This window comes from Cupriavidus sp. 22TCCZM01-5, assembly GCF_057798915.1.
The window spans coordinates 56235-113905 of record NZ_JBYOJR010000019.1 but is presented as its reverse complement, the minus strand read 5'-3'; the positions used below and the strand labels follow the sequence as shown (position 1 = coordinate 113905).

The window sequence follows — 57671 nt, the reverse complement described above, 5'->3', positions numbered from 1 at the left end:
TCGCCCGCGGTAGTTGTGGGGTTCGCCATTGCTTGGCTGCCAAAGCCGAAGGCCAGGGCGATCGCCGACGCTAGTAAAGTCTTTTTCATATGAAGCTCCCAGGAGAATTTCACACTGCGGCTCAGCCTCCGCCAACGCTCATCCCGAACATGGCCAGAGGTTCGGTCCGGCACAGCGCCAAACCAGACTTCCCTTGCGCATAATCGGTGCCAGCTTCTGCACTCGAATGGGCAATCCCTTGCCGGACAAGGCGTTGCCAGACATTTCCCCGGAACTTTCGGGTACCTTGGACGATCCTTCCCCGCATCCGCCACAGTGCATCGCAAGCGACATGTCACACCGCTGTGACACGGAGTCCCGCCTGCCTGCTTGGTGGGTTTTCGCACATTGACAGAACCTCATATTTCTCAATGAGTTAGTGAAACGCTCGGGAAATGTCCGATGCGCCTGAGTGCGTATCGGCCCTGAAACAGGGTGGCCGGCGATGCACTGGCCGGTTGTCCTTGCCGGGGGTGGCGGCACGTCAGATATCGCCTTGGGGCCGCATGCCGCGAAGCCCTGTGGCAGCGGCGCAGGGCAGACATTGCCGCTTCAAGCGAGCGCCGGGAGCCAGGCTTGCCAGGCACAGGTGCACCGTTGCAACAGATCTCCCGCCACGCCGTACCGAAATCCGCTCATTGCACGCTCTATCTAGGACTTATGTCTGATTTACAGTACATTAGAGGCATTACAGACTTGTCATATCCCCGCAAGCGAAACCATGAGCGAAGCCGTCGTTCCCCTGTATCACCAGATTTACGTGGTACTGCGCCAGCAGATCGTCGAAGGCCGCTTCGGCCAGGGACCGCTGCCGGGCGAAATTGACCTGGCCAAACAATTCCACGCGTCGCGCGTGACCATGCGTCGGGTATTCGACCGGCTGGTCCAGGAAGGGCTGGTGCGCCGGCACCGCGGGCTCGGAACGTTCGTCAACCCGCATCCGGTCAAGCCGGTCGCGACGACCGAAGAGCGCAGCGCCAGCCTGCTCGACAATATCATCGACATGGGCCAGAAGACGGCCGTGAAGGTGATCTCGATCGACGAGGTCCACGCCACCCCGGAAGTGGCCGAGGCGCTCGACCTCTCGCCCGGCGATCCGGTGGTGAAGATCATCCGCGTGCGGCACTACCGCAACCGGCCCCTCTCGCATATCACGGTCTACCTGCCCGCCGAACTGGGCCGCCGGATCACGCGCAAGGCGCTCGAGGAGCAGCCGGTGCTGCGCCTGCTGGAAGGCAGCGGCGTGCGCCTTGGCCGCGCCAGCCAGGTCCTGTCGGCGCGCCTGGCCGACGTGGTGGTCGCTCCGCTGCTCGACGTACCGGTCGGCGGTGCCTTGCTGGCAGTCCGGCGCGTGGTCAAGGACGTCGACGGCCGCCCGATCCAGTTCCTGCTCGGGCAGTACCGGCCGGATCGCTACGAGTACCGCATGGAGCTGTCCCCGGCCGGTGACGACAGCACCAACGTCTGGGTGGAGAACGAAACCCGTCCCGGCCTGCGAGACTGACATCCAGTCATCGCGGCCCCGTGAACGGCCTGTTTCGGCAACGGGATGGCCCACGCGGCGTGATCCCGGGCGATACTGCGCACTCGTGATCACTTTCCGCAAGGAGCTGCCGTCATGCCGTCGTTCCGTCCGCGCACGCCGCCCCGCCGACGTTCCCTGAGCGTGCGCCTTCTCGGCGCCGCAGGTGCCTGTGTGCTGGCGCTGTGGGCAGTCCCGATGGCGGCTTATGCGCAGATCGCCGGCGGCAAGGCCATCCGCATCCTGGTCGGCGCACCGGCCGGCGGCACCACCGACACGCTGGCCCGCACGATCGCCCAGGAAATGTCCCACCAGCTGGGGCAGCCGGTCGTGGTCGAGAATCGCCCGGGCGCCGGCGGCAACATCGCCGCCGACCTGGTCGCCAAGAGCACGCCCGATGGTTCCACGCTGCTGATGAGCTTCACCAGCCATACCATCAATGCGACGCTCTACAAGAAGCTGCCCTTCGATCCGGTCAATGACTTCACGCCCGTCACGCTGGTGGCCACGGTGCCCAGCGTGCTCGTGGCAAACCCGCGGCTGGCCGCCAACAACGTGCCCGAACTGATCCAGCTGGCGCACTCGCAGCCCGGCAAGCTGAACTTCGCCATCGGCTCGGTCGGTTCGTCGGTGCACCTGGCAGGCGATATGTTCAAGATGATGACGCATACCTACATCGTGAACATCCCGTACAAGGGCACCGCGCCGGCCATCACGGACCTGCTCTCCGGGCAGTGCGACCTGATGTTCGCCAGCACGCTCAATGTCCTGCCGCATGTGCGCGCGGGCAAGCTCAAGGTACTGGGCGTGTCCAGCCCCGCGCCGCTGCCGCAGTTTCCCGGCGCCGCGCCGATCGGCGCCACCGTCAAGGGCTTCGAGTCCAGCGCCTGGTTCGGCCTGTTCGGCCCGGCCGGGCTGCCGGCGGACGTGACCCAGGCCCTCTACCAGGCTGCCCACAAGGGCCTGGAGACACCAGCCGTGCGCAAACGGCTGGAAGCGGACGGCGCCCAGCCGCTCGGCACCACGCCGGAATCGTTTGGCGCGTTCGTAAAGCAGGACGTGAAGCGCTGGGCCGCGGTGGTGAAGTATTCGGGAGCCACCCCGGAATGAACGTGGCTGCGGTATCCGCGTCCCCCCGTCCCGCCACGCTGGCCCAGAAGCTGGTGGCACGCGCGGCCGGGCAGGAACATGTCGAACCGGGCGCGCTGGCGATATGCCGGGTCGACCTTGCGATGTCGCACGACTCAAGCGGTCCGCGCCGTGTTGCGCCGTTGCTGGAAACCCTTGGCGCGACCGTGTGGGACCCGTCGCGCTACGTGGTGGTGACCGACCATTTCGTCCCGGCCAGCGACCCGGCCGCCGAAGCGATCCTGCACTTCACGCGCGACTGGACGCGCCGCAGCGGCGCACACCTGATCGACGGCGAGGGCATTTGCCACGTCGTGCTGCCCGAGCATGGCCATGTGCTGCCCGGCCGGCTGATCGTCGGCGGCGACAGCCACAGCCCGACCGGCGGCGCGTTCGGCGCCTACATGTTCGGCGTGGGCGCCACCGAGATGGCCGGCGTGCTGGCCACGGGCGAAATCTGGCTGCGCGTGCCGCAGACCATCCGGCTGCAATGGGACGGCGCGCTGGCACCCGGCGTCTGCGCCAAGGACATGATGCTGTTCCTGTGCGCGCGGCTGGGGCTGGGCGGCGGCCGCTACGAAGCCATCGAGTACGCAGGCAGCGCCGTGGCGGCGCTTTCCATGCACGAACGCATGACACTGGCCAATATGAGTGCGGAGCTTGGCGCACAGACCGGGCTGGTAGCGCCCGATGCCGTCACGCTGGACTGGCTCGCCGCCGCAGGCGTTCCGGCACAGACCCTGGCTGACATCGACCTCGCACACTGGCGCACCGATGCCGGCGCAGCGCTGCTGGCCACCCATCGCTTCGATGCCGGCGCCCTGGCGCCGCAGGTGGCGGCACCCCATTCGCCAGCCAACAGCGCGCCGGTAGACCAGGCCGCCGGCGAGGCCGTGCAGATCGCCTACCTGGGCGCCTGTACCGGCGCCAAGCTCGACGACCTGCGCATGGCCGCGCAGGTCCTGCGCGGGCGGCGCGTGGCGCCGGGCGTCAGCCTGCAGGTGGCACCCGCCTCCGCGCGCGACCAGCAGCAGGCGCAGCGCGAAGGCACGCTTGCCATCCTGGCCGAGGCCGGCGCCGAACTGCTCCCCAATGCCTGCGGCGCCTGCGCCGGCTATGGCGCCGCGCGCTTTCCCGCAGGCAGCCGCGCCATTGCCTCGACGGCGCGCAATTTCTCCGGGCGCATGGGGGACGCCGGCAGCGCCGTCTGGCTCGGCTCGCCGCTGACGGTGGCGGCCAGCGCCGTAACCGGGCGCATCACCGACCCCCGTACCCTGCTCTGAACCAGGTTTTCCGCATGACCGAACCTTCCGTTCCCGCGCGCGCCGGCCGCATCTGGCGCTTCGGCGACAACATCGACACCGACGCCATGGCCCCGGCGGTACTGATGAAGGCGGCGCCGGAAGTCCTTGCCGCGCATTGCCTCGCAAGCCTGCGCCCGGATTTCCCAGGTCACGTGCGTCCGGGCGATGTGGTGGTAGCAGGCGCCAACTTCGGCATCGGCTCTTCGCGCGAGCAGGCGCCACAGGCGCTGCGTCACCTGGGCGTACGGGCCGTGGTGGCGCCGTCGTTTGGCGGGCTCTTCTACCGCAATGCCATCAACCTGGGCCTGGCGGTGCTGGTCTGTGCGGACACCAGCCGCCTGGCGGATGGCGCGCAGGCCTGGGTGGACCTGGAACACGCCGTGCTGCGGCTGGACGATGGCACCACAGTCGCCTGCGAACCGGTGCCGCCGTTCCTGCGCGAGATCCTGGACGCGGGCGGCCTGATCCCGCACCTGAAATCCAGGCTGGCACGCGGCTGACGCGCCGGTCTGGCGCTCACGCAGGCTATGTCGCCGCGTCGCGCAGCAGCGCCAGGGCTTCGTCGTCGCTGGTCTGGGTGAAGTCCAGGTAGAAGGCGCCAACCGCGCCGAAGTTCGCCGGCGTGTTCAGGCAGATGACCCGGTCGGCGGCGGCCTGCAGGCTGGCCAGGCCGTCGGCGGATCCCACCGGCACGGCGGCGATCACCTCCGCGGCGCCTGCCATGCGCACGCCTTCGAGCGCGGCCCGCATGGTGGCGCCGGTCGCCACGCCATCATCGACGACGATCACCGTGCGCCCGGCCAGGCGCGGCAACGGCGCGCCGTTACGGTAACGCTGCTGGCGCCGCACGATCTCGTCGATCTGGCGCCCGCGTTCGGCAGCGAAGGCTCCGCTTTCGACGGTGCGCTGCACCCATGGATCGTCGTTGACCACTGTGTGCGGGTCACGTCCGGCATCGCCTTCCACGACCGCGCCCAGCGCCAGCTCAGGATAGCCCGGCGCGCCGATCTTGCGTACCAGCAGCACGTCGAGCCGGGCGCCGATGGCACGCGCCACTTCGTACGCCACCGGCACGCCGCCGCGCGGCAGCGCGAGCACCAGGGCGGCTTCGCCATCGCGCGGCTGGCCGACACCGAGTTCGGCCAGGTGGCGCCCCAGGTAGAGGCCGGCCTCACGTCGGTCGGCAAAGCACGGCGGCATTGGCATGGCACGCTCCTGCAGGAGGGTCGGCGTGGTGGGCGCATGGTGCGCACATGGGGTGGGACGGAAACCCCTCAGCCACTATAGTCCGTCCGGGGCATCGCGCTCCCCCGGCATGGAGCCGCTGCGCATTGGAAGCATGGTGGCAACAGTGTGTTGCGCTGCGGCAGGCTGATCGACGCGGCCATGTCCGCTAGGATGCTTGTCAGGCGGCACCCCCGCCAGGATCTTCGAGGCGGCCGGCACGGCCGCGCCACCAGTGAGCCTGACATGACTTCGCAGCACCCGACCAGCACGGAACAAGACCTTGCCCGCCTTGACAACGACCCGGACATTCCGTTCGGCTCGCTCGAAGCCGCCGCCATGGCCGAGCTGCCCTACACCTTCCGCCAGGCCGGCACCTGCACGCAGTATTTCCGCGAACTCTTCAGCTAAGCGGCGCCGCGTTCACGCCCATGGCCTGGTCGCACAGCGCGACCAGGCGCTCCATCATGTCGCGCGCGGCGGCGGAAGGCTCCGGCTGGGCATGCAAGGTAAGTTCGATGGCCGGCACCGTGCCCAGCCACGGCTGGTCGTCGAGCAGGCGATGCGGCGCCGATGCCAGCCGGCGCGGCAGCAGGCTGATGCCGAGGCCGTCCGCCACGGCCGCGCTGATGCTGGCCAGGCTGGCGCTGACGAAGCCGATGCGCCAGCGGCGTCCGCTGGCGTCGAGCGCGTGCGTCATCTCGCCCCGGTAAAGGCCGCCGCTCGGGAAGGCCACCAGCGGCACGGGGTCGCGCGCCACGGCCGGGCGCGTGCGGCTGTCGATCCACGCCAGCGGCTCCGGCCAGCATGCCACGCCGGCCGCATGGCCGACGCGCTGCTTGACCAGCGCCAGGTCCAGTTCGCCATCCTGGAAGCGTTGCCAGAGCTCATGGCTGAGTCCGCTCGTCACCTCCAGCCGGATGCCCGGCCAGGTATCAGCAAACCCGGCCAGTACCGCGGTCAGCGGCTGCGCCGCAAAGTCCTCCGGCACGCCCAGCCGGATCTCGCCCTGGCCTGAGGTCTGGCGCACCTGCTCCACGGCCTCCGTCATTAACTGCTGCAGGCGCCGCGCGTAGCCCAGCAGCCGCTCGCCTTCGGGTGTAGTGGTGACGTAGCGGCCACTCCGGTCAAGCAGTTCGCAACCGAGCTGATCTTCGAGGCGCCGCACCTGCTGGCTGACGGTCGACTGGGTCAGGTGGACGCGCTGCGCCGCACGCGTGAAGCTGCCGCTTTCGGCAACGGCGACAAAGCTCTGCAACAGCGCGGGTTCCAGGCGGGCGTCATGCATGGCGATCAGGTATTTGGATTTCCACTGCCGTGGATTTCATCATTTAATTTCCCAATCGCCAAGGCACGGCGTAGATTGTCGGCTTCCCCTGGTTCCGCCACCTTGCCGCAGGCTGCCCTTGCAGTGCGCCTCCGCTGTAAGCCGGCGCTTACTTTATCTACGCTATGGCAACCCATGAACAACTCATGCGCGAGGCGGTCGGCCTGGCCCTGACCAATCGGGACCGCGGCGGCCGCCCCTTCGGCGCCGTGCTCGCCATCGACGGCGACGTCGTGGCGACTGGCGTCAACGACATCATCCACAGCCACGACCCCACCACGCATGCCGAGATGGAAGCCGTGCGTGCCGCCGCGCGCAAGCTGGGCCGCCCAGACCTGCGCGGCAGCGTGGTCTACGCCAGCGGACATCCGTGCCCGATGTGCCTGGCGGCGATGACCATGGCCGGCGTGCAGGCCGTCTACTACGCCTTCGACAATGACGACGCCGCCCCCTATGGCCTGTCGAGCGAAGCCGCTTACCGGGCCCTGCGCCTGCCCCTGGTGCCGCCGCCGCTGCCGATGCAACGGGTGCGCGTGGATATCTCCGCCGTGGAGCTTTACGGTGCGCGCCCGCCGCGCGGTTAACGGCATGCCGTTCGACGTACCGCGCCATGCGCCGCCGCGCTGGCTGATCCTGGCCGCGGTCGTGGCGATCGGCCTGAACCTGCGGCCGTTCCTGACCGCCGTCGGCCCGCTGGCCGCCACCATCCGTGCGGGCACGGGCCTGGACTACGAAGGCATGGCATGGCTGACGCTGCTGCCCATGCTGCTGATGGGTGCCGGCGCGTTTGCCGCACCGGCCATCCGCCATCGGTTGGGGGCGCGCCGCGCCGTGCTGGCCGCGCTGGCCATGCTCTGCGCGGGATCGGCGCTGCGCGCCCTCGCCATGGACGGCGCATTCCTGGTCGCCACCGCGGCCCTGTGCGGTCTTGGCGTGGCCGTGGTGCAGGCAGCGTACCCCGGCATCATCAAGCAGGAATTCCCACGGCGCGTGGCCCCGGTCATGGGCGTGTATTCGGCGGCGCTGATGGGCGGTGGCGCGCTCGGGGCGCAACTTGCCCCGCTGATCGCGGACCTGTCCGGTTCGTGGCAGCAGAGCCTGGCCTGGTGGGCGCTGCCGGCCGCGGCAGCGCTTGGCCTGGCCTGGCGGGCCCTCCCGGCAGCGGCCGCGGCCTTGCCGGCCGCGCGCGCCGCACACCGGCCGGCCAGCCAGTTGCTGCGCCGCCGCCGCACCTGGATGCTGATGGCCTGCTTCGGCGCCATGAATGGCGGCTATGCCTCGCTCGTGGCATGGCTGGCGCCGTTCTACCAGCAGCATGGCTGGAGCGTGGCGCGCAGCGGCAGCCTGGTGGCGGTGATGGCGGTGGCCCAGGCCGCTGCCGCGCTGCTTCTGCCAACGCTTGCAGCCAGCCGCCAGGACCGCCGCGCGTGGATGGCCGCGGCATTGGCCATGCAGGCCGCAGGCTTTGCCGGCCTGGCACTGTGGCCCGAATGGTCGCCTTACGCCTGGGCTGCCATCGGCGGCGCGGGACTGGGCGGCTGCTTTGCGCTGTACCTGGTCGTGGCCCTTGACCACTTGCCGGACCCCGACGGCGCGGGCGCCCTGAGCGCACTGATGCAGGGCGGCGGCTTCCTGCTGGCCTCGCTGGCGCCGTGGATCACCGCGGCATTGCACTCGCACACCGGCGATTTCGCGGCGGGATGGCGGTACCACCTTGGCTGCGTGGCATTCGTGGCGGCACTCACCATGCGCCTGGATCCCGCGCGCTACGCCAGGTCCATGGCCGGCGTCGCGGCCCGTCCGGCGTAGCCGGCCGCTCAATAGGTCTTGTACGGCAGGAACTTGCCCGACATCTCGATGTGCACGCGGTCGCCATTGGGGTCGGGCTCGCGCCGCAGGTCCATGCGGAAATCGATCGCGCTCATGATGCCATCACCGAACTCCTCATGGATCAAGGCCTTGAACGTGGTGCCATAGACGCTGATCAGCTCATAGAAGCGGTAGATCAGCGGATCGGTGGGCACCTGCGTCGGCAGCGAGCCCTTGTAGGGCACCGTGCGCAGCCAGGGCTCGGCCTCGGGCGGCAGATCGAAGATTTCCATCACGGCGCGCGCGCCGGCCTCGTCGAACACCATCTGCCCGAGGCAGGCGGCAGTTGTCCATTCCTTGCTCTTGCCCACGCGCTCGGCCACCTGGGCCCAGGTGATGCCGCGCCTGACCTTGGCTTCGATGATGAGGTCGGTAACATCGCTGCGATTCATGACTTCTCCGTTGTCGGGTGGAAGGAGCGTCCCGGAATGACACCGCACGCCGCCGGTCCGCCGCTCAATGCGGCATGGCCTGCTCGATGACCGCGCTGACATCGGCCGGATCGGGCTCGTTGCCTGGTGGCAGCGCGAACAGCGCGCCCGCCGCTGGCGTCATCCCCTGCACGATACGCAGGGCCAGCACGATGAGCACGACCGGCATGACGCCTCCTGCTTGGTTGACCGGGGTGTGGCGGTAAGCAACGTTCCGGGAACGCCGCAACCGGCGCAAGCTTTGTGCCACCGCCCTGACGCCTTCCCTGCCATGCGCGGCACCGGACCAGGGAAAGGCTGCGCCAACGTGAGGCACGAAGGGCCCAGCGTACCCAATTCTGCGTACGCTGCGCAGCCGCCCCCCTGGCAGGCAGGCCTCGCCGCAAAGGCGGGCCGCGCCAGATCCTTTGCAAAATCTATTTCCGATGTAACGCCGCATTATCCCTTGCACGGACTTGGCAGCCTTGTTGGCCAGACCCGCACGCCGCCGGCAAGCCCTTGTGCCACCAGGCTTTGCCGGCGACACCCCGAAGCAGTCCCGGGCGCCGCGCCACGCATGCGTCATGTGAGACAGGCTTACAAGTGCAAGCACCCAGTGCGGGGTCGCGTCGCTACATTGAAGCCGTGTTCAACGCAAACGATCCGGAGCCCGACATGAAACGCGCCCTCTGCCTGGCCGCACTCCTGTCCACCACCGCAGCGCTGCTTTCCGCCTGCATCGTCGTACCGCCGCGTGGCGGTCCGCCGCCCCGCTACCACTACTACCACGACCGCTACTGATCGATACCGCCCGGTCCGCCAACCCCGACACCAGGAGAACCAAGATGAAACGCCAGCTCCTTCTCGCCGCAGCCGTCCTCGCCGCCGGAGGCGCCTTCGGCCTGCTCACGCCCGCACAAGCCCACAACGGTCCCGGTGCCTACGCCTATGGCCACCCGCCGTCGCCGCGCTACGAGCCGCGCCCGCCCGCACGGCCGGGCCAGGCATGGGTACCCGGCCACTGGGTCTCCCGTGGTGGCCACTACGACTGGCGCGCCGGCTATTGGCAGGCGCAGCGCCCCGGGTACCGCTATGTGCCGGATCGCTGGGTGCAGAGCCCGCGCGGCTGGGTCATGCGCCCCGGCTACTGGGCGCGCTGAGCGCTGAGACATGGGGCCTGCTGCCCGGTCCGACTGACGAGGGCCGCCAGGTTGGTGGCAAGTCGCCGAAGCAGCCGTGCCGCACGCTGCTCCGGCCTCATCCCGAGGTGGCAAATCGCCTCATCCAGAAGCACTAGATCGCGTGTCCGGCGATGCGCATCAAGCACCGCAGATATTCAGAAACGCATTCAAGGAAGGACGTTTCATAATTGCGTCACTAAATGGCCATTGATTTTCTATTACCCCCCGAAGGGGTTATAAAACCGGCACAGCAAGCCCCGGAATAATCAGATCGGTTGCATGCCTGCAACCATTTTGCCAAGTGATGTCTCAGTTGTGATACGGTCGCCAGCGCTAGCTGGCATGTCGCTCTCACCACATGGTCCCGCCAAATGGAGGGATTTTGGGCCGGTATTATGAAGCCTGCTTCATTCCCACTTCGTTTCCTGCCGATTAGCCTTGCTTGCAATCCATACCACCACCCCATAAGATGGTTTTAAGCCGATTTTGGAGCGAGCAAGTTTCGGGTTCGGGTTCGGGTCATCTTCCAGCCGCCGACAAGTTCCGAGCAGAGAATGGGACAGGCCGGACATGGAAGCACGGGGGGTCAGGGCAGTCAGCGGGCCGCAGATAGCGCGCGTCCGCCTGCCATGCAATGCCTCCCCATACGCAAAGCACCCGCATTCCCTCCCGAGTAACGGGGAGTGAAACATGAATGCCTTGCTGATCGAGGAGCATCCTCTGCTCCGTCTCGGGCTGTTGCAGATGCTCGAGAACGTCCAGGATTCCGGTCACGTCGCAGCGCTCGCGCCTGAAGAGCTCGGGCGGCACGACAATGTCCCGCACGACGCGGACCTGCTGGTCTTCGGCATGCCCGCCGACACACGCATCGGATGGTCGCAACTGCAGGTCGCCCGCGAGATGCTCTCGCCCCAGCGCATCCTGATCCTCGCCGATCAGTTGCCGCTGCACATGCCTGATGCGGACAGCGCGCGTGGCGTATGTGGATGCCTGCCCAAATCGGCATCGCTGGCAGTCATCGAGGCCGCCATCCGGCTCGCGGTTTCCTCCGTGCAAGGCCTGCTGTTCAGCGCGGAGACCGGCACGCTGCCGTCGGCATCGCGCCCGGCCCTGCCGGTCACGCAATCGCTCGCATCCGCCGCGCCGCTGCCGGCCGCTGCAGCGCCCGAACAGCTTTCGCTTGCCACATGTGCGAGCGCGCCGCGCAGCGCGTTGCGCAGCAGCGTTGCGGTACGCGATCTCACCGGACTCAAGCCTGGCCTGCCCTTGTCGGGCAACGCACGCCCGGCCGAACCGCTTGCCGAGGCCGAACCGAGCTACGACGAAGCCGAGATGCTCAAGATCACGCCGCGCCAGTATGAGGTGCTGGTGCTGCTGGCGCGCGGCTATCCGATCAAGACGGTCAGCCGCATGCTGAACATCTCCGTGGCCACGGTGAAGAGCCATGCCTGCACGCTCTACCAGCGCCTCAAGGTACGCAACAAGGGTGAAGCCGTCTACGCCGCCTTGCAGCGCGGCGCCACGCTCGAATGGGTGAGTGGCGACGAGCGCGTGACGCGCGACAGCAGCATGCGGCCCGTGGTCGCATGCCACGGTGATGCGGCCGTCTACGAGGGCGCGAGCCCGACGATCTGAACGCCACAGTACGCGCCGAGCCCGCATGAAAAGACGGGCCGGTGCTGCCCCGGGGGACCGAGGGGGTCAGCCATGCCTGCCAGCACTTTCCTGCCCACGTTTTCCGTGTGCATCTGCACGCGCGACAATCCGGATGGCCTGCGCCAGACGCTGCAGTCCGTCGCGCAATCCACCACGCCGCCGCAACAGCTCATCGTCTCCGATGACAGCAGCAACTACGAAACCCGCGAGATGATGCGCGGCGAGTTTCCCGATGTCACGTACCTGGAAGGACCACGGCGCGCATGTGCGGCCAATCGCAACCGCGCCGTGCGCGCGGCGACCGGCACGCACGTCCTCATCCTGGACGATCGCACGCTGCTTGGACTGACATTCCTGCAGCAGATGAGCGAGCGGATCGCGGATGATCATATTCACCAGGCAAGCGCCGGTGCGCCGGCAGCGCCGCTGATCCTCACCGGCACCGACCTGTGCGGCGCAGAGCGAGGCAGGCCGCGCAAGCCGACCTTCCTGGGCCGGCCCGCGCTCGATTACCGCTATGGCGAGCGCCTTTGCTCAGTGGTGCTGCACAGCACGGTGTTTCCGCGCGCGCTGTTCGATCAGATTGCGTTCGACGAAGAGCTGGCAGCGGGCTATGACGAGATCGACCTGGCGGGCCGCGCCGTGTACGAGTGCCATTGCCGCATCGAACTGATGCCAAGCGCCGTGAACCGGCACGCCACACCACCGGCGCGCGACGAGCCGGCGGCGGCTTGCGAGGCATCGCGCCTGTACGTGACCTTCTGGCGCTATGGCCACAGCCAGCACCAGCGGGGCAAGGCCGTGCTGTTCCTGGCGTTCGCCTTGCCACACCAGCTTGCCCATCAGCTGCATCAGGCCGGGTGGCGCGGCGTTGCGCCGTTCTGTGCCACCGCGCAGCGGCTGTGGCGGCATCTGCGACGGCGGCCGGACGCATCCGGCGGCGCCGGCCACGGCGGTCTCCAGGCCAGCGTCCGCATGCCGTTTCCACGCGATTAGCCGCGCTGGCAGAGCGCCCTCTCGCCAGCGCCGGCCATGCCGTTTCCTGCGTGAGCGCATGGATGTGACGCCAATCCACGTTCGGCAGCGCACGTAGCCGGATTGTGCCGGGCCCTGCAGACACGGTACCTTGGCAGCGAGACGGATGCATGCGGCGTTGCTGCGTGGAGTGGTAGCGATCGGCATGACAGCCGGCCGCTGTCTGGCGTCCGCACCTTCGGAACGGAAGAAGAGCCGTGCAATGGAAACACCGATGTGGACGCTCCGGAAGGATCCCGCCGGCCGCGGTCCGTGCGGAATTCGGGTTGCAGCGACCATGGCGGCGGGTCCGGCCGCGTTGATATTGCGGGGAGCCCGGCCATGACAAGCCTGCGCGCCTTGAAACTGACCTCCCTCCCGCGGCGCCTGAAGATCGTGCTGATGATGACGGTCGATCTGCTGGCCCTGCCGCTGTGCTTCGCGCTGGCCCTGCTGCTGCGCGCCGGCAACCGCGAGCTGATCGTGCAGTACGGCATCTGGCCGCCGCTGTTCATCGCGGCCTGCACGATCCCCGTATTCTCGTTCAGCGGCCTGTACCGGACCGTGTTGCGGTACATCGACCTCAAGGTGCTGTGGGCCGCCGGCGTCAGCATGGCCGCCATGGTCGGGCTGACCTACGGCGTGTCCTTCCTCATCAATGACAGCCGGCTGCCGCGCGCCGGCCTTCTGATCTACTGGTTCATCGCGTTCGCCTATGTGGTGATCTCGCGCTTCCTGATCCGTGCCATCCTGCGGCGCAGCGAACTGTGGCGCAACCCCCGCGGGCGTGCGATCCGGCGCGTGGGCATCTTCGGTGCCGGCGAGGCCGGCTTCCAGCTCGTGAACGCCATGCGCGCCAGCGTCGACCACGAGGCCATCTGTTTCTTCGACGACGACCAGTCGCTCGACAATCACACGTTCGCGGACCTGACGGTGTACCACACGTCGCGCATGAGAGCGCAGCTGCAGCGGCTGAACATCGACGAAGTCGTGCTAGCGGTTCCATCCCTGTCGCCGGAGCAGCGCAAGCGAATCCTGGACAAGCTGCACCGATACGCCGTGAGCGTTCGTACGCTGCCCACGCTGCTGGAGCTGGTGGACCGCAAGATCACCATGCAGTCGATCCGCGAGGTCAAGGTCGAGGACCTGCTCGGCCGGCCCGCCGTGCCGCCGCGCGAGGCACTGTTTGCCAAGTGCACGCACCGCAAGGTCGTCATGGTGACCGGCGCGGGCGGCTCCATCGGCAGCGAGCTGTGCCGCCAGGTCGCCACGCAGCAGCCCCGCAAGCTCATTCTGTTCGACCATTCCGAATGGGCGCTTTACATGGTGGAGCAAGATCTGCGCCGGGCCTTCCCCGAGGTGCCGCTGATGGCGCGCATCGGCTCGGTGTGCGACGCCAAGGCCGTGGCCGCCGCCATGCAGGGCCAGCAGGTCGATACGATCTATCATGCGGCCGCCTACAAGCATGTCCCGCTGGTCGAAGGCAACATGCCCGAAGGCATTCGCAACAACGTGCTGGGCGCGCAGACCATCGTCAACATGGCCGACCGCTTCGGCGTGCGGACCTGTGTCCTGATCTCGACCGACAAGGCTGTGCGCCCCACCAACGTGATGGGCACCAGCAAGCGCATCGCGGAGCTGATCTTCCAGGCCGCCGCGGCGCGCCCCGGCACGCGCACGGTTTTCTCGATGGTCCGCTTCGGCAATGTGCTCGGGTCTTCCGGCTCTGTGGTTCCGCTGTTCCGCAGCCAGATAGAAGCAGGCGGACCGATCACCATCACGCACCCCGATGTCATCCGCTTCTTCATGCTGATCCCCGAGGCCTCGCAGTTGGTGATCCAGGCGGGCGCAATGGCGCGCGGCGGCGAGGTCTTCGTGCTGGATATGGGACAGCCGGTGCGCATCATTGACCTGGCCAGGACGATGATCGAGATGGCTGGCCTGGTGGAACGCAACGCCAAGAACCCCAACGGAGACATCGAGATCAAGTTCGTCGGCCTGCGGCCGGGAGAGAAACTCTACGAGGAACTGCTGATCGGCGGCAATGTCACGCCGAGTGACCATGAACGCATCATGCGCTCGCAGGAGCCAAGCCTGGAAGAAGAGGAACTGCACGAGAGGCTGATCCGGCTCCATGCGGCCTGCGAAGGCCGCGACGAACTGCGGATCCAGATGGCGCTGCAGGCGATCGTGCCGGAGTACGCCCCGTACACGTCCCTGGACGAACCCGGGCGCGCGCGGCTCCGTGCCGTGCCCGTCGAAGCCGCTCAGGGCAGCCAGGCCAGCCAGGACGCGCAGGATGACGCCAGAGTGCCCCGGAAGGCCGTGCTGCGCCGGGTCGCGTCCCCGGCGCTAGGCCCGTCGGAGGCGGGCAACCGGCGTTGAGCCGGCACAGCCCGCGGGTTCGGAACTGCTGCTCCGACCTGCGTGACAGCCGCCTGAAGGCGGCCGCCGTCGTTCGCCGCCGTGCCCGTTTATCCGCTCTGCCCTGCTTGCCTTACGTGCGGCGGTAAGCAGGGAAGAATCCGCTCAGGTCCTGCAGCGTCGAGGGCTCGCCGCCGCACAGTGCCAGGTACCGGGCGGGATTCACCACGATTCGCTGCGTGCGGAACACGTGCGTATTCGGCGAGTATCCGCGTTTGAAGCGGAACAGGGAATCTTCAGCCGATCCGCCGAGGCCTCCGCCGAGGTGGTAACACCGGTGGCCGCGCTCACGCCCCCACTGCCGGATCGCGTGCATCAGGATCTTGCTGGGCTGCCGATGCATGTAGCGCGTGTCGACACCGATCAGGTGGCTCTGCACGATGCCGGCGGTTTCGGACACCGTAACCGTCTTGCCGCCGATGATGACGCCATCTTCCTGGGCCACGAACAGCCGCAGCCGATCGCCGAGTTCACGGGCCAGGGTGCGGTAGTAGTCGTCGTTGAAGTAGTAGTAGCCGTTGGCACGCAAGCGGTCCATGGAGCCGTTGTAGAGGCGGATGAAATGAGGCAGCGTCTCCAGGGTCTCGTCCAGGCGGACCGTGACACCGGCGCGCGTGGCCTTGGCAATGTCCAGCCTGTGACCGTGCGTCGTTTCCTTCCAATGTTCGGCCTCGCTCTTGGACAGGTCGATCGACACCGTCATGCCATGCTCGAGCAGCGTGCCGATGGTGCTGTGCCACGCCGCGTTGAGCAGCGGATTCAGCCGGATAAAGCACGAGACGCAGCCCTGCTCGCGCAGCAGTGCCATGGCCGCCGACATCGCCGCGTCCACGAACGAGGCGGGCGCGTCGTCGCTGACGAGCGGGCCGGCATACCCGTAGGGCGAGTTCGCATCCCAGTCCGCGCCGTCGATGTCACGGCGCAGCAGCGGCACGAACAGCTCATGACTGCCGTCCGTGGCATGCAGCGCGAACGCCTTGCCGCTGTCCTGATGCTCCGACGCGCGCAGCCATCCCGGCGTGTGGTGGCTGTCGTGCCGGCAACGGGCCAGTACCTCAAGCCATTCGGTGCTGGAGGTCTCCAGCACATGGGTCCTCATCATCATCGGTCCTCATCGGATGTATCGGCGTTGGCGACAATGCGCAGGATGATCTCGCCGAGGCGCGCGATATCGCGGGCGCTGTAGCGGTAATCGGCATGCAGGACCAGGATGCGCTCCGACAGCAGACGATCACTTTGCGGAACGCCGGACCATGTCATGGGCCACAGCACCGCGGTGAACACGTCCGCGCGGATCAGCCCTTGCCGGATGCGCGCGCGTGCCGCGGCATCGCTGCACAGCAGGATGCCGAAAGCCGGCGTTTCCCGCCATTGCAGCTCGGCGGGCAAACCGGCCAGACACTGGCCCAGCAGCGCCAGGTTGTCGCGCCGGCGCTGCCGCATCCGGCCGAGGTCGGCAACGGATGCCAGCGCGCGCGTGAGCGCGGTCGGCCCCGAGATCTCGGGATCGCCCCGAAGCGCGGCCTCGGCCTCGCCGGCCAGCGCCAGGTAGGCGGCCTTGGCAACCGGCAAGCCTGCCAGGTAAGCCGCCTTCATCGCCATTGCGGCGGCCATGCCGGCGGCGGCGCGCGCATGCGCCGCCGTGGGCGCCAGCGCGTGTGGAAACGGCTGCCCGGCCAGCGCACGCACCAGGCCGCCGTCGGGCACCGGCAAGGTCTTCCGTAGCGACGCGAACAAATAGTCCGGCGTACGGGCATATGACCAGGTGGCCAGCAGATCGTGCGAGCGGTCGAGCAGGACGCTGCCGCCCTGCACGTCAACCCCGGCCCGCAGGCCGAAATATTCGGGCACGAGCGCCGCCTCGTCGTCGGCCAGCGAGAGCTGCGCCGGGCCGCCGAACGGGGCGTGCGGATACAGGCGTACGTCGATGTCGCGCGCGATGTCGTCCAGCACCGCGTGGCAGTAGTAGCTGGGCGCGTGCAGGCGCCGCCAGCCGCGCGAGCGCCCTTGCGCCACAATGGCGCGCAGCGCGTCGCGTCCGGTGCCGGCGAGCAGGTCGCCCGGGCGCAGCCAGGGATCGCCGCCGAGCGGAATGGCAGGATCGAGATGGAAGAACGAACCGAACTCGGCAGCGGGGTTCACAGCTGTCATCCCATGCCCTCCAGGCTGACGCCGTGCGCACCCGATGCGCCGTCGCGGGGGGGCCCTCCGGACGCACCGCATCGCGTGGCTGCCTGCAGACTGCGTCGCGATGCCCGCGCGCTCGCTCCCAGCTCGGTGACACGGCAATCAGCCATGTGCGGACGGTGATGGCCCCGATGGCTGCACCGGACTGACGAGTCTTCCAGCCTCATGAATTCGATCGAGACGACCCGCTTTCCCGTAGCCGGATCCGGATCGATGCTGCGCCAGTACTCTCCGGTGGCGCCGGTCCACTTCACCACGCGACTACGCATGGCGCCCAGCATGTCATCGGCCGCGTCGCGCGGATCAAACAGGAGCGCCGCCGGCACCAGCACGGCCACGGTCACGCCGACGTGAGTGAAGCCGACCGGTCGCCAGCGCCACAGCGTCACCGCGGCAACGGCAAAGCCGACACCCAACCCGACGAGCGACTCGCCGACCGTGTGATGAAAATCGGTCACCAGCACCACGGGCATGAACAAGGCCAGCCCGACCCCCGTCGCCAGTCCGAGCCAGGCGGTGTGCCTGCCCAGCACCGAGCCCAGCAGCGTCAGCAACACCGGATACACCGCCGCCGTCAGCATCGCGTGTCCACTGGCACTGTAGACGCCGATCGATGGCAGCGACCAGCCGGTGTAGCTGAATGCGGCCTTGGCCGCCAGCATCAGCCCCCCGCCGATGGCAAACGACGCCGTCCAGCGCAACGCGCGCCAGCCTTGCCCCGCGACGACGAAACAGACTGCGATCCAGGCGGCCAACGGCAATGCCAGGCGGCTTTCGCCGAAGTAGAGGTAGTGGTCCCACAGGAATGTCGCCATCTCGCCATCACGCCGCCGCGCGCGTTGCCTGTCGCATCACGCTTCGCACCGCCTGCGCGGTCATGCGCACTTCTTCATCGGTCAGCGTCGGATGCACGAGGAACATCAGGCTGGTCTCGCCGAGCGTGCGCGCTGCCGGCAAGCGCTCGGCCGGCCGCCATCCGGTGCCGTCGAACGCTCTTTCCAGATAGACCTCGGCGCAAATGCCCGAATAGCAAGGCACTCCGGCTGCGTTGATGGCAGCCATGATGCTGTCGCGGCTCCAGCCCTCGGCGAGGCGCTCGGGCCGCACGTAGGCGTAGAACTTGTACCAGGCATGCTCCACGCCGGCCGGTGGCAGCGGCACGTGCAGGGCATCGCACGCGCCAAGCACTTCCGACAATGCCAGCGCGTTTGCGCAACGCCTGGCATGCCAGCCAGCCATGCGGCGCAGTTGCACGCGCCCGATCGCTGCCTGCATCTCGGTCATGCGCCAGTTGGTGCCAAAGGAGTCATGGACCCAGCGAAAGCCTGGCGGATGCGAGCGGTCGTACACGGCTTCCCAGCTTTTGCCATGATCCTTGTATGACCACATGCGCGACCACAAGACCGGATCGTCGGTGGTGACCATGCCGCCCTCGCCACCTGTGGTCATGATCTTGTCCTGGCAAAACGACCAAGCCCCGATGTGGCCGATGGTTCCGACCATCCGTCCCTTGTAGACGGCACCGTGCGCCTGCGCGCAGTCTTCGATCACCTTGAGACCGTGCCCGCGCGCCAGGGCCATGATGGGCTCCATGTCGCAAGGCAGGCCAGCCAGGTGCACGCAGATGATCGCCCGCGTGCGAGGCGTGACGACGGCGGCGATGGTGCGGGCACTGATATTGCCGCTGTCGCGATCGACGTCCGCGAACACCGGCGTAGCGCCCGCGTTGACCACGCATGAGACGCTGGCAAGGAAGGTGCGTGGCGTGACAACGACCTCGTCACCCGGCCCGATGCCAAGCGCCTGCAGTGCGACGTCGAGCGCCAGCGTGCCATTTGCCAGCGTAATGGCATGCGCCGCGCCGCACCACGCGGCGAACTCCTGTTCGAATTCGCGGCACTCGGTACCGGTCCAGTAGTTGACGCGGTTCGAGAGCAGTACGCGCTGGACTGCCTGGGCCTCTTCGCGGCTGAAGCTCGGCCACGGGGAAAATCCGGTATTGAGCATTGCCAATCCTCGAGGGTGCGGCGTTGGCCGGATCGCCTATTGCGCTTTGCGGCTCATGTCGACGTCGAAGCGGGTTGCCGATACCTCGCCGGCGGCGCTGATGTCCTCCTTGGCGAGCACCGTGCCGATCGTGCGCCACAGGATGCGGATGTCCAGCCAGATCGACTGGTGGTCCACATACCATACGTCGAGCCTGAATTTCTCTTCCCAGCTCAACGAGTTGCGCCCGTTGACCTGCGCCCATCCGCTGATGCCTGGCTTGACCAGCAGCCGCCGTGCCTGTTCGGCCGTATAGAACGGCAGATACTCCATCAGCAAGGGGCGCGGCCCGACCAGGCTCATGTCGCCCTTCAGCACGCACCACAACTCGGGGAGTTCATCGATGCTGGTGCGCCGGATGACCCAGCCAAACGGCGTGATGCGCTCGGTATCGGGCAGCAATTCGCCATCGGCGCCACGCTCGTCGGTCATGGTGCGGAACTTGATGACTTCAATCGGTCTGCCGTTGAGACCGGCACGCGTTTGCCGGAAGAAAACCGGACTGCCAAGTTTGCTGCGAACGAGCGCCACCACGATCAGAAGAGGCAGCGCCAGCACCACCAGGGCCACCAACGCGATGACAACATCGAGAGCGCGCTTCATGATCCATTCACCCCGCGTGAGTCGTCTACGGGGATATGTAACCTGATTCGCACGACCCTGAGAAGCGTCCGAGGCGGCCGGAACGTGCCTTGCACCACAGAACGTTCGCGGGCCGCGCGTGGCGCGGTGCTGCGGCCTGCGTTCGACGCCGAACAGATGCCGCGCACGCGCAGCGCTAGCGTGCCGGCTACTGCCTCAACACCGGCCTCAACACCCTCAAGGAGCCAGAATGGATCCGAGCCTACGCGCGACGCAGGCCAGGCCTATGCGCATTACGCTGCTCATCACCTGTCTGCAGCTCGGTGGCGCGGAACAGCAGGTGGCCGCACTGGCGCGGCAGTACGTGTCGCTGGGACACGCGGTTTCGGTGATCAGCCTGCTGCCGGGCAGGGAGGTGGCGCTTCCGGAAGGCGTTGAAACCTTGATGCTGAAGATGCGCAAGACGCCAGTGGCGTTGTTGGCCGCGCTCGTGCAGGTTCGGCGCTTTGTGTCGCGATGGCGACCGGACATCATCCATGCCCACATGATTCACGCCAACCTGTTTGCCCGCATGCTGACGCGCGTGTGCCCCGTGCCGATCACCGTCTGCACGGCGCACAGCTTTTTCGAGGGCGGCGCGCTGCGCATGCTGGCCTACCGCCTCACCGACCGCTGGTCGGATCTCACCACCCACGTCAGCGAAGAAGGCCGTCAGGCGATGATCGCGGCCCGCGCGGCGCCCGCACAGCGGATCATCGTGGTCCCCAACGGTATCGATACCGCCCGCTACCGCCCGTGCGCGCAGGCCCGGGCCACCACACGCGCCGCGCTTGGCCTGCGCCCGGACGACCGGTTCATCCTCAACGTGGGCCGGCTCGTATGGGAGAAGGCGCACGCGGACCTGATCGACGCCTTCGCGCAGATGCCTCCCGCGCGCGGTACGGTGCTGATGATCGCCGGCGACGGGCCGTTGCGCGAGACCATGGCAGGGCTGATCGCCGGATACGGGCTGGGCGGCCAGGTACGGTTGCTCGGCATGCGCCGGGACGTGCCGGCGCTGCTGAACGCCGCGGACCTGTTCGTGCTGTCGTCACGGATCGAAGGCATGCCGCTGGTGGTGGGCGAAGCACTGGCGTGCGGCTGCCCGGTCGTGGCCACCGACGCCGCCGGGGTCGCGGCGCTGATGGGCAATGCCGGCAGCCTGGTCCCACGCGCGAATACGGCCGCGCTGGCAAGCGCCATGTGCGCTGCCCTTGCGCGCGGGCGTGGTGACGCGGCGGACGAAGCAGCCCGGCGTCAGCACATCGCTTCCGGGTTCAGCATTGAAGTCATCGCCCGCGCATGGCTGCAGCTATACGCGGCACACTCCCGCAGCAATGCGGCCACCCACATGGAGTCGCTCGATGCCACCGCGCGCTGCCAGTGATTGCGCGGGCGCGGGCCTGCGTTCGGCGCCGAACGGATGCCGGCTTCCCGCCGCGATAGCGTACCCGGGTGTCCTGTTCCGCAAGTTGCCACACGTGGAGACCACCGATGCAACAGCGCGATACCGGTAGTCCGGGCCGGCATCAGCAAGCCAGTACCACGAAGGGTCCGGCGATCTGCTTCCTGACCGGCACGCTGGGCACGTTCGGCGGCGCGGAGCGCATGACGGCTACCATTGCCAATGCACTGGCCAGGCGCGGCCACCCTATCCGCATTCTCAGTCTTTGCGACGCGCATAGCTGCTTTGCGCTCGACCCCGCGGTGCGGCATGACGCGCTGTTTGACAAGCGGCCCTCGTTTCGCACGCACTTCCTGCAGACCGTCGCGCGCATTCGCCGCTACGTCAGGCAGCATGGCATTACGTTGCTGGTGGAGGTCGACCCGCTGCTGACACTGTTCACCCTGCCGGCATGCCTGGGCCTTGGCGTGCACCGCATTGCCTGGGAGCACTGCAACTTCGACCAGGACCTGGGTCTTCCGGTGCGCCGCCTTGCCCGCCGCCTGAGCGCGCGCACCTGCCGGCGGATCGTGGTGCTGACCGACCTGGATCGCGACAAATGGGTACGCAACCTGCACTGCGAGAACATCGAGGTCATCCCCAATACCCTGGCATTTCCCATTCCCGCCAAGCCCGCTGTGCGCACGTCCCGGACCGCGGTTGCAGTGGGCCGCCTGACCGAGGTCAAGGGCTTCGACGTGCTGTTGCAGGCGTGGGTGCCCATCGCGAAATCTTTTCCTGACTGGCGGCTGCGGATCGTGGGCAGTGGCGAGCTGCTCGAACCGCTGACGCAACTGCGTGACCGGCTCGGCCTGCAGGCCTGTGTGCGCCTGGAGCCGGCACGCAGCGATATCGAGTCGGTGTACCGGGACGCCGCCTTACTGTGCCTGAGCTCGCGATATGAAGGCTTCCCGCTGGTGCTGGTGGAGGCGATGGCGTACGGCCTGCCAATCGTCGCGACCGACTGCGAGACGGGCGTGAGGGCCATGCTCACCGACGATGAAAACGCCCGGATCAGTCCGGTCGACGACGCCGCCGCCCTCGCGCGCGGCATCGCGGCGGTGATCGCCAGTCCCGAGCTGGCCAAACGATTGGCCGAGGCGGGTCGCCGGCACGTACACAGGTTCGCGCCAGGCGAGATCGCCACGCGGTGGGAACGGCTCCTGTGCGGCATATCGGGCGAGACGGGCGAGACGGGAGAGACCGGCACAAGCGAAGCCGGCATGGCATGACACGGGCGGCACAGCCGCCGCACGCCCGGGCGCCACGGGTACGCGGCTTGTGTACGCCAAGACACGAACCCCCGCGCACGGCGTGCTGCCGGCGCAAGATAATTTCGACGAGCCTGTCCTCGCTTGCCTGCGCCGACAGGCTCGCCAACCCGGAAGATCACGGTCATGGACTTAACCCACGCACAAGTCGCCATCATTGGTCTGGGCTACGTCGGCCTGCCGCTCGCGGTGGAATTCGGCAAGCAGCAGCCGGTGCTGGGCTTCGACATCAATGCCGCACGCATCGAAGCACTGCGCGCCGGCCACGACGCCACACTCGAGGTCGGTCCGGACGAACTGCGCAGCGCGCACCACCTGCACTACAGCAGCGATCCCGAAGCGCTGAAGGCCTGCCAGGTCTTTATCGTGACCGTGCCAACGCCGGTGGACAGGGCCAAGCGCCCCGACCTGATGCCGCTGATCCTGGCGAGCGAGACCGCGGCCAGGGCAATGGCGCCGGGTGCCGTGGTGATCTACGAGTCGACCGTCTACCCGGGCGCCACCGAGGAAATCTGCGTACCGGTGCTGGAGCGGCACAGCGGCCTGAAATTCAACGTGGACTTCTTCTGCGGATACAGCCCGGAGCGCATCAATCCCGGCGACAAGGAGCACCGGCTGCCGGATATCCGCAAAGTCACCAGCGGCAGCACGCCCGAGGCGAGCGAGGCCATCGACAAGCTTTACGGGAAGATCATCGTGGCCGGCACGCACCGGGCCAGCAGCATCCGCGTGGCGGAGGCCGCGAAGGTCATCGAGAATACCCAGCGCGACGTGAACATCGCGCTGATGAACGAACTCAGCCTGCTGTTCCACAAGCTGGGCATCGATACGCTCGAAGTACTGCGGGCCGCCGGCACCAAGTGGAACTTCCTGCCGTTCCGTCCCGGCCTGGTCGGCGGGCACTGCATAGGGGTCGATCCCTACTATCTGACACACAAGGCGCAGGAGGTCGGCTATCACCCGCAGGTCATCCTTGCCGGCCGGCGTATCAATGACAAGATGGCGATCCACGTGGCCGATGAAGTGGTGAAGCTGATGCTGCGCCGGGGCATTCCGGTGCTCGACAGCCGCGTCCTGGTGCTCGGCCTGACCTTCAAGGAGAACTGTCCGGACGTGCGCAATACCAAGGCAGTCGACATCGTGACAACGCTGCGTGGCTACAACGCACAGGTCGACGTCTATGACCCGTGGATCAATGTCGAGGACGCCGAGCACGAGTACGGCCTGTCTTGCCTGCGCGAGGCCCCCCGGCTCGACCAATATGACGCCATCGTGCTGGCGGTCGCACACCACCAGTTCGTCACCATGGGCGTGCGGGCGATCAAGGCCTTCGGCAAGCAGCATGCGGTCCTGTTCGACGTGAAGGGCATCCTGCCGAGGAGCGACGTCGACGGACGCCTGTAGCCAGGCACGCCCTCTGGAACCTGCGTAACGGGAAACTGTTTCATGCAAGACAACGTCTATACGCACCTCAAGTCTCGCCTGGCTGCCACGCCGCGCACATGGCTCGTCACCGGCGTCGCCGGCTTCATCGGCAGCAACCTTCTGGAAGCACTGTTGCGCCTGGACCAGCGCGTTGTCGGCCTGGACAACTTCTCCACCGGGCACCGCCGCAACCTTGGCGAAGTCGAGGCACTGGTGTCGCCCCGGCAGTGGCAGAACTTCCAGTTCATCGAAGGCGACATCCGCAACCCGGAGCACTGCCGCAGCGCGATGCTGTTTGGCCTGCCCGGGCGCAAGGGAGCCGCCGCCCGGCCGTATCCGGTGGACTTCGTGCTGCATCAGGCGGCGCTCGGCTCCGTGCCCCGCAGCCTGGAAGATCCCGTCGCGACCCACAGCGTCAATATCAGCGGATTCCTGAACATGCTGGTCGCCGCCCGCGACGCGCAGGTCAAGACCTTCGTCTATGCAGCAAGCAGCAGCACCTACGGCGACCACCCGGGCCTGCCGAAGGTGGAGGACCGCATCGGCAAGCCGCTGAGCCCCTACGCGGTCACGAAGTACGCCAACGAGCTCTATGCCGATGTCTTCCACCGCTGCTACGGCGTGCATGCCATTGGCCTGCGCTACTTCAACGTGTTCGGGCCGCGCCAGGATCCCAACGGCGCCTATGCCGCCGTGATTCCGGCATGGATCGCAGCCCTGTTGCGGCGCGAAGCCGTCTATATCAACGGCGACGGAGAAACCAGCCGCGACTTCTGTTACGTCGCGAACGCCGTGCAGGTCAACCTGCTTGCCGCGACCAGCGAAAGCCGCGAGGCAGACAGCCAGGTTTACAACGTCGCGGTCGGCGACCGCACGACCCTGACCACGCTGTTCGAGCTGCTTCGGGACGGGCTGCGGCCCTACGGTATCGCCGCCGACACCGGGCCGGTCTACCGCGCCTTCCGGGCCGGCGACGTGCGCCACAGCCAGGCCGACATCGGCAAGGCACAACGCCGGCTGGGATACGTGCCCACTCACCGCATCCGCGAGGGACTGACCGAGGCGATGCATTGGTATGTGCAGAGGCAACAGGCGCTTAGCGCCTGAGCGCAACCGGAAAAACAGCATGTGCGGATTCGCAGGATTCCTCGGCGGCTTGCCGGACACTCTGGCCGGCCGGGCAACCGTGCTGAGCAACATGGCCAGCCAGATTCGCCACCGCGGGCCAGACCACGGCGATATCTGGTGCGACCCGGACAAGCCCTTCGGCATGGCCCACCGGCGCCTGGCGATTGTCGATCTCTCAGCGGCCGGACATCAGCCGATGACCGCTGCCAGCGGCCGCCACGTGATTGCGTTCAACGGCGAGATCTACAACCACCTGGAGATCCGCGCCGAGCTGGAGCGCGCGGGCGCCGCGCCCCGGTGGCGGGGTCACTCCGACACCGAAACGCTGCTGGCCGGCATCGACGCCTGGGGCGTCGACGCCACCGTCAGGCGGGCTGTGGGCATGTTCGCATTCGCATTGTGGGACCGGCACACCGGCACGCTCACGCTGGCCCGGGACCGGCTCGGCGAAAAGCCGCTCTACTATGGCTGGCAGGCCACAGGCAGCGCCCGTACCTTTCTGTTCGGATCGGAACTCAAGGCGCTGCGGCCGCACCCGTCGTTCGAGGGCCGCATCGACCGGGATGCGCTGTGCCTGTATATGCGCCACAACAATGTGGGCGGCGGCCATTCGATCTACCAGGGCGTCGCCAAGCTGCTGCCGGGGCACCTGCTCACGGTTTCGATGCGCGCCCCCGAACCCGCGCTGCGGTCCTACTGGTCCGGCGCCGCGGTGGTGCTGGATGGCGTGCGCAATCCTTTCACCGGAGATGCCGGGGAAGCGGTCGACAGCCTGGAACGGCTGCTGCGCGACGCCGTCAAGCGCCAGATGATGGCGGACGTGCCGCTGGGCGCCTTTCTTTCCGGTGGCATCGACTCGTCGACGGTCGCGGCGCTGATGCAGTCCCAGTCATCGCAGGCGATCCGCACGTTCACCATTGGCTTTCACGGCTCGGATTACAGTGAAGCCGCGCACGCGAAGGCCGTGGCACGGCATCTTGGCACCGACCACACGGATCTGTACGTCACGCCGGAACACGCGATGGCAGTCATCCCGGGGCTGCCCGCGACCTATGATGAGCCGTTCGCCGATTCATCGCAGATCCCAACCCTGCTGGTCAGCGAACTGGCGCGGCGGCACGTCACCGTATCGCTGTCCGGCGACGCCGGCGACGAGCTGTTCGGCGGCTATAACCGCTACCAGATCACGGCCGAGCTGTGGCAGCGTCTCGCGCGCATTCCCAGCCCGATGCGGGCCGCCGCCGCCTGGGGACTGACGCGCCTCTCTCCGCACCGCATCGATCGGATCGCGGCCTCGTTCCCCGTCGCCTCGCGCTGGTTCAATGTGGGCGAGAAAATCCACAAAGGGGCCGGCGTCATGGCCGCGCGTTCGGGGGCCGAGTTGTACCGCGGCATGGTGTCCCAGTGGTCCCGCCCCGACAGGCTCGTCATCGGCGGCATGGAGCCCGCCACGCTGCTGGACAGCGCCGCGCAGTCCTTCGGCGCACTGGCCGAGGTGGAGCGCATGATGGCGCTGGACCTGCTGACCTACCTGCCGGACGACATCCTGGCCAAGGTAGACCGCGCGGCCATGCGTCACAGCCTCGAGACGCGCGTGCCCTTCCTCGACCACCGCGTGGTCGAATTCGCCTGGCGCCTGCCACTGGCGTACAAGTTGCGCAGGGATGCCCGCGGCTACACGACCAAATGGGTCCTGCGCAGGGTACTCGACCGCTATGTGCCGGCCTCCCTGATCGAGCGCCCGAAGATGGGCTTCGGCATTCCGATCGACACCTGGCTGCGCGGGCCGCTGCGCGACTGGGCCGAGGATCTCCTGGATGACCGGCGTCTGCGGCAGCAGGGCTACCTGAATCCGGAGCCGGTTCGCAGCCGTTGGGCCGAGCATCTTTGCGGACGGCGCAACTGGCAGCATTCATTGTGGTGCGTGCTCATGTTCCAGGCATGGCTGGCGAACGAGCGTTCGCACGGGACGTCGCCGGAGCCGGTGAACGCGGCCGCGCCTGACCGGAGCCTGGCATGCGCTTCCTGATGATCGCCAGCTTCGGCGAGTCGCTGATTACGTTCCGCGGTCCGCTCATCGCGGCATTGCAGGAAAAAGGGGTGGAAATGCATGTGGCCGCGCCCGGCCTGCCGGCGGGAGACCCAGCGCGCACCGCGTTGGAATCGCGCGGCGTGATCGTGCATGATGTCGCGCTCGAGCGTACCGGCATGAACCCGCTGGCCGATGCGCGCACCCTGCTCGCGCTGCATCGCCTGATGCGCAGGATCCGCCCCGACTGCGTCATGAGCTATACCATCAAGCCGGTGATCTATGGCTTGCTGGCAGCGTGGCTGGCGCGCGTGCCGCGCCGTTTTGCGCTGATCACGGGGCTTGGCTATGCCTTCCGTGAAGGCAGTGAGCAAAGCAGGCTGCGCGCGCTGGTACAGCGGCTTTACGCGCTGGCGCTCAGGCGTGCGCATACGACCTTTTTCCAGAATCCCGACGATGAGGCGCTGTTCCGCCGCTCGGAGATCCTGCCGGCCGGCAAGCGCTCGTGCATCGTCAATGGCTCCGGCGTGGACGTCGCGAGCTTCCAGGCCGCGCCGCTGCCTGCCGACGGTCCGCACTTTCTGCTGATCGCCCGCCTGCTGGGCGACAAGGGCGTGCGCGAGTATGCAGAGGCCGCGCGCCGCATCCGGGCGCGTGGCGCCAACGCCCGCTTCAGCCTGGTGGGCTGGATCGACACCGGTCCCAATGCCATCGCACAGGATGAACTGGACGCATGGATCGCCGACGGGACGGTCGACTTCCTTGGCCGCCTGTCGGACGTGCGCCCGGCCATCGCCCGCTGCAACGTCTACGTGCTGCCCTCCTACGGTGAAGGCACACCGCGCTCCGTGCTGGAAGCCATGGCCATGGGACGGCCCATTATCACCACGGATGCGCCGGGCTGCCGCGAGACTGTGGTTGACGGCGACAATGGCATCCTGGTGCCGGTCAAGTCCGTCGGCGCGCTGGAGCTGGCCATGCTGCAGCTGATCGAGGACTGGGAAAAGGTGGTGCGCATGGGCCAACGCTCGCGCCAGATCGCCGAGACCAAGTATGACGTGCACAAGGTCAATGTCGCGATGCTGCGCGAGATGGGGTTCGAGTAGGCGCAGGCAGGCGCAAGGCGCGCGCGACGCGCGCCACGATCCGGTGCCACAGCACCCCTGCGTGGAAGAGGTGGCGCTTGCCGTCCACCACGGTACGGTCGCCCCAGTCCGACATGGTATGCAGTCCGTCCGGGTTGACGCGGTCCCCCTTCGGGCTGACGATCCCCACCGTCTCCTCCCGATAGAACTCCGGCGTGCAATGCACAATGCGGTTGACTGCGATGGCCTGCCCGTAGCCGCTCTTGCAGACCTGCGCCACGCGCAGCAGTTGCCCTGCGTCGCGCACAACCGACCCGGCCGCGCGCGCCGAGCCGTGGTCGAACTTGACCGGGTTCTGCGGGTGTGGCTGCCAGGGCCCGAGCAGGTGGTCGGCATAGCACAGGCATACGTTGTCGAACTGCCCCATCTGAACGTCTGTGTAGAGCAGCCAGAAGCGGCCATCATGCTCGAAGATGGTCGGGTCGACCGCTGCGACGTCTTCCAGAAGCACCGCGACCTGCTGCCAGCCTCCGGTCTCGTCCTGGCGGTTCAGCACGCAGCGCCGGCTCTGCGACGACTCCGCCACGCAATACAGCGCCCCGTCGTGTCGGAAGAGATACGGAAACGACAGGTGCCCGGGCAGACCAAGATCGACGTCCCCGGCGCGGGACGGCACGTCGTGCGCATCCAGGGTCAGCCTGACGATGCGGCCAAGGCCGTGCCGCAGATCGAACTCCTCGCAATAGATCTCGTCCTGCCTGCCGGGCACCCCGAACGGATCCGCCCAGCAGTACGACGGCTTGCGCTTGCCGAGCCATCGCACCGGCAGCTGCTGCGCGCGCACCGCGTCAGCAAGCGCCATGTCGACGATGCCCACCATCCATTGCTCGACCAGAAGAAATCCCTTGAGCTGGATGGCAGCGTGACCGGCCACGGCGCGCATGCGCCAGAGCAGGCGCCGCCATGCCGGCACGCGGCCGCGGCGCGGCTCCCATGGCTGGCGCCCTCTCAGGCCGCCGAGGGCACGGATTTCACGCAGGGCACCGATGAGCAGCGACGCGCTCATGACGGCAAGCCGTTCAGAACTGATTTTTTCACAGGGTTCGGCATAGCCGGACGCGGTATCGACGATCAACACGCGCGACGGCGTCCACGCCACCAGCTGCAGGTGGATGCCCGCACCACTGGCATGTGTCTCCAGCCCGTGGTGCGGATCGCCCGGAGCAAGCCCGCGCTGGTCGCAAAGGCGCCACATGCCCTCAGTGGCGTAGCGGTGCCAGTCGGTATCCAGGCGGCCGGTGAGGTCGACGATGGCGGTCACGGGCGCGCACATTGGCGGCGCCTGCGCTGCACCAGCCGCTGCGCGCACTTTGTCCGGATCATTCATTGCATCCAGCGTGCGCACGATTACCCGGCATGCGCCCGAGCCTTGCAGACGCTGCATCACGGACCGCTCCCAACCCGCGGGCTCGCGCGAGGTAACCACAATGACGAGGGTCTCTCCCGTGGCGGCCCCTGTTGACAGACAGGACATGGCTTTCTCCCCGGCGATAGGGCGCAATATCACTTCCGGCATTTGGCGCCAGGACGCGCAGCGCCGACAGTAGCCTTTTGGCCTAAGCGGAATCATCCATCGGTAGGTAACAGGCCCGCGTCCGATGGTTCCGGCGGCAGCGCGGCAGTGCCGGAAACCGGGAGTGTGTATGCCCCCGTACGGAAAGCCCGCGGGCTTCGATGTAGCCTGAAAGTGCTGACCCGGTGCACCGGTGCCGAAGGCAGGACCGTGGTGCCCCCTTGAAAGCGGCGTGTGTGTGTCTCCGTACGGATAACCCGTGTGCACAAATCTACATTGCCATTGTCGGTCTGGTACGCAGCCCCGGTACCTGTGCCGACGGGACAGGCAGGAGCGTCTGGACCTTGCGAGCTCCGTTCTTGCCCTTTTCGGCCATCCGGCCGCAGTGCAAGGCCTACCGCTTCCCAGAAATCATGATGAATAGCATGATGGATCCGGCAGAGAAAACCGTGGCCGTAGTCGTCGGCGGCGAACTCGGCGGGCTTGGATTGGTACGCTCGCTGTCAGGCAACGGCATTCCCGTCGTCGTCGTGGACACAAGACACGGCACGCCGGCATTCTGGTCGCGTCATGCCCGCCGGCATATCGTTCGCAGCTTCGTGGGCCGCGACTTCACCGAAGACATGATCGCGCTGGCCCGGCGTCTCGGCCAGCGGCCGGTATTGTTCCTGACCGACGAGGATGCCGTCCACAGCGTCTCGGAAAACCGGGATGAGCTGTCGGCCTGGTATCGGTTTCGGATGCCGTCGGCGCAAGGCGTGCGCGTGCTCAGCAGCAAGGCGGCCTTCCATTGCTTTGCCGAAGCAAACAGCTTCCCGGTGCCACGCACCGTCATCATGAACGGACAGCTCGACGTGTCCATGCTATCCGGCTTGCGCTTTCCCTGCGTGCTCAAACCCGACGACAAGCGCCAGGCGCTGAGCGGGAACAAGGAGCGGGCAGTCCGCGTGGAAACGCTGCCCGAGGGCCAGGCCCACGCGCGCGCCATGCTGCGCACGCCCGGTGGCATCGTGGCGCAGGAATGGATCGAAGGCACGCAGAGCAATATCTATTTCACCCTCTTCTACCGCGGCAGGAACGGCATGACCGCGGCGGCATTCACGGGCAGGAAGCTGGCCTGCTGGCCACCGGACGTCGGCAGTACCGCCGTATGTGTCGCCGCGCCGGAAGCCCACGCGGAGCTGGAGCAGATCACGCTGGACTTCGCCAGGTGCGCCGGCTTCGAGGGCATGGGCAGCATGGAATACAAGTGGGACGACAACCACCGGCGCTTCGTGATGATCGAGCCTACCGTAGGACGGATCGACTGGCAGGAGGAAATCGCCACGCTGTGCGGGGTCAATATCCCGCTGGCGGCGTACCGGCATGAACTGGGCCTGCCCGAACTGCCGGCAGTCGCGGCCTCGTCCCCCGCGGTCTGGCGCGCGACCTTCATCCGTCGGGCCCCGGCCGGCCTGGTGCCGCTTGATGCCCGCACCTTCGATGGCTATTTCCGCTGGGACGACCCGCTTCCGGCCATCCGTCACTACTGCCTGAACCGGCCGCTCGACCGCTTCCTTCATCAGTGGAACGGCTGGTTTCCCTCCACGCGCCGCGACCAGGTCCAACAGGAACAGCAATGATCTCGACCACAGACACCGCGATTATCGGGGCCGGGCCGTATGGACTGTCGATCTCGGCCCACCTCAGCGACATTGGCGTGCCCCACCAGGTGCTCGGCGAGCCGATGTTTGCGTGGCGCAATTTCATGCCTCCCGGGATGCTCATGCGTTCGGAGGCCTTCGCCTCCGACCTGTACGCACCCCGTGCCGGCTACCGGCTGGAGGACTACAGCCGTCGCATGCACTTGCCGTATGCCCCGATCGGGATGCGCCTGCCGCTTGAACGATTCATCGAGTATGGACTCTGGTTCCAGTCGCAGCTGGTCGGCCACGTGCGCCCGGTGGAAGTTACGGAGTTGCGCCGCCAGGACGGTTGCTTTCGCCTGTCACTGAGCGACGGCAGCTGCCTGATTGCCCGGCGTGCGGTGGTTGCCCTCGGGCTCAAGGGGTTCGAGTACATGCCAGCGGTACTGCAGGGGTTGCCCAGCCCGGGTGTCGTGCACTCCGGGGTATTCGGCAGCCTGTCGTGGGCCCGTGGCAAGCGCATCGTCATCGTCGGCGGCGGACAATCCGCCCTTGGGCTGGCGGCACTGTTCAACGAACTGGGCGCGCATGTCCGCGTGCTGATCCGGGGCGACACCATTACCTGGAACAAGGATCCGGATGTCGGCCGCAGCCTGATCTCGCGGATGCTGAGTCCCGAAGGCGGGTTGGCTCAGGGCTGGTATCCGTACGTCCTGTCGGAATTTCCATATCTGTTCCGGGCCGCAGGGCAGCGGCTGCGCAGGCGCATCGCCGAAACCTCGTTCGGTCCCTCCGGCGCGTGGTGGCTGCGTGACCGCGTAGTCGGCAAGGTCGAGTTGTCGATGAACACTTCGGTCGAGCACGTCAGCGTTCACAAGAGCGGGGTCGTGCTGCAGGTGACCGGCGGCGACGGTCCGGCCACCGTTACCGGGGACCACGTCGTCGCGGCCACCGGCTTCAGGGTCGACGTGGCCAAGCACGCCTTCCTGTCGCCGGAGATCATCCAGGCGCTGTCATTGGTCGATGGCTGGCCCGAACTGTCGGGCCACTTCGAATCCGCCGTGCCAGGGCTCTACATCACGGGGCCCGCGGCGGCCATGAGCTTCGGCCCGGCGTTGCGCTTCGTCTATGGCGCCAAATATGCCGCGCCCTGCATCGCGCGGCATATCAGGCTGCGCCATGCCGCGGAGGGCGGCAACCGCGCCCTCCAGCCGCAGGGCGCGCCGCAGGTCCTTGCCGAAGGCAGCGCTGACGCGCAGCTGCATCCGCCGCCAGCCTTCCAGGGAGTGAAAACCCCGGCCGAATAGGAATGGGACTGCGCGCCCGTAACGAGGTCATCCGCCGGCGCTGCCAGGGCCCGCGTGCGGCAACGATGGTGCAGGGAACCGAAGCGATTCGGGCGGAGGCGGCCACGCCGTACCGGCCGCCAGGCGGCTTCGGTCCTGAACAATGCAGGAGGCTGCGATGAACCAGTTCAAGCCCCTCACAAGCCTGCGGCTTTTCCTGGCCTTATGGGTATTGTGCAGACACTATTTCAAGGTCTATGGACCGGAAGGCGCGTTCTTCAATATCGGCTTCACCAGCACCTACTTCGACCACGGCTATCTGGGCGTCGACGGCTTCTTTATCCTGAGCGGCTTCATCCTCGCCTACAACTACGATCCGGCGCCTGGCCAGCCATTGAACCTGAAGCGGTTCATCGTGGCCCGGATCGCCCGCATCTACCCGGTCTACCTGGTCTGCCTGCTGGCGTTCGCCGCTGCGGTCCTTGTCCGCGACTATGCCCTGCACACGCAGATTGTGGGGACCGCCGGCTACCGGGCGCCGGATTTCTTGCTGGAACTGTTCATGCTGAGCGCGTGGCGGTATGCCGGGGGAAACGGCTGGAACGATGTCGGATGGTCAGTCAGCGCCGAATGGTTCGCCTATGTGTTCTTCCCGCTCTTTCTCCTGGCGGCGCCGCGCTTCAGCAGGATCCGCATCCTCCTGGCAGGCTGCGTGGCCCTGGTGGTGCTGGCCGCAGTGGAAGCGGCGTCGCCCGACCATCTGTCGCTCAGCGGGGGCGTGGCCCGGCTGGTTCCGGAATTCATGCTGGGTGTGCTGCTCTGCCGACTGCGTGAAGCCGTGCCTGATCATGATGGCTACGCCTGGGGCGCGCTGGTGTCGCTCGCGGTCTGCGCAACCGGCGTCGCGGTGGGAGTGGATACGCTGTTCGTAGCCGGTGCAGCCGGGCTGGTGTTCTCCCTCTCCTACAAAAACGACGTGCTCACTCGCGCCCTGTCGCTGCGCAGCCTCGTGTTCCTCGGTGAAGTCTCCTACTGCCTCTACATTGTGCAGCGCATTCCCCAGTACATGTTCGCGTTCGCGCGCAGGCAGCTGCCAGGCCTGACCGCCCTGCCGGCGGCCGTGCAGGCAACGCTGCTACTGGCACTGACGGTAGGCGTTGCGATCCTGCTGCATTTCGCCATCGAGAAGCCAATGCGCAGATGCATCAATCGCCGGTTTGATACAAAGGCAAAGGCGCAGCCCGCCAAGTCACTGTGGTCCGTTCATCTGTGAGAGGCGAGTGCGGCAGGAACGGAGAACCACGGGCTTCGGCTCGCACGAAGACACGCGGGCATGGCGGCAAAGAAACAAATCGCGAAAGGCCGCGCAGGCGTCAGGGCAGTCCTGCCCTGACTGGACAATGCCGGATCTGAGCGCGCCCGCGCACCACGCCACGGCCTACCCGTAAGAACCCGTTTCCGGATGGAACCCGAAAGGAAGGCTGATGCCGGGCCGCATGGCTTCGTTGCGGCTGGATTGCGTGCAATGACCACGCGGCGTCGGTCACGCCCAGCCCTGCGGCCCGGCGTCAGCCTTCGCGCCCTTTCCTCATTTTGAAATGGGTTCCCAGCGACTGGAACTCGCCGGACACACTGCGCCCGGCGCGTCTTTCTCTGACGCTGCAAATCAGCAGGCAGACCAGCATCGGCACGAACATCCACTTTTGCCGCACGGAAATTCCCAGATTCGCTGTTGTCGTAGCAAGGATCACCGACGTGCCGCAGCAGTATATCCAGAGAAACAGCCGGTTCTTCAGCACTACGCGGCTTCCCCGCCGCCGGATTGCGCCCCAGATGGCAAGCGTGGCGAGCAGCAGCAGCACCATGTTGTCCATCGACGCGGCAAGGCCGAAGACGTCGCGGGCCTCTACCGGCAGAGGCCGAAACACATAGGTGAAAAGCTGCATCGGCAGCGACATGCCGGAGATGTCGACGCCGCCGCCGCCCTGCTGGTTAAATCCCTGGCGCGTCTGGATGTACTGCTCGATGGTGGCTGCGTCCGCTCCATCGGCCAGGCCGGCATAATGCATGGCGAACGGTACAACCGCCGCAGCGGCGGACAATGCAGCGCCGGCCAGAAGGACACGCCATTTCAGGGACATCCTGGATGAGATCAGCATCGAGGCAGCCAGCGCCACGATCATCACTGCCGCGATGTGCGGGCGCACGACAAACATCGCGGCAACGGCGATGACCATCACCAGGCTGCGGCGCGGCATCGACATGCTCGCCCACAGCGCAAGACTGGTCGCCATGAAGGCAACGCCATCCTTGCCGATGGCAGTGCTCCAGAAGCTGATCGACGGCATCAGCACGATCACGATGGCCAGCCACTGCAGAAACCTGCTCCGGTCCCGGGTGACCCTGTGCAACACCGCGTCGAACGCCAGCAGGCCGATGACCCCGAATATGTTGAAGACGAAGAACACCCCGAGGTATGAGAGGCCGAGGTAACTGGAGAAGATATGCGTGAAGTAGCTCACCGCGTGCGTGCCGATGGAAAACTCCGGCGACGGGGACAGCGAAGCATCGAAATAGTCCGTCGCGTCGCTACGCTCGTCCATCTCCAGTTTCGCGTAGAAGACGCAGAAAATCGTGTGCCACAGGTAGAGAAAGAGCCCCCACTTCGGCCCGGTACCGAACTTGCGGCAGAGGACCAGCGTCACCTGCGCTCCCACCAGCAGTACGAGCGTCGCGCTGATGACATGCCACGCGGAAGATGCGTATTCCATGGTCAACGTTCCTGGGGCCTTTCACATTCAAGCCAGGCGTGCGCCGCGGCACCGTGACAGGCGCCGGCAAGTCACGCCGCCTGCTCCACCGCGACCGGCTCGCGGCAGCGGATGAAGAAGCCGATGCCGGCAATCACCGCTACCGCGTTGCCCGCGATATAGCCATAGACCGCGCCCTGGGCACCGTACCGCGGGATTGCGATGAGGTCCACCACGACCATGGTGAAAAGCACCAGCAGCCATTTCTCCACCAGCCAGTTCGGCCGGCGCAGGTAGATCACCAGCAACGACAACGCGGCGTCGGCAAACACCAGGCCGGATGCCATCGCGGAAAGGCGCAACAGCGTCACTGCGGCCTCGTAGTGAGCGCCGTAGATCAACGCAATGATCCATGGCGCGCAGTAGGCGATCAGGATGCCCCCGGCCACGCCCAGCGCAACCATGCCGGCAGTGACGCGCAGCACGTTGCGGCGTACCAGGGCCAGGTTCGGCTGCGCATAGATCATCATCGGCGCCACCGAGCTGGCGATGATCGCGCTGAGCATCATGAAATTGTCCAGAATCTGCATGGACGCGGCATAGCTGCCCAGCTCGAACAGGGAAATGTGCGGCTTGAGCAGGAGCTGGTCGACGCGCTTCGCGCACAGCATCAGCATCGTGCTCATCCAGAACACGGTGCCGTCGCGCAACAGCATCCGGGCAAGAGACCAGTCAAAGTCCACCGTGCCGCGCGGACTGCGCTGCCGGTAGTAGCGCGCCAGCAGTGCCGCGTACAGCACGGACTCCACGGCGATCACCCAGGCAAAGGCCGGCACGGAATTCATGCCGGCCAGGTAGAGAGCCGCGACCGCCACCATTCGGAACACGAGGCCGGCCATGCCGTAGACCACAGCCGGGCGGCTGTCGGTCCGAGACTGCAGCCATGACCGGACCGCGCCAAAGGGCTCGCGCATCAGAATGGGAATGCCGATGATGATGACGACCAGGACGATGACTTTGTCCTCCTCCGTCATCGCCACGACCACCGCCACCAGCACATAGCCAACCACTGCGGCAATCTCGCGCAAGCCAAACACGTGGGCCAGCAGCCTGTGCTGCGCGTCTGGCGCCTGGTCGGCCACCAGGCGCGGGATGACCACTTCATTGCCGCAGATAAGGGCGAACGCCGACGCGATCAGCACCAGCGATTGTGCGTACTGGAACTCCGCAAAGCCTTCAGGACCAACGGCGCGTGCGATCATTGCCACGCTCGCGATGCCAAACAGCACCTGCAGACCACGCTCGAAAACCAGCCAGAGCACATTGCGGGCGATCTGCATACGCATGCCAGGACTCCCCGGAAAGAAGATTGGTAACGTCATCGCCGGCATAGCCGTCGGGCCTGCCTTGCGGCCTGTCATCGCCAGGCGTGCCAGTCTTCGTTGGAAACGCGGTCAAAATGGCGCCGGCATCGTTGCATGGCCCGGCCATACCGCTTTTGCTACCTGTGACCGCGCGTATTGCCAGCGCTGCGCCTCACCTTGACGGCGGTTCCTGGCGCGGAAGATTCAGTCCCCGCCACCACGCCTGGCGCCGGTGCCCGGCTCGCTGGATCCCCGCATCGATTCTAGGCATTCTGGCAGCCCGGCCTCCGCACCCACTGTTGTCCCCCGCACACTGCCGCGCACCTTGCCAGGACGGATCTCCCAGACGATGGCCTATGCTCAGTCGAGTGGCCCGACACGTGGCCGCGCCCGGCCGTGTGTTCCCGCAGGATACTGCGTTGCCCGGGTCCATGCCATGTCGCTTTCGCTTCCACAATGGCAGGAGGCTCCCCCGCCTGAAGACAATGTGTGACAGCGCACCGAGCCTTTCAGCCGGCCTGCCTACGATGCATGCATCGTGGGCGTAGTTCCGGGTCTTGTGCCTGCCCGCTTTGCGAGGAGATCGCCGTGAGTCCACTCCGCAGCCGTGCCATCCAGCCCACAAGCATGGCGAGGTGCCGCAGCGCCGCAGCCTCCCTGCTGCCCCTGTTGACCACCGCGCTGCTGACGGCCTGTGCCGCCTCCCCGGGCATGGTCTTCGACAGCAAGGCGCCGGTCAAGGCGGTCGGCCCCGACGCGGTGCCCAACGTGACGCCGATCACGCTCGACCTCGTGCGCGAACTGCGCACCAAGATCAAACCCACCAACGAGCACGTCGAAGAGCTATATGGCGTGCCGCAGCCTTACCGGATCGGCCCGGGCGACATCATCTCGGTGGTGGTCTGGGATCATCCGGAGCTGGTCTTCCCGACCCAGACCTACAGCCCCGCCGCGAGCTTCGAGATTCCCGCGTCGACCGGTGGCTCCAACCTGCCGGGCTATGTGGTGGGTGCGCAGGGAGACATCCAGTTTCCCTATGCCGGCACGCTCAGGGTCGCCGGCAAGACCGCCGTCCAGGTGCGCGACGAAACCGCTCGCATCCTCTCGCGCGTCGTGCGGGATCCCCAGATGACCGTGCGCGTGCTCGGCTATCGCAGCCAGCGTGTCTACGTCGACGGGGAAGTCCGGACACCCGGCATGCTCGCCATCGACGATGCGCCGATGACGCTGGTCGAGGCGCTCAATCGCGCCGGGGGCGTGCTGAACACCACCGGGGACAACAGCCGCGTGCGGGTAACCCGCGGTGAACGCAGCTGGTACGTCAATATTCCCGCGCTGCTGTCCCAGGGCATCGATCCGGCCCGCATCATGTTGCGCTCCGGCGACATCGTGCGCGTGGAACAGCGCGAGGACAACAAGATCTTCGTGACCGGCGAAGTGGGAAGGCCAACGTCGCTGCTGATGCGCAACGGCCGCATGACGCTGAACGAGGCGTTGGGTGATGCAGGCGGCGTCAATCCGGGCACGGCCAATGCGGAACAGATCTTCGTCATTCGCAAGGCCTCGGACGGTGAACCCAAGGTTTTCCACCTCGACGGGTCATCGCCGGCGGCACTGGCCATTGCCGAAGGCTTCGAGCTGGAGCCGAAGGACGTGGTCTATGTCGACGCCCGCGACCTGGTCCGCTGGAGCCGCGTGATGAACCTGCTGCTGCCATCCACGTCCCTGGTCGGCACCGCGGCGACGATCAAGTGAGTGACGCAGGCATGCCCAGAACCATCCTCGTCGTCTGCCTCGGCAATGTCTGCCGTAGCCCGATGGCAGCCGTCCTGCTCAACCGCGCCCTGCCCGGCTTCGAAGTGACCTCGGCCGGGCTCGAGCCGCCGGTCGGCGCCGCCGCCGATCCGCGCGCCGTGCGCTTGCTGGCCAACGAGGGCTGCAATCTTGCCGGCCACCGTGCCCGCGCCGTCGACAGCACCCTGGTGGAATCGGCCGAGCTGGTACTGGTCATGGAAAGCTTCCAGCGCGAGACGCTCGAGCAACGCTTTCCGCAGTCGCGCGGCAAGACCTTCAGGCTGTGCGAAGGCATGAATCTCGATGTGCCCGACCCGTACCAAAGCTCGCAGCAGATGTTCGGCATTGTCCTGGAAATGATCAAGCAGGGAATCTCAGCCTGGTCGTCGCTATTGGAACCGAAGGACGCCGTTGCGTCGACGACAGTCACAGGGGGCCGACATGAGAATCATCACCAAGCAGGATGACGCGACCGACGAGCCGGTCGAGCAGGTCGAGTCTGCCGACCTGACCGCCTATGTCGATATTCTGGTCCGGTACCGCTGGTCGTTCCTCGGCACCACCGTCATCGTCGTCGCACTGGGCTTGCTCTACGCACTGATCGCCGCGCCGGTCTACCGCACGGACATCGTGCTCCAGGTGGAGGAGCAGAATGGGCAACCTGCGGGCGGTGCAAGCAAGCTGTCCACCTCGATGTCGCCGGGGCTGGATCTCAAGCCGGCGGCTTCGGCGGAGATGGAATTGGTGCGTTCCCGGATGGTGGTTGGCAAAGCCGTCGAAGCCTTGAATCTCGATATCGAGGCAAAGCCGCGCTACTTTCCGCTGATCGGGGAGAGCGTCACGCGCTTTAACCGGGAACTGTCCAAGCCGGGTCTTTTCGGTTGGGGCGGCTTCGCGTGGGGAAGCGAAACGATCACCGTGCCGGTGCTGGACGTGCCTGCGTCGCTGGAAGGCCGCACGATCCAGCTGACAGCGGCCGGCGATGGAGGCTATTCGGTGTCGATCAACGCCGGTGACGTCCATGGCAGCGGCAAGGTCGGCGAGCCCCTTTCCGTCGGTACGCCGGCCGGTCCCGTCCGCCTGCTGGTCAAGGAACTCGATGCGCGTAGCGGCACCAGGTTCGAGCTGCGCCGGCTGCCGCGCAGCACGGCCATCTCGCGCTTGCAAGGCAAGCTCGTGATTCTTGAGCGCGGCAGGCAAAGCGGCGTGATCGGCGTCGCGCTGGAAGGCAGCGACCCGTCAATGACTGCCGCCACGCTCAATGAAATCGGCAACGCCTATGTCGAGCAGAACGTGCTGCGCAAGGCCGCTGAAGCAGAGAAGTCGCTGAGCTTCCTGGAACAGCAGCTGCCCGCGCTCAAGCAGCAGGTCGAGACGGCCGAGAGCCGTTACAACGCCATGCGCAACCAGCGCGGCACCGTTGACCTGCCGGAGGAATCCAGGCTGATGCTGAACCAGTCGGTCCAGCTCCAGGCCAAGCTGCAAGAGCTTCGGGCCAAACGGCAGGAGCTGGACGCACGCTTCACGCCCAACCATCCGATCATCTCGCTGATTGACAGCCAGATCGCGAGCGTCAACGCCCAGATCAACGGTCTGTCGGGGCGCATCCAGAAGCTGCCGGATGTCGAGCAGAACGTGCTGCGCCTGATGCGCGACGTAAAGGTCAGTTCCGACATGCTGCAGTCGCTGCTGAACGACATCCAGCAACTCAGGCTGATGAAGGCCAGCAAGGTTGGCACCTCCCGTCTGGTGGACTCGGCGGAAGTGCCGGTCAACCCGATTCGCCCCAACCGTGAAGTCATCGCCACGCTTGCGGTCGTGGTCGGCCTCTTCGCCGGCGTCGCGGCGGTCGTCATGCGCCACAGCTTCAACGGTGGCGTAGGCGACGCCGACGAGATCGAGCGGAGAACGGGCATGGTCGTCTATGCAACGGTCCCGTTTTCGCAGCAGGAAGCACAGACGCAGAGGAAAGGCGCCGGCGACGTGCTGGTGCGGCGACAGCCGGACGATCCCGTGGCGGAAACCCTGCGCAGCTTCCGCACCGCTTTGCAGTTCACGTTGGCCGGCAACAAGAGCCGGACCGTGCTCATTACGGGGCCCGCCCCGGGCATCGGCAAGTCCTTCATCTGCGCGAATTTCGCTACGATCGCTGCCAGCGGCCGGCGTGTGCTGCTGATCGACGCCGACCTGCGTCGCGGGTCGCTGCATCGCCGCTTCGGGGTCCAGCGCACGCCCGGCCTGACCGAACTGCTGCTGGGCGCGCCGTTTGATCAGGTCGTGCAAAGGGAAGTGGCACCGGGTCTGGACTTTATCTCGACGGGCAGCGAGCCGCCGCACGCGACCGATGTCCTGCTCAGCCCGGCGATGGAGAGCCTGCTCGCCATGCTGACGACGCGCTACGACCTGGTCCTGATCGATACCCCGCCCATCCTGGCCGCCACCGACGCCGGCATCCTGGCCAGCAAGGCCGCCGCCGTCTTCCTGGTGGCATTCGCCGAGAAGAGCACTGTACGCGAACTGCAGGCATCCCAGCGGGCGATCCGGCAGAGCGGCGCCGAGGTCAAGGGCGTACTGCTCAATGGTCTGCGCATCGAAGGCCGCTGGTACCGGTCGCATTACTACTTCGGCAAATACCGGTACCTCGGTGAGTACAGCTCGAAGCCGGCAAAGCCCGCAAAACCGGCAAGGCGGGCCTGAAGAGCGTCGGGCGACCTTGACCGGGCCCGAAAATATCGCTGGTCTGCCAATCAATGGTTGCGGGCCTGCCCCTGTCCAATACCGGACCGGAGGCCTGGCTTGTTGCCGTCGCCACGACCATGCGCGTACGCCTTATAGCGGAACAGGATCCGAGATGAAGATCACGCCATCGCAGAATCGAAAGACGTCGAGCCGACTCTGGCTTTTCGTCACTGTCGTTGCTGGCTGTTCCTTTCCGCTGCTTTCGAACTTTCCGCAGACTGGATTCCAGGTGTCGGCCAGAAGCCTGAATGAGAGCCGGCAGGGTTCTGGCGCCCCATCCGGCGCCCCATCCGGCGCCATATCCAGCGCAGTAACGGCGGCCTCCGGCCCGGCCCCGACGGCGAGCGCCATGAGCGCTTCCGCGGCCTCGGATCCGTGCCCGCTTCTGACCGCCGAGAAGAGCGCCTATCCTGGCGCCACAGTGAAGGCCATCACCGCCTACGGGGCCCGGGGAGATGGCAGCACCGACGACTATGTTGCCTTCCAGCGGATGGCGTCAGAGATTACCAATCGCAGATTTTCCAGGCGCCAGATCATCTATTTTCCCAAAGGGACTTACTACATCAATCGCTACGCCGTCACCGGCGGTCCCGAGGCGAACAAGATCAGGAATATCCAGTTCCTGAAAGCGAGCAACTTCAGCCTGATCGGCTGTACGGGGTCGGTGGTTTCCTTCAAGGGGGACTTCACGATCACCAACGATTACAACCAGGGCGGGTCCTGGTATTCCTACAAGCACCAGCTCGGGTTCGAGTTCAGGAACTCCAGCAATTTCAAGGTCTCGGGCCTGGAGATCTACGGCAACGTCGACAAGATGTCGCGGCCGCCTGTGCCGAAAGGCGAATCATTGAGTGAAACGTCGTCACATGGGATCCAGACGAACGCGAGTTCCAACTATGAGCTCAGCCACTTGAAGGTCCATCACTTTGCCTGCGACGGCCTGTTTATAGGCGGAGAGTTCACCGCCGATCTCAACGGCACCATCCACGATGTCGATTCGTACAACAATGCCCGCCAGGGCATGAGCATCATGCAGGCAAGATCTTTCCGGATCACCAACTCCTCGTTCCGCAACACTGGTATTACCGGCGGCTCCTACCCGGCCCACGCTCCCGCCGCGGGGGTCGATATCGAGCCCGATGGCACGCCGGCGGATGGCGTGACCGCGCGAACAGGAAATATAGTCTTCGATGCCTGTCGCTTCCTGAATAACAAGGGCTCGCAATTCGTCGGTGGCGACAACGGCAGGAACACCGAGAATGTCACAATAAGAAACTCGCAGATTGTCGGCCCGGCCGGAACCAAGAATCCTTACGTGGTCATCTTGTCGGCGCCCGGATCCGTCATTGAAAACAACGATATCGACACTGCGGACGGCGGCGTTTACCCTGCCTATTCGGAGGGCGTTGGCGACATGAAGACAGTCAATACGATCGTCAGAAAGAATACGATCAGGAGCAGTGGCGTCGGACTTCAGGCGATCGATGCAGGGGCAAGGATCGTCATCGAGGGCAATACGTTCATCAGCACGCACAAGCCGGGATTCGGCGACCCGTATCCGAATATTTCCGCCGGGGTTGCCAGCTTCTCTGAAAACAAGCTTTCCTATCCGCGCAACAGCTTCGGCTCGAGATCCGTTGTCGGCGTAATCAAGGCCTCTACGTTGATGAACAACTCGATCACGACGGACCTCACCGGTGGAAACTACACCATCAGGGTCGGCGCTGGTGCCAACGCCGCGAACAACGACGTCGGCGCACATATCCGGTTCGCGCAATAGCGACCGTGCGCACCCTGGGGACGCGCTGCCCGCCGTCCTGCGGCCGCAGCCAGCCCCTCGTTCCGGCTGTCAAGGCCCGGCGTCATCGGACTGCGCTCCAGCATGGCCTGAGTGACGCCGGCATCCTGCCCGGCAAAGCAACCGCGGTCTGCCATTTGGCGCGCCAGCGAGTGCCGTGCGGAATTCGCAGCCAAGACCGTTCCATCGAAGAGGCGCCCCCGCGCCTGGAGCGACGCGCGGCGAGCGCAGCCTTGCGGGCATTCGTGACGCCGGCTCGCGCGTCGACTCGACGGCCCGATGCAACGATCCGTCGCGAGAGTCAGTCCCGGGAATCAGTCCGGAGATGGCAGCCTGGCCGGCGGCACCCAATCCAGCCAGGACTGCAGCGCATTTCCACGATCGGGACGCGAACGGCGGGCACGCAGAAACAGGTACGCCGCGCGTGCTGCCGTTCAGGATTTCCCTGGCGCATTCGCCTGCACCAGCGCCGGACGCTTCGGCTCGGCCGGTGGCAACGGCATCCCCAGATACGGATTGATGCTGTCGAAATCCGCCCGGTTGCTGCGCCGCTGCACCACGCCATTGAGAATCCCGCCAGCCAGGCGCGCATCCGCGCGGGCCAGCCGCTTGAGGGTTTCGTTCACCTGGTCCGCCGGCGTGACGTCGGCGCGAATGACCAGCAGCGTCGAGCCCGCCAGGCTGGCGATCAGCATCGCGTCCGCAACCGCCATCACCGGCGGCGTGTCGACGATGACCAGGTCGAAGCGGGCCGCGCAGCGGCGCAGGTTGTCCGCCAGTGTCGGCAGCATCAGCAGCTCGGACGGGTTGGGCGGCGTCTGGCCGTGGGTGAGAATGAACAGGCCGCTGACCACGGTCGGGCGGACGGCCTCGGCAATCGCCAGACGGCCGGCCAGGACTTCGGCCAGCCCGCCTTCAGCGGGCTGGTCGAACCAGTCGGCGACTTTTCCACGGCGCAGGTCCGCATCGACGAGCAGCACGCGCTGGCCGGCTTCCGCGAACAGCACCGCGAGGTTGACCGCGGAGAACGTCTTGCCCGCGCCCACCGCGGGGCTGGTGACGGCCACCACGCCGTCAGTTGCCGAACGCAGCGAGAAATGCAGCGCCGCGCGCAAGCTGCGCAGCCCTTCCACGGCGAGCGAGTGCGGCGCGCGCCGGGCGAGCAGAAAATGATCATGCAGCCCCTGCCTGAGAAGCCGTTCGCTTTCCGCATAGTCGCTGTCCGCCGGATCGGCGACCGATGCATCGACCAGCGCGGTGCCCGCGCGCGGGGCCTCGAGGCGGCCGTTCGCGTGCAAGGCAAAGCCCGCGGCAATGCCAAGGCGCCGCTTGGCGTCGATTTCGCGTTCGAGTGCCGCCTGTTCGTCACTGAAGGCGACATCGCCGAGCATGGCAATGCCAAGCCGCTCCTCGGCATCGTTGGCGGTGGCCACCGAGGGCTTCAGGCGCTGGCGCACGCCGACGCCGGCCACGCCAAGGCACAGCCCGAGCAGCATGCCGCCCGACACGAATGGCCACGCCCCCGGCCCGACCGGGCGCGCCGGGGCAATGGCCTTGTCGATCAGGCGCATCTGGCTGGAATTGTCCGAGCGCATCAGCGACAACTGCTCGACCTTCTTGCGCAGCGTCATGTACATGTCCTCTGCCACCTTGACGTCGCGCGCCAGCGCCACCGACTCGCGCTCCGAGGCCGAGAGGCTCTGCATGCGGGCATCGATCTCCGCGCGATCGCGCGTCATTTGCTGGATCTGGCTGTCTACGGTCTTCACCTCATTCGCATCCGTGGTGAAGCGCTGCAACAGCTTGGTGCGTTCCATCCTGAGCGCGGTGATCTGGCGCTGGTACTCCATGCTGCTGTTCAGGAACGATTGCGCATCACGGCTGGGTTGCATCGAACCGGTGCGGGCGCGATAGCGGCTTTGCGCCTCCTCGGCGCGCGCCAGCTCGGCCTGCACGCGCGGCAATTCGCCGCTCAGGAAGGCCAGCGAGTCGGCGGCGTCGCCGCGGCGCTGGGCCGCCTGGCCGTTGATGTAGGCGCGCGTCACGCCATTGACCAGCGCGGCGGCGATCTCCGGGACCGGGTACTGCCAGGCGACGCGGACCGTGCTGCCGCCGCCGTCAGTGCTTTCGCTCTCGACGGCGAGGTCTTGCCGGATCGCGTCGGCGGTGCGTGCCGGGTCATGGCGCGTGAGCAGGAAGCGGGTGCCGGGCGCGGCTTCGATGCGCGCCACGCGCAGTTCCACGCCGTTGCCGGCGGCATTCTCGCCGGCCACGCCTTCGACGAGCGTGGTGTCCTGGTAGCGGATGCGGTAGCCGCCATCCGGCAGCACCTCGAACTGCATGGGCTGGTCCACCAGCCGCTCCGGCACCGCCAGGCGGTCCAGCAGGAGCCGCTCGCCACCCCACGCGTAGCCGAGAAAGGTGCCGCGCGGCTGGCCCGGCGTCGACCAGCGCTCGACCAGCGCGCCGAGCAAGGGCGCGCGCACCGGCTTCGCGCTGATGTCCAGGTGCAGTTGTTCGACCACCGGCGCCACCACCGCGCGGCTGCGCAGCAGGCCGGCATCGAGCGGCGCGCCCGGCTGCGCCTGCCCGGCATTGCGCGCGGCGCCATCCTTGCCGTCCGCCTGCACGAGCGCCTGGACACGGTATTCGGGCGGCGACGACAGCGCCACTGCGCCGCCGATTGCGGCGCCAGCCACGCCCGCGGCGACGATCCATCCCATATGATCCAGCAGCGCCCGTGCCTGCAAGGCTTGCGCTTGCGGCGCTTCACGCCGGGGGATCTCCCGGTCGGCCGGTGCACCGGCATATGAAAGTCTGGTCACGGACACTGCTCCTCAAAGCGATGAAGGCCGGACCCGCAGCATGCGCTGCGGCGCCGGCCAGGCTTGCTCAGGCGCGTTTGCCAGCGTCAGGCATGCGCCAGCGCTGGCAGCAGGCGGTCGTACTCGCGCTTGACCAGCTTGTAGCACTCGCAGGAATGCTTTTCGAGCCCGCAGCGATCCAGCACCGTGATATGGCCACGGCTGTGATGGATCAGGCCGAGGTCTTCGAGCTTGCCGGCGGCTTCGGTCACGCCTTCGCGGCGCACGCCGAGCATGTTGGCGATGACCTGCTGCGTGATCGCCAGCTCGTTCGAGCTCAGGCGATCCACCGCCAGCAGCAGCCAGCGGCACAGTTGCTTGTTCAGGGAATGGTGCCGGTTGCAGGCGGCGGTCTGCGCGATCTGCGTCAGCATGGCCTGCACATAGAGCAGCGTGATCCGTTGCAGCGTCGGCGTGCGCGGCAGTTCGCTGCGCAGCAGGCGCGCGGGGATGCGGTAGGCCAGGCCCGGGCTGCGCACTTCCACGCGGCATGGCATGGTGTCGCCGCCGGTGACTACGGGCACGCCCACCAGGCCTTCGTTGCCGACCGCAGCAATCTCCACGGTGGCACCGTCTTCCAGCAGGGACAGCAGCGACACCACCGACGTGGTCGGGAAGTACACATGGACGATGCGTTGCCCCGAATCCGTCAGCAACTCGCCGGCACGCAGGCGCACCAGCTCGACGTACTGCGCCAGCGATTCCCATTCGCTGCGCGGCAATGCATTGAGCAGATAGTTGGCATTCAGATCCGAGCGATGCGCGATCATTTTCGTACCCCCTGTCCCATCCCGTATCCGGGCAAGAATCCACCTGCCGGTATCGCCCGCCCCGCCGGTCTGCCACGGGGCCCGGCCGCACCGGACCGGTCTGCCGCCGGCCTGTCCCGCCAGGCCTGCGCTTTGCATTCGTCTCCCCTCAGCCGGACTGCCGCGGCCCCGAACCATGCGGCAATGCATCCGGCCTGATGTCTGTATTTAGCGCTATGGATCGCCGGTCGGACAGTAGGCAGACGGCTGGTGCGCCGTCATCCATTGGTAGGTCGGCCGGAAAGCGGACATGCAAGGCAGCGCGCTCGCGGCGCCTGCCTGCGCGCACGCGGACGCGTGAGTAGTGCCGCTACGCGGCGTAGCTGGCGGGATCGTCCTGGTTCAGCGCCCACACCTTGCCGGCGGGCATGACTCCGGGTTGAGACGTTTGGCCGCCTTCATGCAAAAGGCGGATGCGGGTTCGCGCGCCAGGCGCGAGGTGGAACCAGTCCTGCGCCGGCTGCAGCACATGATCCTCGATGTGCACCCAGCGCGCGAAACGCGCGGCCGATATTTCGAGCCACCATTGACCCGCGTCTTGCAGGACTTCGGCGTGCAGGCCCGCCTGCGGCAGCGCTTCGGCGCGGCGGTCCGGCAGATGCGCGGCCTGGCTGAGCGGCTCGCCGCTGCGGGCATCCGACAGCGTGGCCAGCACGACGTCGCCCGCTTCGGGCGATCCGCCGTGCGGCGGGCGCGGCATCAGCGTGAGCGACTGATGTGCGCCAAGCCGCAGCACCTGCCCGGACTCGGCGCGAACCTGACTGCCGTGTGCGATCCAGCAAACCCTCAGGCAAAGGTCCCGCGCACCCGCGGTCTCGTTCATCAGGTCGGCACGGATCCGGCCCGCAGCGTCGGACCCGAGCAGGACCTGCAGCGGGCGGCACGCGGCACGCATCGCGTGCCAGGCCGACTTGGGCCGGCCCTGCACATCCACGACACCCGTGCCGTTGGCAAGCGACACATCGCGCAGCGCCGGTACCAGCGCCAGTCCGGACCCGCCGCCTTCACGGCGGCAACCAGCGATGAAATCACTCGCCAGTTCCGCGGCGAGCGCGCGCGACAGGCGCAGATAGCGTTGCGGATCACTGCGGCGCAGGTACGGCGGATCCACGCCGTACAGCGTGAGCAGGTAACGGTCGCGGACGTCCTCGGCATCCCATAGCGTGCCGCGCGGATGCCATACGCCGGCCTTCCAGCACGGATCGCCAGGCGCGTGCGACAAGCCGAGCGCATCGAGCGTGCGCGCGCATGGCACGCCCGCGATCTCGGGCAACCATGCCGCATCGGGCAGGTTCATGCCGTCTCGCCAGAGCAGCATGCCGGCCGCGTCGCAGGCGCTGAGCAGATCCGCGGGCGGTGCGCTATCGCGATCGAGATACAGCACGTTCATGCCGGCACTGCGCGCAAGACGCAACCAATGGCGGGTGGCCAGCGGCGAGGATGCGAGCGCGGCCAGTTCGCCGGCGTCCAGGCGCGCGCCACGGCAGAACACCGGCACATCGTTGATGCGCAGCAGCGGATCGCTTCCATGCCTGTCGCCCCGCACGCTGCGCAACGCGATCCGCCCGCAATCGAGCACTTGCCCGCCGGCTTCGGCCAGGACGCGATACCGCGCCGGCTGGCCATGCGTATGGGGCCACCAGAGCCTGGGATGGTCCAGCCGCACGTCGCCCGACAGCGTGAACGCATCCTTGCGCAAGAGCGGTGCGAGGACAATCCCATCCGCACCGTGGAGGCTCAGTCGCCCCTGCGCCGGTGCCTCGCCATGCAAGTGCAGGCGCATGGACACCCTGCCCGCGTCAGGCTCGATCCGGGCAGAGAGGTCCACCGCTGCATCGGCCAGGACATCGCCGCCGCCGAGTTCAAGCATCTCGACTGGCTGCAGCAAACCCACGGCGTGCAGTGGCGGGCCCTCGGCCGCCGCATGCCCGATGACACGCGCCGTCTGGAACGCCGGTGCCACGCGCCAGCACAGCGTGCCGCGCGCCGCGTGCAGCCGCGGTACGCTGGCCCGGAAACACAGGTGCAGGGTATTGATGCCAGCCAGGTCCACCTCCGCATCGCACGCGTCGCACAGTGCCTGCGGTGTGCCGATCGGCCGCCCGTTCACCCATGCCTGCGCCGCACCAGCCAGGCCCCGCAGGCGCAGCAGCCGGCGCCCGGTCGCGGCGAAACGCAGGCGGTACCAGTAATCGTGCCGATGCACGGCGGCGGGCACGGCATCCCGCCAGCGGCCCGATACGCGCATGGCGTCGGCCACGGTACCCGGCACCGGGGCCGGCAGCCAGGCCGCGCGCTCGTCCAGGCAGGCCGGGCTGTCCGCGGCGCCGGGCAGCGTTTCCAGCCATGACCAGTCGCCCGACACGCGCAAGACGCGAGGCAGCCGGGTATCGTCGTGCGCGCGCGCGACGACGGCCACCGTCACGCCTTGCTCCCCGCGAAATGCCGCGCGAGCACGGGCACGCACGCCTGGTAAGAGGCTTCGAGCTGGTCCAGGCAATCCTCGCACGTGTCCGGCTTGCGGCTGATCACCGCGCGCATCAGCCGGAACTGCATGACCATCGCCTCCGATGCCATGGTGTAGCACGCCTCGGCTGTCTTGTCGGGCACCTGCTCGCCTTGCATGACCAGCCAGCGCAGGTAGCGCGCGAGCAGTTCGAAATTGGCGCCGAGCTGGCGCAGTACACCGGCCGCATAGTGATGGAAGCCGGGTTCGCCGCGCGCCATCAGGCGCTCGAGATGTTCGGGGAACGCGGCGCGGAAGGTGCTGACCGGATTGTCTGACGGGCGGTTCGTCAGGTGAAAGCGAAACAGTTCCAGCGAAGCCTGCAGCAACGACGCGTCGCTGTACGTGCATGGATTGCGGCGCACCACGTCGGCGTGGGCGAAGAGCTGGACTTCCGGGTTGCGTCCGCCAGGCACCCGGCCAAAGAGCGTGGTGTAGTCTTCGCCGCTGGCGGTGTGATACCCGTCGGAGTGGAAATACCCCACGGCCAGCGCATCGGGGATCATCACGTCGATGCCGATGCACGAAAGCGTCCGCTGGCGATGGTAGGCCGTTCCCGGCGCTGGCGGCAGCTGGCTGCTGTCGACTTCCATCACCACGATGTTGCCGCGGCTGGTCTGCGCAGCCACGTGGTTCTCGAGCGAGTCGTACAACGTCAACGCATGGATGTTCAGGCCGAACAGCCGCTCGAGATCGGCCTCGGGTATCCGGCATTGCGTGAAATGGTCCGCTTCAAACGCCTGCCTGACGGTGCAAGGCAGCACAGCTACCGGCGGCAGGTCCAGGCCATGCAGCAGTTCAATCCATAGGTCGACGTGGCAGTTCACGTGCGACCAGACCGGATTTCCACCGCGCAATCCCGGACCGCCACGCCCACGCATCTTCGTGTCGCCGTACACTGTTGGCCTCCGCGCGTGCCAAGACTTTGCGTTTGCGGGCGCGCACAGCCAGGACTGCGAGCGCCAGCGCGCCGGCAGTTCGATTGTCTGTGCATCTCCTCCTGTCCTGCGCGCCTTCCCCCGACCGTGTCCGTGCCTCATGACCGGTCGTGCTGCCGATCATTGCGCGCCGTGTTCCCGCCAGTCTGTTGGGCGGCGCACAGAGTTGCGCAGTCCTGCGCGCGGCGGCTCGCGCAGCGCGCAGGACCTATCCGCCGTCATGGATGAAGCATGGATGAGTACCATGCGCGCGGTGCCGCACGCATGGTGCTTCTGGCGGATGGAGGCCGGGATGGCAATTGCCTATCGTCGATGGGACGTGCAAGCGCACTTCGGGCCTTGCACGGTTCAAAGCCCGCATGGTCCCCCGGTCGGCGGGCTTCTTTTTTTGGCGCGCCGGACGCGCCGGGAAGTCCCATCAGGCCGGTCGCAAGGCAGTGCGGCAGTCTCGCGCACGCGGCTTCAGTCGCTATGAACAGGAGCGCACGCGGCGCGTGCGCCGACACCAGTGGTTCAGGGCACGAACGTTGGCGGCAGCCTGTGCCGGTGCTGGGCGATGATCAGTGCCTTCAGGCTTTCCACGCGCAACCGTGCCTCGCGCTCGCCGGCTTCGCGGGCGGCCTCGGCCGCGGCCACTTCGCAATCAAATTGCCGGCCATGCAATTCACCGCGGTACAACAGCGGTTCATCGCTCTGCGTAGCCAGCCGGATTTCGAAGCAACATGCCCACTTGCCTCGCCCTTCGCGCACGGCGAAGCCGCGCACGACAAGGAATTCCAGACCGCAGTCCATACGACCCCCTAGCACCCCCGCGGCGGCGGCCTCTGAAGCGGGACCAGCTTCTGTCGCAGGCAAATCAAGCATAGCCGCGCAGCGCGCGGATTGCCCTCATCCGGTGGCCGTAGTCCCCACCGGACAAACGAGGGAGGACAACGGCGTGCCGCCCGCCACCGTGAGCGCGGTGCGCGGAAAACACTGCCCGCCGGCCCAGACGAGCGCCGTGGCGGCGCACACGAGTTCGGGCGATGCCGGCGCCGCGAGGCAACCGCTCGCACCGAGCAGCGCGGCATGCAGCATGAGCGAGGCATCGAGCCGGTCGGAGATCACCAGCCAGCGCCGCGGCGCCAGCCTGGCGTGCAGGCGGTCGAGCAGCGTCCGTTGATCGCCTTCGACACCGCTGCAATCGAGCAGCGCGAGATCGGCAGGGTCTTCGGCTTGCTCGTCGGGCATGGACGCATCGGCTTCGTCGAGCCATTGCGGCGCGCGCCAGCGGATCGGCTCGGGCAGGCTGAGCGCCTGCAGTCGGCGGGCCAGCACCCGGCACATCACTTCGTTGCTGGCAATCAGATAGGTCGACATGGACGGTGTGGAGCGGCGGTCCTGGCCGCGGAAGCGATACCACCGTTGGAGAACCGGGGCACGCTGTGCCCCGCCTGCCCGGCACAGCACGCGCAGCGCGGCACGCTGCCGCGCACAAGTGCCTGCCGGTGCCTTTACTGGGAACATAGCAACCTGCCGCCACGTCCGCGTCATGCTTTTGGATGAGCCAGGCTCGCCATACGGATGAGCCCGCCCGTCAGCGCTATGCCGCTGCCATGCCCGCGCCCGCCGCGACCTGCAACTGGCCCGCGGATGGCGGACCGGCCCAGTTGAGTGTGGCACCACGCTGCAGCGCGACGTAAACCGCTTCGCCCTTGTTGCGCACATGCAGCCGCTGGTAGAGGGTACACGCGTGCGTCTTGGCCGTAGCAACGGAGATATTGAGGATCCGGCTGACGGTCTTGATCGGGTAGCCGCGCGCCAGCAGCGCGAGCACCTCGTACTGCCGCTCGGTGATGTTGAGCAGGTGCGCGCCGGCCGATGGCGTTTCGTAAGTACCTGCATGCGTCGGCGCCAAAGCGCGCGGTGCTGGCTGTGCCGGATCGTCGCGGAGCGTCGCCGCCATGGCCAGGACACCATGGCCACGTTGCAGTGCCACGACGTTGCGGTCCTCGTCGGCCGCCGCCGGGTCGGACAGCATGGCATGCTCCACTAGCGCGTCGCTCATGGCAGCGGGCGCGCTTTCCATCTGGATGCGGGACGGGAAGCACTCGCCGCCGGCCAGCACCAGGCGCACCGCGGCGTCCAGCGCCGCAGCGCTGCTGTGCTTGTGCATGCAGCCGCGCACGGACTCGGGCAATGCGGCAGTGGCGAGCACGGCGGCTGGTGATTCGGCCAGCACGAGCACGCGCTGCGGCGCCAGGCGCTCGCACACCTCGGCGAGCTGCGGGCAGCCGTTGCCGTGTTCGGACGGCAGTCCGAACACCAGCAGGTCGGCGTCATGCAGCCAGAGATCGGATTCAATGGGAGCCAGCGGATCGATATCGATCAGGTCCCCGGGAATATGTGCTTGCGCCAGCAGATGGCGCAGCCCCAGGCGCAGCAGTGGATGAGGCTCGATCAAGAGGATTGTGGCCATGGCCGCTCTCTTTTCTTGTAGCGGCAAGCGCGAGCCCTGCAACAACCCGCCCTTGCAGTCGGAAAATGCCTCGCTATCCTGCGACTTGCATTCTCCCTACGATCCGGCAGAGCTCCAGCGCCATCAGTGTTCCCGTCCGTCCGGCTGAAGGCCCCTTCCCTTGGAGGTGTCGAATCGCCCCGTTTGCGTCTGTCCGACGCTTATCAACCCGCATGGCGCTCTTAGACGCCATTGAATTCAGATGTAAGAAAACGTAACTCTGGTAACCAGCATATGAAACGGTCTTGACGAAAGCAAGACATGACCAGGACCGCCGGGTTTTCCCCATCATCAATTCTCATGATGCGCGCGGTCCGCGAAACGTTGCTGCGCGCAAGGTCGTATGTGGAGTAGCAGGCGCGTAAATGCGTGCGCCGTGGAGCAACCGTGGCTTCTAGACGTGAATCCCGTGAAAGGGGATCCCCCGGTCGGGGTACGCAGACTTGCGCCGCCGTGCCACCCCCCGCTGAAGAGGGGGTCATCCAGGAAGCGGCAGATGTCTTCAAGAAGCCACTTGCCCGCCGGGGCTGGCGGGCGAGCAATGGCGATCAGAATTGCGCCCGGTCCTCCGTGGCCGGGGCTGGGTTCGCCGACGCCGCGGCGCGTGGCGCGGCAGGAGACGGCCTGGATCCGATCCCGTCCTTTTGCGGGGCTGCGCCCTGTTCCTGGCGTCGTTTCGAATGCAGGATGAGCCAGGCCACGCTGCCAATCACGATTCCCCAGAAGGCAGAGCCCAGGCCGAACATGGTCATGCCCGATGCCGTGGCCAGGAACGTGATGACCGACGCCTCGCGGTGATCGTCCTGCGTGATGGCCTCCATCACGTTGGACATGATGGCGCCGACCAGCGCCAGCCCCGCAAGCACCGCGACGAAGGCGTGCGGCAGCGCATCGAACAGCAGCACGATGGTGCCCGCGAACGTGCCGCCGACGAGGTAGAACACTCCGTTGGCGAGGCCGGCCACATAGCGGCGCGCGGGGTCTTCATGCGCGTCCTTGCCCGTGCATAGCGCGGCGGTAATGGCCGCCGTCACGATGGTGATGCCGCCGAAGCACGCGACCGCCGCGCTGGCGAGGCTGGTGACCGCAAGAATGGGCCGCGCCGGGGTGCGGTACCCCGACAGGTGCAGGATCGCCATGCCGGGCAGGAACTGCCCGGTGAGGCTGACGATCACAAGCGGGATGGCCAGGCTCAGCGTCGCGCCGAGCGACCAGTGCGGCGCGGTGAAGACGGGACTGGCCAGCGCCAGGTGAAGGTCGCCCGCATGCGTGAGCCCCAGCATCGCGGCCACCGCGACACCAACCGCTAGCACCACGATCATGCAGTAGCGCTGCAGCCAGCGCCGGCACACGAGGTAGGTCACGATCATCACGCCCGCCAGCAGCGGCAGGGTCGCTGCAGCCTTGAATGCGCCTGCTCCAAACTGGAACAGGATGCCCGCCATCATGCCCGCCGCGATGCCGCGCGGAATGCGTTGCACCAGCCAGTCGAAGCTGCCCGAGATCCCGATCAGGAACAGGATGGCCGCGGCGCTCACGTAGGCGCCCACGGCGTCCGCCACGCTCAGTTGCGGGAACAGTGTCACCAGCAGCGCCGTCCCGGGTGCGGACCATGCCGTGACGACCGGCACCCTGAGCCACCCGCTCAGCAGCAAACCCGACACGCCTGCGCCGATCGAAATGCCCCACACCCAGGACGTGACCATGTCGGCCGGCAGGTTGGCCGCGTGCGCCGCCTGCAAGAAGATCACCAGCGGGCCGGAATAGGAGATCAGCACGGCGAGGAAGCCGGCCATGATGGCGGACAGGGACCATGCGCTGCGGGCGCGGTCCGCCTGGCTTTGGGCGGGGAAGGTTAGGGGTTCTTGCATGGGGTGGTGAAGGCGCGGGGGCCTGCTTGTCTCCGTTCCGGGTGTGTTCTTCTGCGGGACGCCGAGATGCTGGCCGGCCCCTAGGGCGCACATCCCGCTGCCTTTTCGTGCCGGGGGCGCGCACCGAGGATAGACAAGTGCCGCGCGGATCGTCCAACACTGATTGGGTATTGGGTTGATACGTGGGAGGTATGGTGGTGGTCCGCAAAGGAATGCTAACCGTCCTATCGAATCACGATCGGCAACGCGCAACACTTGTCGCCGTCATCGCGCAAGCTTCAACGTGTTCTGCCTGCTCGGGTGCTGAAGGCTCAGCTTGAATTGGTGCTGGATGAAGTGGGACTTGCCGCCTGAACCAACATGCTGCGCATAACAGCGTTGCCTCCGGCGTGATTGGGGCTGCTGTGCTTGGCAAGCGCGGCTGTTTCGCCGGCGCAGCCGGCGACCTACTTCTGCCCGAGCGGCAAAAGTAGGCAAAAACGCGTCTTCGTGGTCGACGAACGGCCTGAAGACGGTACAGGGCATAGCCACACTGTCTGCCGCGTAGATGATCAGGATAGACACATCCCTTTGCCAGCCGCGCGCCAAGGCACGAAAGCCGCCTAGCGGAAGCGTACCCATTTCTGCGTGCGCCAATGGGCGTCAAGAAAGTCGCAATTTTCCACCCGCAGTGGCTCGCGCTGAGGGTGGAAGTGGAAATCAGTGAAAGATCCTGCGGGGTTCGCCCGGCAATTGCTACAGGTGCAGGCAATAAAGTGTGGTGACTTGCACAAAAATAATTTACATTAACTTTGGCGCCGCAAAAGTGCCCTGCTCGAAATCCACTTTGAATAAAGTTGTTATAGTTCAGTCACTTACGTAAGAACCAGCGATGAGTGAAGACCACGGCGCTTCTGCCGCCACCAAGCTGACCCGGACGGAATTCGCTGTGGTGCGCGCGTACGCGCAAGGCATGCGTCCGGTCGACATCGCCAACCGCTATCTGTCGGATCCGGACGATGACGATGTGCTGACAGAGCACCAGGCAATCGCGCGCATCCTGGGGCTACGAGATCGTCTCGTACAGTTTGCCTTGCAGCATGACCGTCCCGAGATCGCCGAGATGTTCGAGGCGCTGCGGGGGCGGTCCGACGTCGGCATGACCCGCCGGGTCGATGCCCTCTCCTCGCTGGAAGGATTGGGACAAGGCCGGCCGTCGTCGGGGCACGAGGTCGGGCTGTGGTTTGGCCCCAATCTGGCCCGCCGCCTCACCGCCGCCGGCATCCACAAGATATCCGATCTCGCCGGGTTGGCTAATGCGCGCGGCAGTAGTTGGTGGCGGGCGGTACCGCGGATCGGCCCGAAGTCGGCGGAAGTCATTACGAGATGGCTGATTGCCCAGCGTGACCCTCAAAAAGATAACAATACGGCACTTATAGGGACCTATATCATCGCGCCGTCCGAAGCCTCCCGGCGCCCCACCATGGTCCCGTTGCCCCTTGGTCCTCAGATGGCGTATCCGGCCCCGCTCGAGCTGATGCTACCCCCTCTCGCCACGCGCGCGTCACCGGATGCCGGGCAATCGGATCTGGAACTCGTGCGGCAATGGCTGGATGCCAAGCCGCGTTCGCCGCACACGCGCACCAGTTACCGCAAGGAAGCTGAACGGTTGCTGCTCTGGTTGGCGCGGGAGCAGCTGCGTCTGGCCGAGATAACCGGGGAATCGCTGCGAACTTATGCGGCGTTCCTGCAGGCTCCTGAGCCAGCCGCGTTCTGGTGCGGGCCGGCAAGCCCACGGGATCGTGTGCACTGGCGCCCGTTCGAGGGTCCATTAGGTGTCAGCTCGCGGACAGCGGCACTGCGCGTCGTTCGTGCGTTGCTCACGTGGCTGTCGAAGGCGGGATTTATCGAGGGAAACGTCAATGTTGTCGATGCCGCGGCGGTCGATGTTGCATCCGGCGAGTCGGATGGGCGCGGCGTGCTCTCGCGCAGCGACATTGACGGTTTCCTGGACTGGTTGGGCAAGCAGGAAGAGGCGAAGTGGCAGGCGGCGTTCGCGGCTGGCCTGCTGATCCGGGATGGATTCAGGCTCAGCGAACTTGCCGGCATTTCCTGTGAAGGCTTGCAAATAGATGCCGCTGAAGATTGCCTGCAGTGGAATGGCCCAAAGGCGCGACCCCGCGTCATTGCGCCGGATACACTCGCATCGTTGCGCAAGCATTGGGTACGGCGGGGCCTGACCGCCTCCCCTCCTTCCAGTGCGGCGCTCCTGGGACCGACAGACTACCCGCCTACCCGGCGTGGCGCCGCAAAGCGCCTCGCGGGCCACGGTGCGGGCTATGGAGCCAGTGGTCTTGATCAGCTGTTGAGGGCCGCATGGAAGGCCTATGTGAGGACGCGGGCAATGTCATTGCCGGCATTCACGCCCAGGCAGATCCGGTCCGCAGCGGCGTGAATCCCGCGCGAGCAAGGGCCGTCATACCGCCCCGCCCCATGCGTGAGACCTCGGCGGCCTCGCGGCCCGGCCGTCTCAGAGCAGCGTCTTGTCGAGCCCAAAGCGCGTCTTGAGCGCTTCGACCAGCGCCTCGCGCGCACTGCGATCGCTGAGTTGCACGTCAAGCATGACCCGGCCGGAGTCCCACTCTTTGATGGTACCGAGCAGCTGGCCGCCATCCGTACGAATCTTGTACTGGCGACTGATTTCCTTCACCTTGCGCGACTTGCCCTCCTGCGCCTGCTTGCGGATCGATTCCACTTCGCGGCTGGACAAGCCGTCGGTCATGATGCGTGTCGCCAGCTCCCGCGTGCGATCTTCGCCAGCGAGCTTGAAGTAGAGCGTCAGTTCATAGCCGGCGGCAATACCAATGGCGTTCGGTCGCTCGCGCATGACGCCGAGCACCGATTCCGGCAGCCGCAGCAAGGCGAGCGTCTTGTTCACCGTGCC

General features: G+C 66.7%; 48 protein-coding genes (2 of these 48 cut by a window edge). 26 read left to right on the top strand and 22 right to left on the bottom strand.

Annotated elements, in window-relative coordinates; all coding sequences use genetic code 11:
- Positions 1-89: the 5' portion of a hypothetical protein gene (locus AC3FNH_RS18650; RefSeq protein ID WP_276102665.1), read on the bottom strand. It extends 1393 nt beyond the left edge of the window; only the first 89 of its 1482 coding nucleotides appear in the window; its start codon is at positions 87-89; its stop codon lies off the left edge, out of view.
- Between the two features lie 671 nt (positions 90-760).
- Between AC3FNH_RS18650 and AC3FNH_RS18645 the strand changes: the two genes are divergently transcribed.
- From AC3FNH_RS18645 to AC3FNH_RS18630, 4 genes are all read left to right on the top strand, one after another.
- A complete protein-coding gene (locus tag AC3FNH_RS18645; protein WP_276102664.1) occupies positions 761-1543 on the top strand; it encodes a GntR family transcriptional regulator in 783 nt (260 codons plus the stop codon).
- A 114-nt stretch (positions 1544-1657) separates the two neighbouring features.
- On the top strand, positions 1658-2671 hold the full coding sequence (locus AC3FNH_RS18640; protein ID WP_276102663.1) for a tripartite tricarboxylate transporter substrate binding protein: 1014 nt from the start codon (positions 1658-1660) through the stop codon (positions 2669-2671).
- Positions 2668-3972, top strand: coding sequence for a 3-isopropylmalate dehydratase large subunit (locus AC3FNH_RS18635; protein ID WP_488721135.1), 1305 nt, complete (start codon positions 2668-2670; stop codon positions 3970-3972). Before AC3FNH_RS18640 ends, AC3FNH_RS18635 begins: the two co-directional genes overlap by 4 nt.
- A gap of 14 nt (positions 3973-3986) precedes the next feature.
- Positions 3987-4493 (top strand): LeuD/DmdB family oxidoreductase small subunit, encoded by a 507-nt coding sequence (locus AC3FNH_RS18630; RefSeq protein ID WP_488721134.1) that lies wholly within the window; start codon positions 3987-3989, stop codon positions 4491-4493.
- Between the two features lie 25 nt (positions 4494-4518).
- Here the strand turns inward: AC3FNH_RS18630 and AC3FNH_RS18625 are convergent, their stop codons facing one another.
- Positions 4519-5199, bottom strand: coding sequence for a phosphoribosyltransferase (locus tag AC3FNH_RS18625; RefSeq protein WP_276102660.1), 681 nt, complete (start codon positions 5197-5199; stop codon positions 4519-4521).
- Between the two features lie 264 nt (positions 5200-5463).
- On the opposite strand from AC3FNH_RS18625, the gene AC3FNH_RS18620 reads away from it, so the two are divergent.
- Positions 5464-5628: a hypothetical protein gene (locus AC3FNH_RS18620; RefSeq protein ID WP_276102659.1), complete on the top strand. Its 165-nt coding sequence runs from the start codon at positions 5464-5466 to the stop codon at positions 5626-5628.
- Here AC3FNH_RS18620 and AC3FNH_RS18615 read toward each other — a convergent pair.
- Positions 5621-6505 carry a LysR family transcriptional regulator gene (locus AC3FNH_RS18615; protein WP_488721133.1) on the bottom strand — a complete coding sequence of 295 codons (885 nt, stop codon included), beginning with the start codon at positions 6503-6505 and terminating at the stop codon, positions 5621-5623. The genes AC3FNH_RS18620 and AC3FNH_RS18615 overlap by 8 nt on opposite strands.
- Before the next feature lie 164 nt (positions 6506-6669).
- Between AC3FNH_RS18615 and AC3FNH_RS18610 the strand changes: the two genes are divergently transcribed.
- Both AC3FNH_RS18610 and AC3FNH_RS18605 read left to right on the top strand, forming a co-directional pair.
- Positions 6670-7128 (top strand): nucleoside deaminase, encoded by a 459-nt coding sequence (locus AC3FNH_RS18610; protein WP_488721132.1) that lies wholly within the window; start codon positions 6670-6672, stop codon positions 7126-7128.
- Between the two features lie 4 nt (positions 7129-7132).
- The gene (locus tag AC3FNH_RS18605; protein WP_488721131.1) at positions 7133-8353 is read left to right on the top strand and encodes a cyanate transporter; all 1221 of its coding nucleotides are present in this window, start codon (positions 7133-7135) and stop codon (positions 8351-8353) included.
- Between the two features lie 8 nt (positions 8354-8361).
- On the opposite strand, the gene cynS is transcribed toward AC3FNH_RS18605, so the two are convergent.
- A complete protein-coding gene (gene cynS / locus AC3FNH_RS18600; RefSeq protein ID WP_276102656.1) occupies positions 8362-8805 on the bottom strand; it encodes a cyanase in 444 nt (147 codons plus the stop codon).
- A gap of 64 nt (positions 8806-8869) precedes the next feature.
- Positions 8870-9013: a hypothetical protein gene (locus tag AC3FNH_RS18595; protein ID WP_276102655.1), complete on the bottom strand. Its 144-nt coding sequence runs from the start codon at positions 9011-9013 to the stop codon at positions 8870-8872.
- A 485-nt stretch (positions 9014-9498) separates the two neighbouring features.
- On the opposite strand from AC3FNH_RS18595, the gene AC3FNH_RS18590 reads away from it, so the two are divergent.
- The 5 genes from AC3FNH_RS18590 to AC3FNH_RS18570 all read left to right on the top strand — a co-directional run bounded on the left by AC3FNH_RS18590 (position 9499) and on the right by AC3FNH_RS18570 (position 15059).
- Complete coding sequence (locus AC3FNH_RS18590) at positions 9499-9624, top strand: hypothetical protein (protein ID WP_488721130.1); 126 nt, start codon at positions 9499-9501, stop codon at positions 9622-9624.
- A 44-nt stretch (positions 9625-9668) separates the two neighbouring features.
- Positions 9669-9983 carry a hypothetical protein gene (locus AC3FNH_RS18585; RefSeq protein ID WP_488721129.1) on the top strand — a complete coding sequence of 105 codons (315 nt, stop codon included), beginning with the start codon at positions 9669-9671 and terminating at the stop codon, positions 9981-9983.
- 711 nt (positions 9984-10694) lie between these two features.
- The gene (locus AC3FNH_RS18580; RefSeq protein ID WP_276102652.1) at positions 10695-11639 is read left to right on the top strand and encodes a helix-turn-helix transcriptional regulator; all 945 of its coding nucleotides are present in this window, start codon (positions 10695-10697) and stop codon (positions 11637-11639) included.
- Between the two features lie 72 nt (positions 11640-11711).
- Positions 11712-12656: a glycosyltransferase family 2 protein gene (locus AC3FNH_RS18575; RefSeq protein WP_488721128.1), complete on the top strand. Its 945-nt coding sequence runs from the start codon at positions 11712-11714 to the stop codon at positions 12654-12656.
- 360 nt (positions 12657-13016) lie between these two features.
- On the top strand, positions 13017-15059 hold the full coding sequence (locus tag AC3FNH_RS18570) for a polysaccharide biosynthesis protein (protein ID WP_488721127.1): 2043 nt from the start codon (positions 13017-13019) through the stop codon (positions 15057-15059).
- Between the two features lie 112 nt (positions 15060-15171).
- Here the strand turns inward: AC3FNH_RS18570 and AC3FNH_RS18565 are convergent, their stop codons facing one another.
- From AC3FNH_RS18565 to AC3FNH_RS18545, 5 genes are read right to left on the bottom strand one after another with little or no spacing between them, the layout of a single operon-like run.
- Entirely contained in the window at positions 15172-16203 is a 1032-nt protein-coding gene (locus AC3FNH_RS18565; RefSeq protein WP_488721126.1) for a GNAT family N-acetyltransferase, read from the bottom strand.
- Positions 16200-17249, bottom strand: a complete 1050-nt coding sequence (locus AC3FNH_RS18560; protein WP_488721125.1) for a hypothetical protein — start codon at positions 17247-17249, stop codon at positions 16200-16202. Before AC3FNH_RS18560 ends, AC3FNH_RS18565 begins: the two co-directional genes overlap by 4 nt.
- Positions 17246-18100 (bottom strand): phosphatase, encoded by an 855-nt coding sequence (locus AC3FNH_RS18555; protein WP_488721124.1) that lies wholly within the window; start codon positions 18098-18100, stop codon positions 17246-17248. Before AC3FNH_RS18555 ends, AC3FNH_RS18560 begins: the two co-directional genes overlap by 4 nt.
- Positions 18101-18107: 7 nt before the next feature.
- Positions 18108-19292 (bottom strand): DegT/DnrJ/EryC1/StrS family aminotransferase, encoded by a 1185-nt coding sequence (locus AC3FNH_RS18550; RefSeq protein WP_276102646.1) that lies wholly within the window; start codon positions 19290-19292, stop codon positions 18108-18110.
- A gap of 36 nt (positions 19293-19328) precedes the next feature.
- Positions 19329-19934 (bottom strand): sugar transferase, encoded by a 606-nt coding sequence (locus AC3FNH_RS18545; RefSeq protein ID WP_488721123.1) that lies wholly within the window; start codon positions 19932-19934, stop codon positions 19329-19331.
- A gap of 265 nt (positions 19935-20199) precedes the next feature.
- On the opposite strand from AC3FNH_RS18545, the gene AC3FNH_RS18540 reads away from it, so the two are divergent.
- The 6 genes from AC3FNH_RS18540 (at position 20200) to AC3FNH_RS18515 (ending at position 28355) form a co-directional block, all read left to right on the top strand.
- A complete protein-coding gene (locus tag AC3FNH_RS18540; RefSeq protein ID WP_488721122.1) occupies positions 20200-21339 on the top strand; it encodes a glycosyltransferase in 1140 nt (379 codons plus the stop codon).
- A 107-nt stretch (positions 21340-21446) separates the two neighbouring features.
- On the top strand, positions 21447-22628 hold the full coding sequence (locus tag AC3FNH_RS18535) for a glycosyltransferase family 4 protein (RefSeq protein WP_488721121.1): 1182 nt from the start codon (positions 21447-21449) through the stop codon (positions 22626-22628).
- A gap of 165 nt (positions 22629-22793) precedes the next feature.
- Entirely contained in the window at positions 22794-24071 is a 1278-nt protein-coding gene (locus tag AC3FNH_RS18530; RefSeq protein WP_488721120.1) for a nucleotide sugar dehydrogenase, read from the top strand.
- Between the two features lie 42 nt (positions 24072-24113).
- Positions 24114-25199: an NAD-dependent epimerase/dehydratase family protein gene (locus tag AC3FNH_RS18525; RefSeq protein WP_488721119.1), complete on the top strand. Its 1086-nt coding sequence runs from the start codon at positions 24114-24116 to the stop codon at positions 25197-25199.
- 19 nt (positions 25200-25218) lie between these two features.
- Positions 25219-27249, top strand: a complete 2031-nt coding sequence (gene asnB / locus AC3FNH_RS18520; protein ID WP_488721118.1) for an asparagine synthase (glutamine-hydrolyzing) — start codon at positions 25219-25221, stop codon at positions 27247-27249.
- Positions 27237-28355: a glycosyltransferase family 4 protein gene (locus tag AC3FNH_RS18515; protein ID WP_488721117.1), complete on the top strand. Its 1119-nt coding sequence runs from the start codon at positions 27237-27239 to the stop codon at positions 28353-28355. Before asnB ends, AC3FNH_RS18515 begins: the two co-directional genes overlap by 13 nt.
- Here the strand turns inward: AC3FNH_RS18515 and AC3FNH_RS18510 are convergent.
- The gene (locus tag AC3FNH_RS18510) at positions 28318-29778 is read right to left on the bottom strand and encodes a glucosamine inositolphosphorylceramide transferase family protein (RefSeq protein ID WP_488721116.1); all 1461 of its coding nucleotides are present in this window, start codon (positions 29776-29778) and stop codon (positions 28318-28320) included. The two genes, AC3FNH_RS18515 and AC3FNH_RS18510, sit on opposite strands and share 38 nt — an antisense overlap.
- Before the next feature lie 545 nt (positions 29779-30323).
- On the opposite strand from AC3FNH_RS18510, the gene AC3FNH_RS18505 reads away from it, so the two are divergent.
- The 3 genes from AC3FNH_RS18505 to AC3FNH_RS18495 all read left to right on the top strand — a co-directional run bounded on the left by AC3FNH_RS18505 (position 30324) and on the right by AC3FNH_RS18495 (position 34091).
- Positions 30324-31529, top strand: coding sequence for a carboxylate--amine ligase (locus tag AC3FNH_RS18505; protein ID WP_488721145.1), 1206 nt, complete (start codon positions 30324-30326; stop codon positions 31527-31529).
- Positions 31526-32839: an FAD-dependent oxidoreductase gene (locus tag AC3FNH_RS18500; RefSeq protein WP_488721115.1), complete on the top strand. Its 1314-nt coding sequence runs from the start codon at positions 31526-31528 to the stop codon at positions 32837-32839. Before AC3FNH_RS18505 ends, AC3FNH_RS18500 begins: the two co-directional genes overlap by 4 nt.
- A 157-nt stretch (positions 32840-32996) precedes the next feature.
- Positions 32997-34091: an acyltransferase family protein gene (locus tag AC3FNH_RS18495; RefSeq protein WP_488721114.1), complete on the top strand. Its 1095-nt coding sequence runs from the start codon at positions 32997-32999 to the stop codon at positions 34089-34091.
- Positions 34092-34386: 295 nt separating this feature from the next.
- Here AC3FNH_RS18495 and AC3FNH_RS18490 read toward each other — a convergent pair whose 3' ends face one another.
- Positions 34387-35589 carry a hypothetical protein gene (locus AC3FNH_RS18490; protein WP_276102635.1) on the bottom strand — a complete coding sequence of 401 codons (1203 nt, stop codon included), beginning with the start codon at positions 35587-35589 and terminating at the stop codon, positions 34387-34389.
- Positions 35590-35660: 71 nt separating this feature from the next.
- On the bottom strand, positions 35661-36914 hold the full coding sequence (locus AC3FNH_RS18485; protein WP_488721113.1) for an oligosaccharide flippase family protein: 1254 nt from the start codon (positions 36912-36914) through the stop codon (positions 35661-35663).
- A gap of 645 nt (positions 36915-37559) precedes the next feature.
- On the opposite strand from AC3FNH_RS18485, the gene AC3FNH_RS18480 reads away from it, so the two are divergent.
- From AC3FNH_RS18480 to AC3FNH_RS18465, 4 genes are all read left to right on the top strand, one after another.
- Positions 37560-38687, top strand: a complete 1128-nt coding sequence (locus AC3FNH_RS18480; protein WP_276103342.1) for a polysaccharide biosynthesis/export family protein — start codon at positions 37560-37562, stop codon at positions 38685-38687.
- Complete coding sequence (locus AC3FNH_RS18475; RefSeq protein ID WP_488721112.1) at positions 38684-39193, top strand: low molecular weight protein-tyrosine-phosphatase; 510 nt, start codon at positions 38684-38686, stop codon at positions 39191-39193. Before AC3FNH_RS18480 ends, AC3FNH_RS18475 begins: the two co-directional genes overlap by 4 nt.
- On the top strand, positions 39168-41423 hold the full coding sequence (locus AC3FNH_RS18470; RefSeq protein WP_488721111.1) for a polysaccharide biosynthesis tyrosine autokinase: 2256 nt from the start codon (positions 39168-39170) through the stop codon (positions 41421-41423). The genes AC3FNH_RS18475 and AC3FNH_RS18470 overlap by 26 nt, the downstream gene beginning before the upstream one ends.
- Positions 41424-41577: 154 nt before the next feature.
- Positions 41578-43245, top strand: coding sequence for a right-handed parallel beta-helix repeat-containing protein (locus AC3FNH_RS18465; protein ID WP_488721110.1), 1668 nt, complete (start codon positions 41578-41580; stop codon positions 43243-43245).
- A gap of 452 nt (positions 43246-43697) precedes the next feature.
- On the opposite strand, the gene AC3FNH_RS18460 is transcribed toward AC3FNH_RS18465, so the two are convergent.
- The 8 genes from AC3FNH_RS18460 to AC3FNH_RS18425 all read right to left on the bottom strand — a co-directional run bounded on the left by AC3FNH_RS18460 (position 43698) and on the right by AC3FNH_RS18425 (position 54748).
- Positions 43698-46088, bottom strand: a complete 2391-nt coding sequence (locus AC3FNH_RS18460) for a polysaccharide biosynthesis tyrosine autokinase (RefSeq protein WP_488721109.1) — start codon at positions 46086-46088, stop codon at positions 43698-43700.
- A gap of 86 nt (positions 46089-46174) precedes the next feature.
- Entirely contained in the window at positions 46175-46897 is a 723-nt protein-coding gene (locus tag AC3FNH_RS18455) for a Crp/Fnr family transcriptional regulator (protein WP_276102629.1), read from the bottom strand.
- A 349-nt stretch (positions 46898-47246) separates the two neighbouring features.
- Entirely contained in the window at positions 47247-49361 is a 2115-nt protein-coding gene (locus AC3FNH_RS18450) for a glycoside hydrolase family 2 protein (RefSeq protein ID WP_488721108.1), read from the bottom strand.
- Positions 49358-50341 (bottom strand): DUF1839 family protein, encoded by a 984-nt coding sequence (locus AC3FNH_RS18445; protein WP_488721107.1) that lies wholly within the window; start codon positions 50339-50341, stop codon positions 49358-49360. The genes AC3FNH_RS18450 and AC3FNH_RS18445 overlap by 4 nt, the downstream gene beginning before the upstream one ends.
- Positions 50342-50893: 552 nt before the next feature.
- Positions 50894-51172, bottom strand: coding sequence for a hypothetical protein (locus AC3FNH_RS18440; protein ID WP_276102626.1), 279 nt, complete (start codon positions 51170-51172; stop codon positions 50894-50896).
- Between the two features lie 96 nt (positions 51173-51268).
- Positions 51269-51739 carry a class I SAM-dependent methyltransferase gene (locus AC3FNH_RS18435; RefSeq protein ID WP_488721106.1) on the bottom strand — a complete coding sequence of 157 codons (471 nt, stop codon included), beginning with the start codon at positions 51737-51739 and terminating at the stop codon, positions 51269-51271.
- A 223-nt stretch (positions 51740-51962) separates the two neighbouring features.
- A complete protein-coding gene (locus tag AC3FNH_RS18430) occupies positions 51963-52838 on the bottom strand; it encodes a response regulator transcription factor (protein ID WP_276102624.1) in 876 nt (291 codons plus the stop codon).
- A 587-nt stretch (positions 52839-53425) separates the two neighbouring features.
- Complete coding sequence (locus AC3FNH_RS18425; RefSeq protein ID WP_488721105.1) at positions 53426-54748, bottom strand: benzoate/H(+) symporter BenE family transporter; 1323 nt, start codon at positions 54746-54748, stop codon at positions 53426-53428.
- 871 nt (positions 54749-55619) lie between these two features.
- Here AC3FNH_RS18425 and AC3FNH_RS18420 point away from each other — a divergent pair.
- A complete protein-coding gene (locus AC3FNH_RS18420) occupies positions 55620-57182 on the top strand; it encodes a phage integrase family protein (protein WP_488721104.1) in 1563 nt (520 codons plus the stop codon).
- A 75-nt stretch (positions 57183-57257) separates the two neighbouring features.
- On the opposite strand, the gene AC3FNH_RS18415 is transcribed toward AC3FNH_RS18420, so the two are convergent.
- Positions 57258-57671 carry the 3' portion of a ParB/RepB/Spo0J family partition protein gene (locus tag AC3FNH_RS18415; RefSeq protein ID WP_276102621.1) on the bottom strand. The gene runs 597 nt beyond the window's last position, so 414 of the gene's 1011 nt are visible here — the last part of the coding sequence; its start codon lies off the right edge, out of view — the gene reads right to left on this strand; the stop codon is at positions 57258-57260.

What these genes read in the sequence shown, in the direction of transcription:
- AC3FNH_RS18645 (WP_276102664.1), top strand. Translation starts at nt 761, where the DNA reads ATGAGCGAAGCCGTCGTTCCCCTGTATCACCAGATTTACGTGGTACTG.
- AC3FNH_RS18640 (WP_276102663.1), top strand. Translation starts at nt 1,658, where the DNA reads ATGCCGTCGTTCCGTCCGCGCACGCCGCCCCGCCGACGTTCCCTGAGC.
- AC3FNH_RS18635 (WP_488721135.1), top strand. Translation starts at nt 2,668, where the DNA reads ATGAACGTGGCTGCGGTATCCGCGTCCCCCCGTCCCGCCACGCTGGCC.
- AC3FNH_RS18630 (WP_488721134.1), top strand. Translation starts at nt 3,987, where the DNA reads ATGACCGAACCTTCCGTTCCCGCGCGCGCCGGCCGCATCTGGCGCTTC.
- AC3FNH_RS18625 (WP_276102660.1), bottom strand. Translation starts at nt 5,199, where the DNA reads ATGCCAATGCCGCCGTGCTTTGCCGACCGACGTGAGGCCGGCCTCTAC.
- AC3FNH_RS18620 (WP_276102659.1), top strand. Translation starts at nt 5,464, where the DNA reads ATGACTTCGCAGCACCCGACCAGCACGGAACAAGACCTTGCCCGCCTT.
- AC3FNH_RS18615 (WP_488721133.1), bottom strand. Translation starts at nt 6,505, where the DNA reads ATGCATGACGCCCGCCTGGAACCCGCGCTGTTGCAGAGCTTTGTCGCC.
- AC3FNH_RS18610 (WP_488721132.1), top strand. Translation starts at nt 6,670, where the DNA reads ATGGCAACCCATGAACAACTCATGCGCGAGGCGGTCGGCCTGGCCCTG.
- AC3FNH_RS18605 (WP_488721131.1), top strand. Translation starts at nt 7,133, where the DNA reads ATGCCGTTCGACGTACCGCGCCATGCGCCGCCGCGCTGGCTGATCCTG.
- cynS (WP_276102656.1), bottom strand. Translation starts at nt 8,805, where the DNA reads ATGAATCGCAGCGATGTTACCGACCTCATCATCGAAGCCAAGGTCAGG.
- AC3FNH_RS18595 (WP_276102655.1), bottom strand. Translation starts at nt 9,013, where the DNA reads ATGCCGGTCGTGCTCATCGTGCTGGCCCTGCGTATCGTGCAGGGGATG.
- AC3FNH_RS18590 (WP_488721130.1), top strand. Translation starts at nt 9,499, where the DNA reads ATGAAACGCGCCCTCTGCCTGGCCGCACTCCTGTCCACCACCGCAGCG.
- AC3FNH_RS18585 (WP_488721129.1), top strand. Translation starts at nt 9,669, where the DNA reads ATGAAACGCCAGCTCCTTCTCGCCGCAGCCGTCCTCGCCGCCGGAGGC.
- AC3FNH_RS18580 (WP_276102652.1), top strand. Translation starts at nt 10,695, where the DNA reads ATGAATGCCTTGCTGATCGAGGAGCATCCTCTGCTCCGTCTCGGGCTG.
- AC3FNH_RS18575 (WP_488721128.1), top strand. Translation starts at nt 11,712, where the DNA reads ATGCCTGCCAGCACTTTCCTGCCCACGTTTTCCGTGTGCATCTGCACG.
- AC3FNH_RS18570 (WP_488721127.1), top strand. Translation starts at nt 13,017, where the DNA reads ATGACAAGCCTGCGCGCCTTGAAACTGACCTCCCTCCCGCGGCGCCTG.
- AC3FNH_RS18565 (WP_488721126.1), bottom strand. Translation starts at nt 16,203, where the DNA reads ATGATGATGAGGACCCATGTGCTGGAGACCTCCAGCACCGAATGGCTT.
- AC3FNH_RS18560 (WP_488721125.1), bottom strand. Translation starts at nt 17,249, where the DNA reads ATGACAGCTGTGAACCCCGCTGCCGAGTTCGGTTCGTTCTTCCATCTC.
- AC3FNH_RS18555 (WP_488721124.1), bottom strand. Translation starts at nt 18,100, where the DNA reads ATGGCGACATTCCTGTGGGACCACTACCTCTACTTCGGCGAAAGCCGC.
- AC3FNH_RS18550 (WP_276102646.1), bottom strand. Translation starts at nt 19,292, where the DNA reads ATGCTCAATACCGGATTTTCCCCGTGGCCGAGCTTCAGCCGCGAAGAG.
- AC3FNH_RS18545 (WP_488721123.1), bottom strand. Translation starts at nt 19,934, where the DNA reads ATGAAGCGCGCTCTCGATGTTGTCATCGCGTTGGTGGCCCTGGTGGTG.
- AC3FNH_RS18540 (WP_488721122.1), top strand. Translation starts at nt 20,200, where the DNA reads ATGCGCATTACGCTGCTCATCACCTGTCTGCAGCTCGGTGGCGCGGAA.
- AC3FNH_RS18535 (WP_488721121.1), top strand. Translation starts at nt 21,447, where the DNA reads ATGCAACAGCGCGATACCGGTAGTCCGGGCCGGCATCAGCAAGCCAGT.
- AC3FNH_RS18530 (WP_488721120.1), top strand. Translation starts at nt 22,794, where the DNA reads ATGGACTTAACCCACGCACAAGTCGCCATCATTGGTCTGGGCTACGTC.
- AC3FNH_RS18525 (WP_488721119.1), top strand. Translation starts at nt 24,114, where the DNA reads ATGCAAGACAACGTCTATACGCACCTCAAGTCTCGCCTGGCTGCCACG.
- asnB (WP_488721118.1), top strand. Translation starts at nt 25,219, where the DNA reads ATGTGCGGATTCGCAGGATTCCTCGGCGGCTTGCCGGACACTCTGGCC.
- AC3FNH_RS18515 (WP_488721117.1), top strand. Translation starts at nt 27,237, where the DNA reads ATGCGCTTCCTGATGATCGCCAGCTTCGGCGAGTCGCTGATTACGTTC.
- AC3FNH_RS18510 (WP_488721116.1), bottom strand. Translation starts at nt 29,778, where the DNA reads ATGCAGCGTCTGCAAGGCTCGGGCGCATGCCGGGTAATCGTGCGCACG.
- AC3FNH_RS18505 (WP_488721145.1), top strand. Translation starts at nt 30,324, where the DNA reads ATGAATAGCATGATGGATCCGGCAGAGAAAACCGTGGCCGTAGTCGTC.
- AC3FNH_RS18500 (WP_488721115.1), top strand. Translation starts at nt 31,526, where the DNA reads ATGATCTCGACCACAGACACCGCGATTATCGGGGCCGGGCCGTATGGA.
- AC3FNH_RS18495 (WP_488721114.1), top strand. Translation starts at nt 32,997, where the DNA reads ATGAACCAGTTCAAGCCCCTCACAAGCCTGCGGCTTTTCCTGGCCTTA.
- AC3FNH_RS18490 (WP_276102635.1), bottom strand. Translation starts at nt 35,589, where the DNA reads ATGGAATACGCATCTTCCGCGTGGCATGTCATCAGCGCGACGCTCGTA.
- AC3FNH_RS18485 (WP_488721113.1), bottom strand. Translation starts at nt 36,914, where the DNA reads ATGCGTATGCAGATCGCCCGCAATGTGCTCTGGCTGGTTTTCGAGCGT.
- AC3FNH_RS18480 (WP_276103342.1), top strand. Translation starts at nt 37,560, where the DNA reads ATGGCGAGGTGCCGCAGCGCCGCAGCCTCCCTGCTGCCCCTGTTGACC.
- AC3FNH_RS18470 (WP_488721111.1), top strand. Translation starts at nt 39,168, where the DNA reads ATGAGAATCATCACCAAGCAGGATGACGCGACCGACGAGCCGGTCGAG.
- AC3FNH_RS18465 (WP_488721110.1), top strand. Translation starts at nt 41,578, where the DNA reads ATGAAGATCACGCCATCGCAGAATCGAAAGACGTCGAGCCGACTCTGG.
- AC3FNH_RS18455 (WP_276102629.1), bottom strand. Translation starts at nt 46,897, where the DNA reads ATGATCGCGCATCGCTCGGATCTGAATGCCAACTATCTGCTCAATGCA.
- AC3FNH_RS18440 (WP_276102626.1), bottom strand. Translation starts at nt 51,172, where the DNA reads ATGGACTGCGGTCTGGAATTCCTTGTCGTGCGCGGCTTCGCCGTGCGC.
- AC3FNH_RS18435 (WP_488721106.1), bottom strand. Translation starts at nt 51,739, where the DNA reads ATGTCGACCTATCTGATTGCCAGCAACGAAGTGATGTGCCGGGTGCTG.
- AC3FNH_RS18430 (WP_276102624.1), bottom strand. Translation starts at nt 52,838, where the DNA reads ATGGCCACAATCCTCTTGATCGAGCCTCATCCACTGCTGCGCCTGGGG.
- AC3FNH_RS18425 (WP_488721105.1), bottom strand. Translation starts at nt 54,748, where the DNA reads ATGCAAGAACCCCTAACCTTCCCCGCCCAAAGCCAGGCGGACCGCGCC.
- AC3FNH_RS18420 (WP_488721104.1), top strand. Translation starts at nt 55,620, where the DNA reads ATGAGTGAAGACCACGGCGCTTCTGCCGCCACCAAGCTGACCCGGACG.